This window comes from Allomuricauda ruestringensis DSM 13258, assembly GCF_000224085.1.
Taxonomy (GTDB): Bacteria; Bacteroidota; Bacteroidia; order Flavobacteriales; family Flavobacteriaceae; genus Flagellimonas; species Flagellimonas ruestringensis.
Map to the genome: position 1 here is coordinate 634,387 of NC_015945.1, position 57,671 is coordinate 692,057.

The window sequence follows — 57,671 nt, forward strand, 5'->3', positions numbered from 1 at the left end:
AGATTTTTCGGCAGAATGGTGTGGCCCCTGTAAAATGTTGGCCCCAATTTTAAAACAGGTAAAAGATGAAATGGGCGATGATTTAAAAATTGTGAAAATAGACGTCGATAAAAACCAAAGCCTTGCCAATACCTACCAAGTTAGGGGTGTTCCTACAATGATTTTCTTTAAAAATGGCGAACAACTCTGGAGAAAATCTGGAGTACTCCAAAAGGCAGAAATTGTACAATTGGCAAAATCGTTCTTGTAATTTTTTACCGGATCATTCAAATAAGTGAATGACCAAAAACGGTACCTTGGAGTTAAAGCTCACTTTTTTAATGACAGGTTCCCGTGTTAACCTTTCAAAGAAAGTATGGTTTTGATTGATCATTACAACCATATCAATGCTTTTGTCTTTTTCAACCAATTGCTGAATGGTATTGTTAACAGAAGTATCCTTTTCCACTTCAATAAATTCGTAGTCGATGGATTTAAGACGGTTTTTCAATCCTTTTTTTGAAGCTTTTTGTTCAGGAGCCAGTGCATCCAAACTACCTACATGGGCTATCCATAATTTAGCTTTGAAATGTTCGACGAAATTCAAAAGTGGTTTCAGTTCATAATTTTCAAAAAGATGTTCATAACCCGTTGCCAATAGTATGGCGTCTATTTCTTTGTCTATTTGATAATCATCGGGCACGGCAATAACAGGGCAAAAATCGACTTCCTTGATAACTTTATAGGTATTGCTTCCTATAAAGACTTCTTTTAATCCTGAGGCCCCTTTGGTTCCCATAACAACATAATCAATCTCCTCGCGGTACACTGTCTTGCCAATGGCATTGACAAGGTTATCTGGAACGGAACGGGCAATAAATGTATGTTCAGGGTTTTTGTCAAAGCTTTTTATTTTTTCCAATTCCCTTTTGAGGTCACGTTCGGATTGTTCCTTGATTAAATTGTACAAACGGGTGTCGTTGGCTCCCGCCATTTTGGTTGATAAGCCAGAGGCACCCACCTGATAAGAATTCAGGATAAAAAAATCACAGGGAACATCTTTAAAGATCGTCAAAGCATAAGCAATGGCGTTCCAAGCATTATTGGAAAAGTCTGTGGGCAATATGATCCTTTTTTTCTTCACAATTTTATCTCTTAATGTTCTGCATTACCATAAATGGTATTTTAATCTTCAACCCCAGTAAATCTACTGTTGACCTATAGAGCATATCCTCAAAAAAGGAGTGTCTCGAGTTCAACATAACAAGCATCCCCGCGTCTTTTTGCTCAATCTGCTCCAGAATAACCTCTGCTTTGTTTTTAACGGGCGTTGTCTCAAAATGGAGGTAAGAATTGGCCAAGGTCTCTTCCAAAAATAACTTATTGTCTTCTTGTCTGGGACTAAGTTCATCAAAATCTGTAATGTACAAACAATATACCTTGGACTTAAATTTACCGGCCAGGTCACCTAAAAGTTTTAACTCCCTCCGCTTATAAGGAAGCAAGTAATCTGTTGGAAAAAGAATGGCCTTGGGTTGTCTGTATTCAAAATCTTCCGGTATGGCCAGCACCGGACACTTTACATATTTAAAAATTTCTATGGTGAAACTCCCAAATGTGGTTTTGTGGTTGCTGGTCTCTCCTTTGGTCCCCATGATTACCACATCAATGTTCATTTCATCCACAAAATCATTTATACTATCTACTAGATTGTCAAAACGCGCTACGGTCTCAAAATTGTGCAGCGGGTTTGGTGGCTCTCCAATTACGGAGTTGACCAATTTATCCAATTTCTTTACCGTTTGTTCCCTTTTGTCTTCTTTCAGTTTCTCAACATCCTCTAACATTGCTGTTTTGTACTTACCGTACACCTCCTCGCCATAGGCGTGCAGTACAAAAAAACAAGCACGCTCACATTTAAAAAGCTCTTGTGCATATTGCAGGGCATGCAAAGCATTTTTGGAGAAATCGGTAGGAATCAATACGGTTTTCATGGGTATCTCGCTTTTATCAAAGATAAATCGATGAAAACGTATAAAAAATGACGTAGGTCACGATGTTGGTAGAAAATATCTTAACATCCTTTATTTTGAGGGACTTCCGTAAAACAATAGTGGCTGTCTAAAAAGTATTGAAATACGTCATTCTGAACCTGCCTACCGGACAGGCAGGTTCATTTCAGAATCTCATCATACTGATAAACCAATTGTTATGAGAACCTGAAACAAGTTCAAGTTGACGGAAACCTACCTTTTAGACAGCCTCTATTTATAACTATATATTCAAATAGTTATTATTTACCATTAAACCATATCATCACATAGGCAACGATAGCTATAATAATGACAGAAATGGCAATATCCTTCCAATTGTAACTGCTTTTGTTCTTCTTTCTTTCTTCATCAGAAATAGTGGCATAGGTAAGGTTCTTTAGTTTTTCATCTGATGGTGCCGGAGTAGCATAACTCACGACCACAATCAATATGATACAGAAAAGGAAGAACCATGATGCAAAGGACAAAAAGTTCATATTTCCTAAAAGGAACCAAAAACTTCCGGGATCCAATGAATCCTTGACCAATTCAAGAACAATCCTTAAAGCTCCAACAATAAATCCAACCACCATGGTTACAAAGGCACCTTGTGAGTTGATTCGTTTATGGAAAATACCCAGTAAGAACACCGCTGTAATCGGAGGCGCAATATAAGATTGAACGCTTTGCAGATATTCGTAAAGCACTCCTGAGATATTGGCCATAATCGGAATCCAAATAATACCAATGATTACCACTATCACGGTAGCAATCTGTCCTGTTCTTACCAATTTTTTCTCTGGCGCATTGGGTCTTAATTTTTTATAGATGTCCACCGTAAACAAAGTAGAACACGAATTAAATACTGAGGCCAAGGAGCTCATTAAAGCAGCCAATAACCCTGCTGCTACCAACCCTCGCAGTCCGGACGGCAATAAATTGCTCATCAAAACCGGGAATGCTTCGTCTGGACTGTCCCAATGCAATTCTCCTCTCATTTTTAAGGTAAGGGCAATCACACCTGGAATCAAAAACAAGAATACAGGGAAGAGCTTTAACAAAGCACCAAAAATAGTTCCTCGTCTACCTTCTTTGATATTCTTTGCGGTTAAGGCACGCTGCACAATATATTGATCCGTACACCAATACCAAATACCGGTAATGGTACTGGCAATTAAAAGTGATGGCCAAGGAAAATCAGGGTCTGAGGCCGACCTCCACATGTTTAAGTATTCAGGAGTAACGGTTTCTTTCATGCTTTCCCACCCGCCTACGTGGTCCAAACCAATAAATGTTAAGGCTGCAGCACCTATTACCAAGATAATGGCCTGCAAGGTTTCTGTATATACCACGGCACGCATGCCTCCAAGAACGGTGTAAATCCCTGTAAGCACAACGGTTGCTATGGCTCCTGTCCAAAAATCGATACCAAGGAGTGCGGAAACCACAACCCCTCCGGCATAAATGGTCACGGAAATTTTGGTGAGCACATAGGCCACAATAGAGAATACGGAGAGAATCCATCTAGCTCGGGCATCAAATCGTTTTTCCAAAAACTCGGGCATGGTAAACACTCCCGCTCTTGCGTAGAAGGGCAAGAATACCCAACCCAAAATCAGTACAATCCAAGCCTGTATTTCGTAAATAAGCATGGGCAATCTGTCCCCTGCACCAGCTCCTGCCAATCCCACAACATGCTCCGAACCAATATTCGATGCAAAAATGGAGGCACCGACCACAAACCATCCCACATTTCTACCTGCTAAGAAATAATCTTCGGTATTGTTTTCTTTTTTTCGAATTACCCATAGGGCGATTCCCAGAAGGACCAGGAAATATATGGATATAGCAATCCAATCAAAAGTATCCAGCGTCTGCATAATAGTTTATTATTTGGTTGATAGTTTGAACATGGTCCTAGTAGAATACGTTTCCCCGGGATTTAACCTAGCGGAAGGAAAATTAACTTGGTTAGGACTATCTGGATAGTGTTGTGTTTCCAAACAGAACCCAGAGCGCTTCCCGTAGGCACCTCCATCTTTTGCAGGTAACGTACCATCCAAAAAGTTTCCGCTGTAAAATTGTATGCCAGGCTCATTGGTATACACCTCTAACAATCGGCCCGTGTTGGGGTGGTACGCTGATGCTGCCAAACCAAAGCCTTCTTTCCCTTGGTTGAGCACCCAACAATGGTCATATCCTCCCCCAAGACCCAACTGTTCATTGTCGGCCTCTATCTCTTTACCAATTGATTTAGGAGCCGTAAAATCGAAGGGAGTTCCAGCCACAGCCCTTAACTCCCCTGTTGGAATCAGGCCTCCATCAACAGGAAGATATGTATCGGCATCCAAATAAATTTCGTGGTCCAAAATAGGTTCGGAAAGCTTCCCAGATAGGTTAAAATAACTGTGCTGGGTCAAATTCACAACGGTAGGTTTATCCGTTACAGCTTCATATTGAACATCCAATTCGTTATTATCAGTAAGTGTATAGGTTACCTTCACATCCAATTTTCCGGGGTATCCTTCTTCCCCATCTTCACTGATGTAGGTAAGCTCTAAAACCGCCCCAGCATCTGTATTTTTTGGTGTAGCGTTCCAAAGTACTTTATCGAACCCTTTTTCTCCTCCGTGAAGGTGATTGTCGCCATCGTTTGTGGCCAGCGTATAGGTCTCTCCATCCAAAGAAAACTTCCCGTTGGCTATACGGTTTCCATATCGGCCAATAAGTGCTCCAAAGTATGGACTACCATCAAGATATTGTTCCAAACTATCAAAACCTAGGACTATATCCTCATAGCTTCCTTGTTTATCGGGGGCCGTCCAACGGGTAATGATACCACCATAGGTGATGACATCCACTTCCATTCCGGCTTCGTTTTTCAAAGTGAATTTCTTCACTTTTGTGCCATCGGGCATTTCCCCAAATATGGTTTCTTCAATGGGGTTTTGTTCACTTTCAGTTTTTGCGGTTTCCATTTTTGACTGGCTTTCTTTTTTGTTTTGCTTACAGCCTATAGTTGTAAAGACCAAAAGTAAAACACAGTAAAATATAGAAGGTTTGGCTATCCTCATCATTTATAGTTTTATGTTAGTTTGATTACATTCCATGCTGAAACAAATGATAGTATGCTTCGTTGGCGTGGAGTTGATCTTTAAATGCTCTAAGTTTCGTGTCCGAATCTATAACTAAAAGTTCTATTCCGAAAATATCGGCGAAGTCTTCCATGTATTCGGTAGTCAATGCTTGTGTATACACGGTATGGTGTGCTCCACCTGCATGAATCCATGCGGTAGCGGCAACATCCAGATTCGGTTTTGCGTCCCAAAGCACACGTGCCACAGGTAATTTTGGCAAATCGGCCATGGGTTCTACGGCTTCTACTTCGTTTACGATCAAACGGAACCTGTTTCCCATATCAATCAATGATGCGTTCAGCGCTTCTCCCGCTGGTGAATCAAAAACCAATCGTACAGGGTCTTCTTTGCCTCCAATACCCAAAGGATGCACTTCGCAAGATGGCTTAGCACTTGCAATGGACGGACAAATCTCTAACATGTGTGAACCTAGCACATAATCTTTTTCAGGGGTGAAGTGGTAGGTATAGTCCTCCATAAACGAAGTTCCACCGTCCAATCCTTTGGCCATTACCTTCATGGTTCTTGTAAGGGCGGCAGTTTTCCAGTCACCTTCGCCACCAAAACCGTATCCATCGGCCATTAAACGTTGTACTGCAAGACCTGGCAATTGTTTTAGGGCACCAAGATTCTCAAAAGTATCGGTAAAGGCTTTGAATCCGCCATCATCCAAAAAAGTTCTAAGTCCCAATTCTATTTTAGCTGAATCTACTAAAGATTGACGCTGTGTTCCATTTTTTTGAAGTGATTCTGACAAGTTGTAACTCGCTTCGTACTCCTCAATCAATTGATCAACAACTTTTTGATCCAAACCATCAATAATATTGGTAATATCTGAAGAATCGTAACCGTTTACTGCCACACCAAAACGCATTTGAGCAGCAACCTTATCACCTTCTGTAACAGCAACTTCACGCATGTTGTCCCCAATTCTGGCAACCTTCATGTGTTGCAATTCGTCTGCCCCTAAGGCAACTCTCGCCCAAACAGCTAGTTTTTGTTGCACGCGCTCATCTTTCCAATGACCGACCACTACTTTACGGTTTTTGCGCATTCTGGACATCATAAATCCAAACTCACGGTCACCATGTGCGGATTGGTTCAGGTTCATAAAATCCATATCAATATTGTCCCACGGGATTTCCGCATTAAATTGTGTGTGTAAATGGCACAGCGGCTTGCTCAATATTTTAAGTCCCGCAATCCACATTTTTGCTGGTGAAAAGGTGTGCATCCAAGTCACTACCCCAATACAGGATGGGGAGTTACTTGCTTCACGACAAAGAGCGGTTATTTCTTGAGGTGTGGTAACAATAGGTTTAAAAACCAAGGAGACAGGCAATTTCTCAGCTGCATTCAAACCATCAACAATATCTTTTGAATTGCTGGCTACTTGTTTTAAAGTCTCTGGTCCGTACAAATGTTGGCTTCCTGTTACAAACCAGATTTCTTTTTTAGATATTTTCATTTACTGTAATTTATTTATTGACCGTAGTAAGCATTTTTTCCATGCTTACGTTCGTAGTGTTTTTTTATTAATGAATCTTTTAATCTAGGCGCTTGAGGGTTAATCTGTAAGGTTAAGTAGGCCATTTGGGCCACCGTTTCCAGTACTTTGGTATTGTAAACTGCCTTGGCCGCGTTTTTGCCCCAAGCAAATGGGCCATGGTTTCCAATGAGTATCATTTCAACCTCGTTGTAATTCAAATTTCTTTCCTTAAAACAATCCAAGATTTGAATTCCCGTATTGTGCTCGTAATTTCCTTCAATCAGCTCATCTGCCATCGGTGGGGCACAAGGAATATCTTGGGTAAGGTGATCGGCATGTGTAGTTCCAAAAATTGGTATATCCTTTTGGGCCTGTGCCCAAGAAACGGAATATATGGCATGCGTATGGGCCACTCCCCCAATATTTTCCCAGTTTTTATAGAGATGGCTATGCGTTTTGGTGTCGGATGATGGCCTAAGACTTCCTTCAACCACATTATTATCGTAATCCATAATTACGATATCCGCTGGTTTTAGGGTTTCGTATGGTACACCACTGGGTTTTATGGCGAAAACAGCATTGTCCCTGTCCACGGCACTTACATTTCCAAAGGTGTATATTACAAGTCCAAGGGCATTGAGTTCCATGTTCGCCTCGTAGCATTCTTCCTTAAGCGATTTGTATTTTGAGCTCATTGCTTATTTATTTTTTGTTCGTTTGTTCTTCCACAAAGCTTCCAAGTTGTTTGTATTCTTCCAATAATTTGGCGTACACTTCCACTTGGGAGGATTGGGGGAAATATTCTGCTTCAAAGTCACTTCCCATTACTTTGCTTGCCTCGATTACATTTTCATAGATTCCTGATGCCACGGCAGCATAAATTGCCGCACCCAAAGCAGGGGCTTGATCGGATTCTGCAACTTTAATGGGCATATTCAGCACATTGGCTAAGGTCTGCATAATAAAAGGGGACTTTCTTGCCACTCCACCAATTCCGATTACGGTTTCTATTTTTACGCCTTCATCTTCAAAACGGTCCACGATCATTTTGGAGCCAAAACAAATGGCATTGACCAACGCCTTAAAAATATGGGGCGCCTTGGTTCCCAAGGAAATTCCAGATATGGCACTCTTCAATTCTTGATTGGCATCTGGTGTTCTTCTACCATTTACCCAATCCAAAGCAACGGGTACAGCTTCAGCTAGTGGAATATTTTCCGCCTGTTCTGCCAAAGAGCGAATAAACTTTGCTTCCACCTCAGTCTTAAGTTCTGCTTTTTGTTCTTCTGAAAGGATTTCGGAGTTCAAAACAAGATTATCAATGGGCCATTGCAATACACTCTTGAACCATGCGAGTACATCTCCAAAAGCAGATTGTCCTGCTTCTAGACCGACCATACCGGGTATCACAGAACCATCCACCTGGCCGCAGATTCCCTTAACGGTTTTGTCACCAACAGCTTCGTTGGAAGACACCATAATATCACAAGTGGATGTTCCCATCACCCGAACCAGCGCATGATGGTCCACTTTGGCACCTACGGCACCTGCGTGGGCATCAAAAGTACCTACGGCAATTACCGTATCAGTGGTTAGGCCCAATTTACCGGCCCATTCTTCGTTTAGTTTTCCGGCTATTTCGTTGGATGTGAATGTTTCTTCATACAAATCATCACGAAGTAATGCTAGATACGGGTCTAATTTAGACAAGAATTCCTTATCAGGTAGTCCACCCCAGCTTTCGTGCCACATAGCTTTGTGCCCTGCTGCACATCTGCTTCGCTTGAATTTTTTCAAATCCTTTTCATCGGCCAAGAGATAGGTAATGAAATCGCAATGTTCCATCCAAGTGTGTGCGGCATCGATTACGCTTTTGTCCTCTCTGGCCACGTGAAGTATTTTGGCCCAAAACCATTCGGAAGAATAAATTCCTCCTTCGTACTTGGTGTAATCCTCTCCGCCCCAGCTTCTGGCAAGTTTGTTGATTTCGTTGGCTTCCTTTACCGCAGTGTGGTCTTTCCAAAGTACCATCATGGCATTTGGGTTTTCCTGAAAGCCCTCCACACAGGCCAATGCAGTACCATCTTCGGTCACTGGCATTGGTGAGGAGCCCGTGGTATCTATACAAATACCCTTCACGGTTTCTGGTGAGACTCCACTTTGTTCCATTACGGAGCTAATTGTATGTTCCAGTCCTTCAATATGATCCAAAGGATGTTGCCTAAACTGGTTGATTGCCGGTCTACAATATTTTTGTGCTTTCCATCTGGGATACCAGAACACTTCCGAGGCCAGTTCCGCCCCATTTTGCGCATCGATCATCACAGCCCGTACCGAGTCGGAGCCGTAGTCTAGTCCTATTACGTATGCTTTCATTGTGTTGATCAGTCTTCATAGGGCATTTTTCAATGCCGAGTGTTGTATTTATGTGAAATATGCGTTTTTTAATATATCAACATGAATAACTTTTAAGGCCAAAACCTATTTTCGATACAATTCTTCAAAAACGCTGTTTTGAAAAATCAATCAAATTGACGGTTTTGAACATAAAAACATGTCAGTTCGAGTATTCTTTGGTCTATTTTTGAAAAGAATGCCATAAAAATGTATCGAGAACAAGTAATTTTTTATCCATTATTCAAATACTGTCAATCCGTATTGCCTTCTGCCTTTTTTGCGGGCAACCATACCTTCATTTTCCCGATTCCCCTATTGGACCACGTATAATAGGGTATAGCGGTCAAATCTTCATTGGAAATGGTGTTTACCCCGCCCAATAGATCAGGCTGCATATTGATTTGAAATTCATCATCAGTGGACAGGGCTATTTTTTCAAAGTTGTCCTTGTTGTCAATCTCTTCCACAGCATAAACCATTGGGCCATATTCCAAGGACATTTTATCCTTGTTTTCCTCCACCAGTTGATTGGCTTCCACTTTTCTTACTTCCATTGGGAATTCCAGTTCGACCACATCTCCTTTCTCCCACTCCTTCGCAATGGTAAAATAACCATCCCCAGCTTGAAGATCGAGTTCCTCTCCGTTCAGACTTATCTTATTTTTTTTATTGATGACTGTGGCATATTGGTAAAGATTACCGGGCAACACCTTGTTTCTAGCCCATCCAGGAACCCTGAACTTTATGGTAAACTTGCCTTTTTCGGTAGGATCTACCATCAGTTTTACTTTACCATCCCAAGGATATTTGGTTTCCTGCGATAGTTTTACGGCACGATCTTTAAGATTGACCGTGGCACCGTTCGCTGCGTATAGGTTTACATAAATGGTATCATCCGTTTTGGAATAAATCAAACCGGGCATAGCAGGAAGAAATCGTATGACGTTGGTGGGGCAACAGGAACAATCGAACCAGTCCTTTCTTGTACAGGCCCCTTGATTGAATTTATACACCCCATCGGATTCCAGGGCATTGGGGTAAAAGAATTTTTGTCCATCCAGAGAAAGCCCAGAAATCAACCCGTTGTACAAGGTCCTCTCAATCACGTCAAAATACTTTACATCACCTGTCAGGTTGTGCAATCTGTGGTTCCAATACACATCGCCAATGGCCGCACAAGTTTCGTTATAGGCGGTAAGGTTGGGCAATTCGTAATTCTCGCCAAAAGCCTCTCCTTCGTGCTTCGCCCCGATTCCGCCTGTGATATACATTTTCTTGTTCACCATATTGTCCCAAAGGGCATTTACCGCTTTCAAATATGCCGTGTCTTTTTCAATGGCGGCTATGTCCGTCATCCCAGCATACATGTACACTGCCCTCACGGCATGCCCCACAACCTCGTCTTGTTCGGTCACGGGCACATGGTCCTGGGAATAATCACCAAAAAGTTGGTGGTGTTCCGACTTTCCCCTATGGTCCAAAAAGTATTTGGCCAAGTCGAAATATTCTTTCTTGCCCGTGGTTTGATAGAGTTTTATCAAGCCTGTTTCAATAATCTGGTGTCCCGGCACAGCGGCAATTTTACCTTCCCCCTCACCGAAGGTCTGAACCATAAGGTCCGCATTTTTTATAGCGATGTCCAAAAAATTCCGCTTCCCAGTAGCCTTGTAATGCACTACGGCAGCTTCGAACAAATGTCCCGCATTATAGAGTTCATGGCTCATATCCAAAGATTCCCAACGCTCGCCCTTGTCTACCTCTACCCAACTTGCCGGGGGGGTTGCAGGGTCTATGGTCCGCCAGGTAGTAAGGTAACCATCGTTTTCCTGTCCCACTTTTATGATGGCCACCAAGGAATCCAGCAATTTTTCCAATTTGGGGTTTGGTGCGCTGATCAGTGAATTGGAAGCTCCCTCTATAACCTTATACACATCCGTATCATCAAAGGGCATGGCTCCTTTAACCGAGCCTTCCATCTGGCCCCCAGCAATCAAAAAGTTATCGAACCTACCCTCTTCCCTGCATTTTTCTATGGCATATTCAATGGTTTTTTCCTGTACCCTTTCAATGATGGGCAGCCAAAAATCATCGTGTACCTTTACATTTTTTATGTTTATGGGCTCAATGGGATACCCGGATGCCGCATGGGCCATGTCTTCGCTATCTTGTTGTTTTTCCGGTTGCTCTTTACATGATGTTGTCAACACCAGCAGACTGGTCATTGCCAATAATGTTTTTTTCATTTGTTGCTATTTTCCTTGTAAAACAATAAGCGAGTGTGCGGGAACGGTAAGCGATATTTTTCCTTTTTTCAATTTGGCTCCCTTGAATTCCTTTGGCGTCACTTTTTCGGGGTCATCAAAGGAATTATAGTCCTGTAACTTATCCGATGTCAAAACCTGCCCATTGATGCTTTTGATTTCCAGACCGGAAATATCCAGTTCTACGGGCATTTCGTTTTCAGGATCTATGTTCACCAAGGAGATATGAACCTTTCCCGTTTCGTCCTTTGATGCGGATACGGATAGGGCCGGAAGTCCCCTGAATGTTATGTTTTTATCAATTTTGGATGGCAACAGCCGTGCATCTTGGTGCACTTTGTACATGTGCATGACATGATAGGTAGGGGTTTTGATCATTTTTTCCTCATCGGTGAGAATCACGGCCTGCAACACATTGACCATTTGGGCCAGATTGGCCATTTTCACCCTTCGGGCGTGGTTGTTGAACGTATTGAGCACTGTTCCTGCGATCATCACATCGCGGATGGTGTTCTGTTGGTACAGCACCCCGTTTTTTACCTCGGGTTCGGCATCGTACCAGCCTCCCCACTCGTCCACAAAAAGGTCCACTTTCCCTTCGGGATCGTACTTGTCCATAATCTCGATGTGTTTGGTGACGTACTCTTCCATTTTCAACGCCTGCTCCATCGATTTGAAGTAGACCTCATCATCAAAATTAACGGATGGCCCCTTGTTGGACCAATCAATGACTGCATAATCATGAAGGGCCACGGCTTCCATCAAATGGTGCGGCACATTTTTCATCAGGGTTTCCGTCCAGTGATAATCATCTTCCGATGCACCGGATGCAATTCTGTAAACTTCTGTATCTCCGGACCAACCTGGCATAAAGGTGGCATATTGTCGATAGATATCGGCATAATATTCAGCTGTCATGTTCCCGCCACAGCCCCAGGTTTCGTTGCCCACGCCCCAATATTTTACCTTCCATGGTTTTTCACGACCATTTTCACGGCGCCAGTCGGCCATGGGACTGATTCCATCATGGTTGGTGTACTGCACCCAGTCTATCAACTCCTGCACAGTGCCACTGCCCACATTTGCAGAGAGGTAGGGTTCCGCTCCCAATTCTTCACAAAGGTTCAAAAAGTTATGGGTCCCAAAGCTGTTGTCCTCTGTGGTTCCGCCCCACCATCGGTTCACAATGGTAGGTCTATCTTCTTTGGGCCCTACCCCATCTTTCCAGTGGTAGGTATCGGCAAAACAACCTCCAGGCCACCTTAAATTAGGGATATTGAGTTCCTTGAGCGCCTCGATAATATCGTTTCGGACTCCATCGGTATTGGGAATGATTTTGTTTTCCTCCCCAACATAAAGCCCTTCATAAATGCAACGTCCCAGATGTTCGGCAAAATGGCCATAAATCTGTTTGCTGATTTGTGGCGAATTGGAATCTTCTGTAATTTGAACCACAACCGATTGTTGTGCGAACAATTGCATTGAGAAAATCAAGCAAAAAAGTAAGGCAAAATATTTCATAAAAAACTGAATTACGGTTTTACAAAAAATCAAAAAAAGACCATAAACCAACCATGGCCTTAACTATAAATTACTAAACTTAAACCAACCCAAACAAGTCGACTCAATCAACTATTGAAGGTCACTTTTTTTTAAGTGTTGTTTTTACATTTATAAATATAACAAAAGTTTTTGCGTTAAAAAAAATTAAATTACAATTTTTATGTGTTTAATTTACACAATTAAAATTTAAAAGACAATCAACTGATTTTATGTATTTTAAATATCCCTAAGTGTTGAGCAATTATTTTTTATTGTGAATTTTGAATGGTCCAAAAGAGATTTTGGAGCCATTTGCGTACTGGATATTTGTCAAAAAAAATTAGTTTTAGGAATTTAGAACCTATGGAAATACCCAAAGAAGCGAAATTGACCAAAGACATCAACACACAACTCAATTTCTATCAAAAAGAAGACCAAGTCCTTTTGGCTGTGGACTGCATTATTTTTGGTTTCGACAAAACCAACCTGAAAATTTTGCTGATCAAACGGAATTTTGAACCTGAAAAGGGAAAATGGTCCCTGATCGGTGGGTTTTTGAAAAAAAATGAAAATCTTGACCAAGCTGCGATACGGGTGCTTAACACCCTCACCGGATTGAGCGATATTTACATGGAACAGCTCTACACCTACAGTAAAGTGGACCGAGACCCTGGGCAACGCACCATTTCGGTGGCATATTTTGCCCTGATCGATGTGGATTCCCATCAGTTCGACGGGATTCAAATCGATTCTGCCCGTTGGTTCGACCTTGATGAAGCTCCTGAGCTGATTTTTGACCATAATGAAATGATCCGGAAGGCCATTTCAAGATTACAGCGTAGGGCCATGACCATGCCCATAGGTTTTGAACTGCTCCCCGAAAAGTTCACCATGCGACAGCTTCAAAATCTATATGAGTCCATTTTGGACAAAAAACTGGACAAACGCAACTTCATCAACAAGATCAATTCTTTGGACGTACTGGTGAAATTGGACGAAAAGGACATGACCGTCTCGCGCAAGGGTGCCTATCTGTATGTTTTTGACAAGGAGAAATACGAAAAGAAAGTCGAGGAAGACGGATTCAGTTTCAAACTGTAATCATCGTCAAAAGCAGTTCTGCTACTTTTTACCATCTGATGGCATTGTTGCTTGCATCAGCTTTTTGATTTCACTTTCGGTCAGCGCATAATCATACATCTGCATGGATGCCATATAGCCGGAATAGTTCTCGCCCACATCCGAGGCGCCTATCCTGATTTTGGCATCATCAATCTGTGAGGCCAAGGTCATGTTTTGGGAATTGTCCAACTCCCCATCCACATATACTTTTTCCACTACCCCATCAAATGTCAGCACAATATGGTGCCATTCATTTGCTGGTGGAAGATTGTTGTATTTCATATCAAAATGGCCATCCAAATGTGCTGCAGCTCCATAGTTGCCACTGTTAAAATGCAAAGCATTGTAGGAATTGGCCAGATTATATTTAAAGCGGTCGCACCAAGAAACCAAACACTCATCCTCTTTGGCTATTTGCGGATTTTTGACCCAAGTGGCCATAGTAAAAGCCCCGTTCCATTCCAAGCTTTTGGGAACAGGCCTGTCCAGAACAAGAGCGCCTTTGGTGAAATTAAATGCTTTTACTCCTTCCTTATCTTCGTTTACGCTCACTTCGCCATCCTTTTCAAAGTTTCCACCAATGTCTCCTTTATTGGGCAAATCAATAAAGTCTCCATTTTGTGGAACATCCATGGCGTCAATAGCTACCAATTCCCTATTTAAACTTTTTGCTCCAGAGCCTTCTTTTGATGGTTTGCTTTGCAATGACAAAGGAATTTCAAACAAAGAACCAAAAACCTTGATGTTCCATACGGCTGCATATTGACCTGTTTTTTCCGTATCCAAGACGGTAAGTTTCAAATAGCGGGCCTTGACATCATTATCATCGATCATGGGGCTTCCTGGTATCTTGTTATCGGAGCGGTCAGCAAAATGTTTCCAGTTCTTCCCGTCCGTGGAATGTTCCAGTTTGTATTGGTAGTAGTACCCGGCAAACTCAAATTGGGTCATCACTCTTTTGATTTGGGTCTCTTTTCCTAAATCCAAGGTCAAATGCTGCGGAAAAGAGTTGTCTCCGGCTTTCCACATCGTAGCGTTGTGATTATCCGTAGCAAAAGAGGGTTTATACTCATAATCGTATTGAAGAGACTGCAAATGATAAAAAGAAGAGGTTGTTGTCTTAGTTCCCAATGCCAAATTTTTTTGAGCGTCGGATTTCACCAACTTTTGGAGGCTCTTGCTTCCCTGAAGCACTTTTTTTAGGGTGGAGTCATTTTCAAAAACCATTTCGTCCACACAAACTTGGCGCGACAGACCTCCCCTTGTCATGGGGTAATCATGTTTGTGATAGACTATGTAGTAACGCCCGTTTTCTTCCAAAACTGAATGATGTCCGGGACCATGTACGGTTCCATCTTTATTGGTGCTTAGTATAGGATTATTTTGCCCCGGAATGAAAGGACCGTAAGGACTATCAGAATAAGAATATCTCACATTGTAGGTTTCATCGTGACAGGAACCTCCGGAATACATAAAAATATATTTGTCCCCTTTTTTTATCATGTAGGCGGCTTCAAAGGGCTGTGGGGTCTCTTCCAAAGGAATGTTCTTCGGTTTTTTGATTGTTGCCATACCGCCTGAATCCAACTCACCCACGGCATATCCGCCATTGTAGTGCACCCATGTGCCCCAATAGGCATAGATCCTACCATCATCATCCTTAAAAAATTGTGCATCAAGGGACGGGAATCCCTTTCTTGGATAGTTATGGGCAATCACCGGGGTATCATCTTCGTTTAATTTTTCCCAAGGACCTACGGGAGTATCGGACACATATCCATATATATTGCACCCTGCCTGACAATTACCAAAATAGAGATAATATTTGCCATCATTACCTTCAATGATATCCGGTGCCCAAAAATTCCTAAGATTCACGGACTCCAAGGAGGGAACCTCCATGGTATAATTGTACCAATGCTTGAAATCCTTGCTATACCAAACCGTAGGAACCCCAGAGGCCAACATTTCATTATCGGTGGTGGCGTAGATGTAATACGTATCACCAAACTTTTTGATGGTCGGGTCGGCAAAATATCCGGGAAGAATCGGGTTCACATTTTCAATGGACAGCTGTCCCATACGTTCTTGGCCAAAAACACTTCCAAAAACCAGCAACAGTAAAAATATGTTCCACAACCTTTGCCTCATGTCACACCTTGTATCGCAACTTTGTTATTGTAGCTTAATCTCCGTTTCGTTCTTACCCAACTCAATTTGGTATGCTCCCCTCACCTTTTTGAAAGGAAGTTCAGCATCGCTTCCATCCACACGCAAATAGGCATAAGGGGTATGTGCTGTTTTGCTACCCAAAGTAAGATTCAGTTCGCCCGTTTTATCATTATAAGCCACTTTTTTAAACGAACCTGCATCCAAGGTCAACCATAACTTTTTAGGTGCTATGAAAACTTTTGATTTTGCGGCCGTGGTAAGTTCCACTTCCACCACATCCCCTTTTTGGGACAAGTTGCCCCCGAAGGCCAACCACCCCATATCCTCATCCTTGACAAGGTAGGAAGACGTGTTCACAGCATATCCGTAGAACCCAGAACCATAATCCCCTGAAATCCCGTCAATTTTGAGCGCGGAAGGGTACGAATGGAACGCTGCCGGGCCAAATCCATCTTGGGTAATGTTGGAAATTCCTCCCAAAAGCCCCCCATAACCTACTTTCAATAGATAGAGATTATCAGGTTTCTTTCTGAAGTGGCTCAGCACGGGAATGGCATTCAAAGATGATCCATAATGATGGATTTGACGTTCGACCCGTGAGGTCTCTCCCGCTTTTCCACCATACAAAAAGTCCCAATACCTTCTGGCATTGCCATTATAGCCCCAGTGTGGCATAGTGGGCATATAGGCCAAAATAGCTCTAAGGGTAACCATTGCTTTTCGGTCATATCCGAAGTAATCGGACCACACGTACACTTCTTCCTGTCCTGTGGAATCCCAGGGCATTTCACTGCCAAAAGGATAATCCAATGCTCGCCAATGATCTGCTCTTTGCTTCATTCGTTCTTCCAGATCGGTGGCCATTTCTGTAAGCCCTTCATTTTTCAAATCTTCCAAAACAAAGAGGAACACGGAACCTTCCATCTGCCCAAATTGAGCATAATAGGGTGCTTGTTCCACCATGGCAACACTGGTATGGTAGGCATTTTCCAAATACCAATCCCAAGGATGGTTGTCCACCAATCCCTGATGATAACGGGACAAACGGTACATGACCCAATAGGCCGCTGCCACGTGGGGATAATTGTACGATCTTCCAGGGTCGTTGGCATGTTTGTGGTCCCATGCGGCCCAAGTATTGTAATTAATCTTGTCACTGTACGTTCCCTTGGGCAGGGAATCGGGCTCGTAGTAAAATATGCTCTTTTTTACCCCATATTTTTGAGGTCCTTCGTTATACTGGATGCCTCCCCAAAGGGTTTCATCGACAAACGCTTGCAGTTTTTTGATTTCTTCTTTGTCAGGTTGCACCAACTGCTTCACAACGGCGGCCAACCAACTTCCGGCCCCGCCCTCATCACTCAATCCACTGATCCAAACCCTTCCATCTTGCACCACCTGTTCTTTTTTCTCATAATCATAACTGATGGCCGATGGATTACGTCCAAAAGGGTCGTTAGGGCCATCGAACCACTGTTCCGTAGTCAAAAAATGTCCAAAATCCTTGATGACCTCTGTTTCCGGCTTAATGATTTTATAGTTGATGGTTTGCTCCACGCCATCCTCATAAGTGACCGTGAGCCTTGCCCTGCCCCATTTTTTTCCTTGGACACTATATTTTTTCTTTCCTGATGGCGTAGTGTCTTCTTCTTTAACATCCAGGGCGCCTTTTGGCTCTACTTCCAAAGCAGCAATATCACTTTTGTAATGGATGAACAATTGGGCGTTGACATCTTGGGGCAACACATAACCGGGAACCCCAACCGCCACCGGATGTTCTTCCTTCACCAAGGTTTCTTGAATATTTTTAATGCCTTCGGAAAGGACGAATTTCAAAGAAAAGCTTTTTGTTTCCTTGGGTTCAAGGGTAAGCGATGTGGGCTTGTTCCACTGTTCCACTCCTTTCCATTCTTTTTCTGCGTAGGCCTTGCTATGGGCCATCCACTCGTGAAATCCTTCAAAAACGATACTCTTCGGTGTCGGGTCATCCAACAAAGGTCTGTACGCCTCAAAAGCCATGTTCTCCTTGGGCAATACCAATAGTGCTGGACCTCCTCCGCTCAATCTTTTCACCTCCAGATAGCCGGCATCTTTTCCAATATAGGGATCAAAGAACACGTTTTGGGCATGGGTCTCTACCAAAGATTTACCTTCCAGAATGTTGTTGAATACCATGGGAAGGCCCAATGCTCCAATTTCTACGGAAGTATTTTGTTTGTTGGTGATTTCAAAACGCATCACCAATTGATCGTTGTCCAGCTCGTAATACCGTTTTACTGAAACCGGAATGTCATTGGGCAAGGTATTGGCCAAATTGGCGGCTGCAAGGATATTTCCACTGACCTCCAAAGGCTTTACAGCTGCACGGCTGGTAGCGGTGGAATAATTTTTCCATATACCATTGGGATCCTTTATCCTAAGATTGATATCGCCCAAATGGTAGAGACTGTCCTTGTCCCTGATTTCTAGCCGTTCCCCGGGCGTAAAATCAAAATAAGGCTCACTATTTGGGTGAAGGGCTGCAATTGTTTGGGATGCCTTGACCAATTTCAATTGAAAGTCGGGGGTGTTGAATTTTTGATAGACATCGGCAATACCCAAGGTAGATTCCCTTTTCTCGACCTTGCTCCAATACGTTTGCTGTGCTTCCACTGTTGATAGGGCCACAAAACAAAATGTCGATACCATCCAATACTTTATATGCTTCATTTTCGTGCTAGTTTGGTTTTTGAGGGAAATGTACATTGACACCTCCCTTATCTCTAAAATAATCTGTATGTTCCTATTGGAACGCTGTGGAGAACTTCCACTTGGTTTTATAGTTTTTGTTGAGCGGCAGGTCTTGCAAAAGACTGCGAAGGAGCTCCACGGGCATTCTTCCTTCTTGCATCACCCGATCGTGAAATTGTTTCTCTGTCCAGCCCTTTTCCAACATTTCGTTCCGGAGCGCATAAAATTGCAGTCCGCCCATCATGTAGGCCAGTTGGTACAATGGTGGGTAATTGGTTGTAAAGGAGCGTCTCACCTCTGCTTCGGCATTGGCATACTCGTGACCCACTTCATCCACCAACAGATCGATACATTCCTGTGGGGTCATCTCACCTAAATGAAACTTAAGCGAGAAAATAATCCGTGCACATCTGTGGATCCTCCAAAACAGCATACCGAGTTTTTGCTCTGGTGTTTGGGGAAAATCCTTGTTCCACAGGTTAATTTCCCAATAGAGGGCCCATCCTTCTGTCCAAAAAGGGGTGGAAAAAGGTCTACGGTAACTTTTATGACGACTGGTCATGAAATATTGTAGGTTGTGGCCCGGCAACAATTCGTGCTGTACCGTGGGAAATGAGAAATTCGGATTGTTGCCCCGCATGCTCATCAACTTGTCGTTATGGTCCATTTCCATGGTGGGGTAGGAAATGATGATGTCCCTTCCTCCCAAAAAGAACGGATTGACCTTTTGTCTTTCTGGGCTCATCATTTTCATGCCCCAGGTTTCCTTGGCCAAATCCGGCAAGGTAATCAAATCTCTTTCTTCAATAAACTCCACAGAATGTGAATAAAGGTCCATGATGGCCTGTGGTTGTTCGCCAGCGGGAACGTAGGTGTTTTTTACATGTTCCAAGGCCTTTTTCCAGTCATCGCCATACCCCAATTCGCGAGATGCCTTTATCATCTCGTTTTTGCACCATTCAAATTGTTCTTCGGCAGTTTTTATGAGCTCGGCCGGAGTGTAGGGAATGAATGCCATGGATAGGCTTTCATTCAACGCGTCCTCACCGATCGGTTTACCTACAATACCGCTGCCATCATCCTTGACACTGTTCTGTGAATAGTTGTTTTTTAAGAATTCGGCATAAGCGGTCAACTTTTCGTTGAGTTTTTCATAAGGTTTTTCCACCCACCACGTAAAATCCGGGTCGTAACCATAGTAAAAATTGTATGCCTCTTCCAAGCCTTTTTGCAGCGAAAGCACCACACTGGAAGCTTTGTCTGCCGTTTGCCAATCTTTAAAGGGCTTGGTTTTCCATGATTCTATTTCCGAATCAATGGTTTTGGTGGCATTTTGAAATAGCTGTGCCAATTTTTTGGCATCTGGCTTTTTGCCCCTACGTCGCTCTTGCATAAACGGAAAAATATCCTTGGCAAAATGGCTTACTTCATCAACTTCCTTGAAAGCATTGTAATCTTGGTTTAAAAAATACTCGCCCTTGGTCATCAAATTTTTCAAAAGAACGTAGTCCACTTTCCCTTGCTGCGATAAGGAACCAAAGTCAATCCCTGCCATTTTCTTCTTCCAGTCGGAATAAAATGTAGAGAAACGCTGGTAATATTCTTCGGATTCATCAACTATGTATGTTCGGTTCAACGCCCAGTTATCTGCTTCAAACTCGGTAACGAGGTCGGCCAATTTGCTGGTCTGCGCCGTTGCGAAGGAGCCCACCATGGCCACGATTATGATTCCTGTTTTTTTTAAACCCATATTGCTTATGTTTAGTTTTTATCCTTTACTACCTAAAGGTAGTGATTGGTTTTTTGAATGCCAGGCACCATTTTTCTGTACTTGGCTGTCATTTTGAACGAGACCAAGAAGAGTGAAGAACCTTTTGCCATCGAAGAGATTCCTGCCCTTGATCGGAATGATAGTTTAGGGGCATTCAATGTTTTGATTATAAAAATTATTTCAATGTAACATCCAAATAAACCGAATGGCGACCGTAGGTTTCGTAGAACGGTTTAAAAACCGTTCCGTCAATGGTAAATTCCAATGTTTTGGAGTCTCCTTGAATGGTTTTCCCAATATCCTCAGCATCTAAGGTTATCTTGCGCCATTCATTTCGTGGTTCGGGTTCCTGCGCCACCAACAATACAGGGCCGTAAAAAAGGCTTGCGATGTTCTGTTGGTCCATCACTGGATCCAAATGAAATTGGAACGGCATTTTCAAATCAATAACATCACCATCTTTCCATTTGCGACTTAGGGTAAGATACGTACCTGGCTTGGCCTCTACTTTTTCCTCCTTGCCGTTTATCTTCACAAAGAACCCTTTGGTCGCCCATTGTGGTACCCGTATGTTGAGATCGAATTTTCCCTTGCCCTTTATGGTCAATTGCGTGTTGTCCTCCTTCGGAAAAGCGGTTTTTTGCTCAACAGTGATATCTTTTTCTGCCCATTTCAATGTGGAAGGAACGAAGAGGTTTACGTAAAGTGTACTGTTATCCTGACTTTTGAAGTAAATGGAATTCTGGAGTTTAGTACTGCTCTCCAAAGCGGTACCGTTGCAACAGGTAAACCCGGTCATATCAGAATTTCCGAATCTTTTCACAGAACCTGGTCTCAATGGCACATGATAGGTATTGGCCGGACTGTCCTCTGCCACAGAAGCAAGGATATGATTGTACAACCCTCGTTCATAGTAGTCCATCAATTCGGTACGTTGATCAAAAAGGAATAGATTTTTGGTCAATTTTAGCATGTTGTATGTGGCACAGGTTTCATTTTGTCCTCCTGATGAAAACCCATTTTCGTACAATGTAGCTGGTTGGGCGATAAAGCATTCCGCGTTCGTGGGATTCCTTGCTCCGGCAACCCCGCCTATGCTATACATGTAATCATTTTTGGCTTTGTACCAGAAATTGTCGGCCACTTGGTAATATTCAGGGGATTCCGAATCGCGATATATTTCCAACGCTCCCACAATTTGGGGAATGTGCTGATTGGCGTGCAATCCACGGAAGGAGTCCACATTTCTGGCCAATCCATGCGAATGTTCTGCATCACCAAAAAACATTTTGATATTATCGAACAATTGGGCCACTTTGAGGTAACGGGGTTCATCGGTGATTCTATCCAAACGGGCCATGGCCTCGTTCATACCCCCAAACTCACCTGCAATATAAGTGTTCCACATGCTAATTAGGGTATCGGTAGGTAGTTGGCTCAATCGGGCATATACCCAATCGCCCATTCCTTTGGCAATCTCAAGTGCTTTCTCATTTCCACTGACCTCATAAATATCCATTAACCCGGCCAAAATTTTGTGCAAGGTGTAATAAGGCGCCCAAACCTGTGTGGGTTGTGTGCCATACGTGGCCCCATTTTCCAACATAATGAACTGGTCTGGTGGGTAAGCACTGATAAACCCTTCTCCCCAGTTCCAGTAATCGGTACGGATACCATTTTCGCTTAAATCGGAATCATAGGTTGACTTACCAGGGCCGGGTGGTACGGCCGTCGGGTCGGCGACATGCTCTCCTCCAGCTTTGGCAGACTGCCCTGACATCTGGGAGAGTTGGTATAGTACATCCACCATGTAATTCATTTTGTCCGCAAAGTTGGCCTGCAATGCCTTGTCATAGCCTGTACTGGCATAAGCCTGTGCAATGGCCGTTAGATAGTGTCCCGTGGCGTGTCCCCGTAATTTGGTTTCTTGGCTGTCCCAAACTCCCAATGGTTTTGCTCCTTCGGGCTGTTCTTGACCAAAGGCATTGCGGAACATATAGAGAAAGGAATCCGGATTGGTCTGCACCAAGGTATTTATGAATTTGTCACGATTTTCAATAAATTTTGTTTGCTGGCCGTGAGCATCGGCATTGAGTGACACTTGGTCCAACCCGAAAACATCCAATTTGAGGCTTGGTGTACCCGATTCCTTGCTTGCTTTTACTGTAACTCTGGCCTTTGGTTGAAAATCCGTACCGGAAACCTGACCTGTGACTACATAATTTCCAGGTTTTGAAACTTCAGAATTGTCCGTTGGGGATGGCCAAAGCACCCTTACTTTTGGACCTTCAATCCCATTGCGGTACGTACCTTGGACATAGCGGGGCAATCTTGGTAAAAAGCCCATTTCGGTTTCGACCTCTATATCGGATACTCCTGTTAGATATTCATTATACAATTGAGGGGTATTTGGAGGGAACTTTGGTAGATCGTTCTCTGGTTTTTCCCTTTGTGCCATGCTATCTCCCCCACGAAGGGCAATATAGTGGATCCGGGCAATCTGTTTTTCGCTCAAAGGAGTCCGGTACAATCTAAAATCATGGACCTTGGCTTTGAGGTAGGTATCACCGGATGCTATCGACTTTCCAATGTAAAGTTGATTTTCATGGGTGAACAATTGTCCCAGTTCCATTTCCATATTCTCCGCTTTTCCTACTTGCTCCCCGTTGATGTAGGTCATCATGGATTTTGAGGGAATATCCAAAACCACGGCAACATGTACCCATTGGCCAGTCTCCATTTTTGCTTCAGGTGAATTTGCCTCGTATGCTTTCTCGCCATCTTTGATAATGACGGCCTGAAAACCTTCTTTTTCATCAATGCCCGATGGTGCTATAAAAAGATGCGTTCTGTCGTCCTTGCCAAAATCAAACAACCGCTGGCCCAATGCTGTAGATTGAAGATTCATCCAAGCAATAATGCTCAGGGATTCTTCTCCTTCCAGAGATTCACCGGGAATTGAAACATAAGACTCGCCATCCCCTGGCAAAACAAGTACCTTCCCAAACTTCTCATCCTCGGTAAACCTGACATTGGGGCCGTGAATTCTCCCATGCAAGTTGTTCCGTGACCAATCCTTGGCATCGCCATCAAAAATGTACCGGGCAATCATTGCGGTCTCACCGATTCCATCCAAAATCTGATTGCCACTCTGTGCTTGGACAAAACTTGTACACCAAGCAGTAAAAAACAAAATCGTACCAACGAACAACTTACTTAACTTCATAATAAATCTTTTCTCCAATATTTATACTAACCTTTGGTTCTATGTGTATTTAAATTATCTATTCGTAGATTTCTTGCCATGAGGGCGGGTCAACACCCATCAAGTGTTTTACAAAAAAGTCCTTGCGCTTCCGTTCACCGAATTCCCCTCCTGAAGAATGACCCATACCGGGTATGGTGACCAGTTCAAAATCCTTGTTGGCCTTGATCAGGGCATTGGCAAACTGCATGGTGCTTGCGGGATCGACATTGTCGTCCACTTCTCCCAAGATGAGCATCAAATTGCCGCTCATTTGGCCCGCATTTTCCACATTGGAACTGGCCGCATAATGTGGCCCAATGGGATAGCCCATGAACTGTTCGTTCCACCAGATCTTGTCCATCCTATTGTCGTGGCACCCACATGAGGAGACCGCCACATCATAAAAATCCGAATTGAAGACCAAGGCGGCCGCTGCGTTCTGCCCTCCAGCCGAAGTTCCGAAAATCCCCACTTTGTCGGCATCTATGTAGGGGTATTTTTTTGCCGCTTCCTTGATCCATATCTTCCGGTCTGGAAAACCACCATCTTTTAAATTCTGCCAACATACATCATGAAAAGCCTTTGAACGGTTTGAAGTACCCATCCCATCTATCTGAACCACAATAAAACCCAATTCGGCCAAGGAGGACATGGACCAATTGTAGGCCCTGAAATCCTTGGGAACAAAGGAACTGTGGGGTCCAGCATAAATATATTCAATGACCGGGTATGTCTTGTTGGGGTCGAAAGAGGTTGGTCTGATGATGATGCCCCAGATATCGGTAACGCCATCCCTGCCCTTTGCAGTAAACACTTCGGGTGCAATCCATCCTTCCTTCAATAAAGCAGAATGGTCTGCCTTTTGCAACTGCATGATGGTCTTGCCATTTTTCGACGACTTCAAAAGTGTGACTGGCGGTGCATCGACCCGAGAAAATTGATCTATATAATATGAATAATCCTCGGAAAATGTGACCTCGTGGTTACCATTTTCCTTGGTGAAACGGGTAAGGTTATTTCCATCAAAACCAACTTTGAAGTAGTGCAAAAAGTATGGATCCTGATTCTTGTCAAGCCCACTCGCGGTGAAATACACTTCCCTGTTTTCCTCATCCACATGAATGACCTTGCGCACGACCCACTCACCTTTGGTGAGTTGTTTTTTCACCTGTCCTGTTTCCCCGTCATAAAGGTATATGTGGTTCCAGCCGTCCCGCTCGGAAGTCCATATAATTTCCTTACCGTCGGCCACATCGTATCGATATTTTTTACTACTGTAGTCGATGAAGGTCTTGCTTGTCTCATTCACCAACACTTTTACATTTCCAGTAGTGGCATCCACCTCGATCACCTTGTATGCTTGGTGTCCCCGTTGATTATATTCGAAGCTAAATGCGCGGCTGTCATCCCTCCAATCTATATTGTTCAGCCCAAATTGGTGGCTGAATTCGTCCGTGGAGATTTGGATGTGTTTTTTGGCATCCACCAAAAACAACTGTGGGCTTTTGAAGGGAAGTTCATCCCCGGGCTTCAAATAATCCCTGGATTTTAACTTGGGCTGGAATTGATCTTCTGGGCTGGATTCCACAAAGTAAATTTTACGGTCGTCTCCCGGACGCACCTTGTACGCCATAATCTTTTTGCCATCGGGAGACCATTTGATGTAGGTGGAATAAAAAAACCCGGGAGCGCCGTCATAGCTCAACTGGGTTTCCTCCTCGGTCTTGTTGTCCTTAATGTATAAGTTGTTGTTTTTGATGAATGCTGTCATAGTGGAATCCGGAGAAACCACGGGCGGATTGCCCTTCTCATCAAATCTGCTGCCCCAATAACCTCGGTTTCTATCTCTATCCTCTATATTTTCCTCAATTACCGTCAATTTGTTGTCATTGGGACGATAGGAAACCTTTGCCTTGTCAAAAATGAATTTCAACTCGGACAAATCTGCATCAAACTCCAATGCACTAATTTCCATGTTCTTCGAATCGACATCCTTATCAAATTCTTCAGAAAGTAATTTGGCCAAGGCCGTATGATCGAAACATTTTGCTTGCGTTTTCTTGATGGGATCAACCCGAAGATACTCTTTTCCCTCAGCAGTATTGTTGACATACCACAGCAGATTGTTTTCAAGCCAATGAAAAGTTGAGGGTGAGTTTGTGACCTTGTCCCGAAACAGGGAATCCAAGGCTATCGCCTTTTTATATTCCGCTAAAGTTCCTTGGGCAAATGATGTGCTTACCGAAACAAGTATAAAAAATACACTTATTTTTTTGACAAAAGATTCCATAGTTTAAATAAGTCTAAAACTAGAGATAATCTCCCGTTGTTCATCAATCCAAATTATCACATACTTATACTATATTATCCTTAACATCACTTTAAGCACAAAAAGATGCAAGTTTATAGTAATGTCGTATTGATATTGTGGATTTGGTTATTTGAACCTGTCCGGTGAAAAGAGTTCGAGGTTTACCATGGTTTTCTCCTTGGCTATTTCCTGCGCTACTAACTTTCCGGTCACAGGTCCCAAGCTCCAACCCATCATGGCATGACCTGCGGCAATGGTCAAATTTTGGTATTTAGAGGTTTTGCCAATATAAGGCAAGCCATCAGGGGACACAGGCCTGAGCCCCGATGTGGCCTTGTTTAACTCGTCAGCCTGTATTTCTATATCCCGATAGTGGGCCTTAACGGCCTTCGCCAAGGCTTCAACCCTTTCTTTTTTGATAGTATTGTTGTTACCAGAAAACTCCATGGTTCCCGCAAAACGGGTAAAACCATCCATAGGGGTTATAGCCATTCTGGCATCTACCAAAATAGTGGGTAACGTAATGCCCGTAGGCCTGTTCACATCCATGCTGTACCCTTTTCCACCTTGAATAGGGATCTTCAATCCTAATGAAGAAGCCAGTTTTGAGGTCCAGCTACCACTGGCCAAAACAAATTCATCGGCCTCAAAAATGGAGTCCTGAGTTTTTAAGGATACTATTTTTTCCTCCTTTACGGTAAAACCCTCAACCTTTTCACCCAACTTAAATTGCACTCCATGTGCTTGCAGCCATTCCTTTAGTTGCTGCATAAAGTGGTTCGGGGTCATGTGGGCATCACATTGGTAATGTACCGCTCCTTTTACCTCATCTGAAAGTACCGGTTGGATTTCTTGCAGCTTTTCCTTGGAAAGTATGGAAACCTCAAGTCCTTCCCTTATGGCCTGTTCGGCGACTTCCCGCTCTTCATGTTCTGCTTTATCGGTACAATAAGCCATCAGCACCCCTTTTCTTTTGTAATGAAAATCAAAATCGTGGGAAGCCAACAGCTCTTCGTACAAACTTCTGCTCTTCAGGTTGAGTTCCTTGAGTACCGGAAGTGCTTTTTTGACCTTGGATGCTGTTGCAGATTTTTTAAAAAGCAGGGCCCATTTGAAAAACTCCATGTCCCATCTGGGTTTTATATAGAAAGGACTGGAACTGTTGAGCATCCATTTAAGCCCTTGGGTAATGATTCCCGGTGCGGCCAATGGAATAAAATGGCTCGGAGTGATATATCCTGCATTAATAAAGGAGGCTCCACTGGTCATATCGGTTTGGTCCAATATTGTAACATCATACCCTTCCTTTACCAAATAGTAAGCACTACAAAGGCCGGAGATTCCTCCCCCTACAACAATCACTTTCTTCATTTTGGAAAAATCTATTTACAATACTTGGAACCCATGGGCATAAGGGTCGTCATCATCTATGATGATGTTATTGTACCCGGTAACTTGGGCCCATCCTTGGATGCTGGGCACAATAGCTTTTTTGTCCCCCAATGTTGTTTCTTTCTCAATCCTTCCAACAAACTTGCTTCCAATAAAGCTTTCATGAATAAAAGGTTCACTTGATTTCAATTTTCCTTTGGCGTACAATTGGGCCATGCGAGCAGAGGTTCCCGTACCACATGGGGAACGGTCTATGGCCTTGTCCCCATAAAAAACGGCATTTCTTCCTGAAGATGTTGGGTCGATTGGGTCTCCTGTCCAGAGCATGTGGCTTACATCCCTAATGGTGCTATCCTCTGGATGCACAAACATGTCAGGGTATTTTTCATTGATTCGTTTTCGTACTACTTGGGAGTAATGTATAATCTGGCCTGCCGTAAAATTATGCACGCCCTTAAAGTTTTCCTGAGGGTCCACAATGGCATAATAATTTCCCCCGTAGGCGACATCAAAAGTAATCTCACCCAGTTCCGGGCATTCCACCGTCAAATTTTCGGCGGCCAGATAGGATTTTACATTGACCAATCGGACCCAATCCACCTTCTTTCCAGTTTGCTGGTATTCAATTTCCACTAATCCCGCAGGAGCTTCCATTCTGATTTTTCCGGGTGTTTTGGGAACAATTAAGCCCTCTTCAATGGCCACGGTAATGGTTCCGATGGTCCCGTGTCCGCACATGGGCAAACAACCAGAAGTCTCGATGAAGAGAATGGCAAAATCATTTTCGGGTTCATGAGGTGGGAGCAAAATGCTCCCACTCATCATATCATGTCCCCGGGGCTCAAACATTAACCCTTTTCTAATCCAGTCAAATTCCTTTAGGAAATGCTGTCTTTTTTCACTCATGTTGGCCCCCACTAAATTGGGGCCGCCCCCTGCCACAACCCTTACCGGATTCCCACAGGTATGGGCATCAACACAAAAAAAAGTTTTTCTTGCCACTCGTTGTCTTTAAAACTGACACATTTTTTTTATAAATCACTGCCTGTATACCTTACCCCTTTAGGTGGTCGGGCAACAGATTTTTGGGGAAAGACTGATAGCTTACAGGCCTTACCCATCTTTTAATGGCGTGTGTACCCACGGCAGTAAAACGGGAATCCGTAGATGCAGGATATGGCCCACCATGTTGCATGGACGGACAAACTTCCACTCCTGTGGGAACACCATTGTAAATAATTCTACCTACTCGGTTTTGAAGGGCGTCCACCATTTCCATCAAGTCAAGGGAATCACTTTCTTCCGCAATAAGGGTTCCAGTCAGCTGTCCTTCCAGTCCTTCTATGATTTGCAAAAGCTCTGCTTCATCCTTGCATTGGACCACCATGGAAAAAGGTCCGAAAACCTCTTGGTGCAGTTTGGGATTGGCCAAAAATTCGGTGCCCGATACTGTTGCAACCACTGAAGCTGCATAATTGGGCTCCAATTCCCCTTCTACCTTACCAACAACTTCTACTCCCGATTGTGAAGTTACATCGGCACCTTTTTTCTCATATCCGCTTTTAATGTTGGGGTGCAACATGCACTGAGGGTCCAAAGCAATGGTCTCTTTTGCCAATTCTTTGACAAAATCTTGGGTGTTTTCGCTTTTTACGGTCAACAACAAACCTGGATTGGTACAGAATTGACCTGTTCCCAAGGTAATGGATCCTGCATAGGTCTTGGCAATTTCATTCCCCCTTTTGGAAAGGGCACTGGGAGTGATGATAACCGGGTTGACACTTCCCATTTCCGCAAATACGGGAATAGGCTCTTCTCTTTTTGCAGCAATATCAAACAGCGCTCTTCCTCCTGTGATGCTTCCTGTAAAACCAACCGCTTTTATCTTGGGATGATTTACTAGGTCTACTCCTGCCTGAATACCTCCATTGATACTGGAGAACACTCCTTTTGGCATTCCGGTTTTCTCTGCAGCCTTTACAATGGCAGAGGCCACCAATTCCGAAGTTCCGGCATGCATGGGGTGCGATTTAACAATTACGGGGCAACCTGCCGCTAAAGCACTAGCTGTATCGCCTCCTGCAGTGGAATAGGCCAATGGAAAATTACTGGCTCCGAATACGGCCACTGGCCCCAAGGGAATCATCGTTTTTCTCAAATCATCTTTTGGCAATGGTTTCCTATCCGGTTGGGCTGCATCAAAGGTGTTTTCCCTCCAATCGTCATTGGCAACTAGTTCAGCAAAGGACCTTAACTGGTTCATTGTACGTCCTCTTTCTCCCTTTGCCCTTCCTTCGGGAAGCCCGGACTCTGTAACGTACATATCTACCAACTCTTGGTCCAGCGCCAAAATTTCATCGGCAATGGCATTCAAGAAAGCTGCTCTTTGCTTGCCTGATACTTTTCGATAAACTTTAAAGGCATTCCATGCCGAGATAGCAGCCTCTTCAATTTCTTCTTTTGTGGCCTCCACAAAAGTTGTTGGGTTTTCAATGTTCAGTTTGGGATCCATTGTTTTGAATTCAACGTTTCCCTTAGCGCTAAAATCTCCTGCTATACAGTTTTTTCCTGTAATCATACTTCACTTTTTAGGTTTTTATATTCCGGGAGTACTGGTCTGTTTTTCATGGCATCGTCGATAACCTTGATCACTCTTTCCCTTTCTTTTCCTTGCAAGGGCAATCTTGGTGCCCTGACATGTTCGGTCCCTATTCCGGTAGCCACTTCGGCCAATTTGATGTTCTGCACCAATTGCGGGCTTATGTCCAACTCCAACAAAGGCATGAACCATCGGTATATTTCCAGGGCTTTGTTGATTTTGCCAGCTTTTACCAATTCGTAGATGGCAACGGTCTCTGCCGGATATGCACAGACCAGCCCGGCCACCCATCCGTCCGCTCCTATCACCAAACTTTCCAAGCCCAGTGTATCCACTCCCGTAAAGACCTTTAAGCGGTCACCGAAGCGGTTCTTCAATCGAATCACATTTGTGATGTCCCTTGTGGATTCCTTGATGGCCTGAACATTCCCACATTCCAATAACTCCTCCATCATGTCCAAAGTTACCTCAATTTTATAATCCACCGGGTTATTATAGATCATTATGGGAAGCGATGTGCTGTTTGCTATGGCCTTGAAATACACTACTGTTTCATGATCGGTTGCCTTATAACGCATGGGAGGCAACACCATAAGTCCTTTAGCGCCCAATTTTTCTGCATTTTGTGCCACGGCTATGGCTTCTTTGGTACTCTGCTCTGCAATATTGATAATTACAGGAACCTTATGACCTACAATTTCCAAGGCGGTCTTGATCAAGGTTTCTTTTTCCTCTTTGGCCAAAGTGCTTGCTTCACCCAGAGTGCCACCCAAAATGATTCCGTGTACTCCAGCTTCAACTTGAGCCCTAATATTTTTTTCAAACATGGCAAGGTCCAATTCGTCCTCACTTGTAAATTTCGTTGTTACAGCAGGCATAACGCCTTCCCAATGTATCATAATGCTTAGTATTTTGATTACAAAAATAAAATACAACAAGCCAAGAATCGGTCTATTTATTAGCTCGTTGTGATACTATATTGACCCAAATTATTGACCAAGGACGATTTTTTAATGATATTTGTATAAAAAATGAAAGTTCTCCCATTCAAAATACCCAAACCCAAAGATGAAGCCTTGGTCTACCAAATAGACCGGGAACGGGTTTTTTATGACCAGCTTCATCAACATGCAGAAATTCAGATAAGTTATATTGCCAAAGGTTCCGGGTCTTTGATTGTGGGCGACTCTATTAGTGATTACAGGGAAGGGGATATCTTGGTTATTGGAGGGTATGTGCCCCATGCCTTTAAAAGTGATGTCTCCGCATCACCAAAATCGCTTATGTACACCTTGTTTTTTGACATTAATTCTTTTGGCAAGGAATTCTTTCGTATTACAGACCTTTCGTCAACTAAAGAGTTTTTTAAAAAATCGGAGCTTGGAATGCGAGTGATTTCCAATACAGAAATCATTATTGAAGAGTTCAACAAATTAAAGACGCAGAACAAAGTGGAGCAAATTGCCACGCTTTTGATCATAATCAGCCATATAATGCAATCAGAAACTGAACCCTTGTCTTCCTTTGTATATAGAAAGTCGTTCTCTGATGATGAAGGAAAACGGATGAACGATGTGTTCAAATATGCCATGGACAGGTTTCACGAGCCCATTAACCTTGATGAGGTGGCAGATGTAGCCAATATGAGCAAAAATGCTTTTTGTAGGTATTTTAAGAAGCGAACGAACAAGACTTTTTTCCAATTCTTGATCGAGATACGGATAGAAAATGCCTGCAAGCTTATTTTAAACAACCCAGAACTTGCCATTTCCATGATTTCCGATCAATGTGGTTTCAACAATATTGCGAATTTTAATAGAAAATTTAAAGAATTGAAGGGTTGTTCCCCCACACAATTTCGGTCCCAGTTTTAATTTGTCCCTTATCCCATAAGGAAAAAGAGCGTGGATTTCTTTCTTCATGAAATTTACACAACCCATTAAAATATAAAAGCGGATGGTGACCCATCCGCTTTTTCACTAAACTACAAACTCAAATAATCACTAAATAAGAATATGTTTGAATCGTATTTTTAATTTAATATCCAGGATTCTGGCTTAGATTGGTATTGGTATTCAATTCTTCCAAACCTATTGGAAACAATGTTGTATGTTCTCCTTGCGGTGTGTGGTTATACCAGTTTTTTGTCTGGTACACACCAAATCGGATCATATCGGATCTTCTTCTTGCCTCTGCGGCAAATTCCCAACCCAATTCATCCAAAAAACGACCGTAGGGCACCGCTGATTGATCTCCTGGATCATCAATGGTTCCATCTTCGGCCAAAGTACCGTACTCTACTGTGGTGTCACCTTCCAATTCAGCTCCGGTAACTGTTGCTTGGGCAGGGTCCTCAAAGGAACGCATACGTACTTCGGTCACAATGGCTGCTGCTTCATCGCTCTTATTGGTTCTAAGGAGAGCTTCGGCCTTCATCATGAGTACATCGGTATATCGTAAGAAAGGAAAATCTACACTGAGTCCTCCTGTTGCTCCTGATTCTATCTCATATTTTCCACATCGGAAACCATCGGTAAAATCACAATCATAAATACTTGGCATTTCTTTTCTCAAGGTCATTACCACACTACCATCCGACGCGTTCAATTGGTCCCCCATCAACCAAGTATCTTCCAAACGGTTGTCGTTTGGATTATAACTATCTATAAATTGTGGGTTACAGCTAGATCCTCCCCATGGTTGGGCCTGCATATCAAAAACCAGTCGGTGATCGGGCAAAAGCATTTTCATGTGTGCGTTCCATTGTCCTGCAAAAATTTGATCGTAGGGTATGGCAAACACCATTTCTGGATTAGTTTCATTTTCTGTTTTGAAAATGTCTGAATAACTAGGTGACAATTCAAATGCAGTGCTGTTGATGATTTCGTTACAAGCTTCTATAACCTTGCTCCATTGCGGGGTTCCGGTGTACACCTCAGCATTGAGATATACCCTTGCCAATACGTGATAAGCTGCCCACTTGGTCATACGACCATAGGTAGATTGATCAACGGTTTCTGTTAAACTGGGTATAACCTCGGTCAATTCAGATACTATAAAGTTATATACCTCGGCACGTTCGCTCTGTACCGGAAGTTCATCGCTATAGCTTGCAATAATTGGTACATTTCCGTGGGTGTCCACCAACATGGAATAGTATAGGGCCCTCAACGCCCTCATTTCGGCAACGATGGATGCTGCTTGCTCCTCACTAACGGGAAGTTCTCCCGATTCTATCTGAAGTATTACCCTATTGGCACTATTGATTCCATTAAAACAGGTAATCCATGTGTTTCTTGGCTGCCATTGGGTCTCTGTCCATTCATGGAAATGCATTCTTTTGTAGGTACCTCCATCATCCCATCCGTTGGGTCTTGTTGGGGTTACAAACATATCACCAGGCTCTTCCTGTAGATCAAAGTATCCCTGCCACCCCATTACAAAACGCATGGGTGTGTAGGCCGAGGCCATTACCGAAATTATATCCGACTCGGATGGCGTGAACGAAGACTCGGTTACTTCCGAGTACACTTCCTCTTCCAAATCGGTACATCCTATCGGCAGCAGTACTAGGCCGACAAGGAGTGTCAATAATTTTACTTTAAGTGAAATCACTTTGTTCGTTATATTTTTCATAATCTTATTTTTTTAGAATGTGAAGTTGATACCCAATGTAAATGTCCTTGTTGAAGGGTATTTATCCCTCTCGTCATTACCAGGGGACAATCCATTTCTGTTCACTTCAGGGTCTATCCCCTTATACCCTGTTATAGTAGCTAGGTTTAGACCTGATGCATAAATGCGGAAGCTCTGGGCAAACTTAATGGCATCTTTTGGCAAGGTGTAGCCCAAGGTAACGTTGTCTATCTTCAAGAAATCCCCATCTTCCACATAATAACTCACAAATCGCTGCACATCTTGCAATACGGCTTTGCCGTACACCATATCGTAAGCAGAATCCAAGGTATTGTAGCTTATTGTTGGGTTTTCATAGAACATCCGAGAGAAATTCAATATCTGATAGTCCAACGCGCCTCTTAAGTTGACCATCAAATCCCAGTTCTTGTACCTTACCGTATTGTTCCAACTGTAATATGCCTTTGGCAGTCCGTTACCCAATACTTGTCTGTCATCGTTTGTGGCTTCGGTGGCTGGAACCAAAGATCCATCCGGTCTTTCTATGACCCAAATACCGTCATCGGTAATGTCAACACTTTTTAGACCATAGAAATTACCAATTGGCTGTCCTTCTTGCACACGGTGCGTACTAATTTGAATAGGTTCACCGGTGTAGCCTTCATCAAAGAAATCATTGGTCAACTGGAATTCATCATTGGAAAGTGACATAATTTCGTTGGTGTTTGTAGAATATGTCAAGTTAGCGGTCCACTCAAAATTATCTGTTTGGAACGGAGTTACATTCAACAAAAATTCTACACCGGTATTCTTGATTTGTGCAACGTTGGCGGCAATGGTACCGAAAAAGTATGGAGGTGTTGGCACACTATAATTGAACAAAGCATCCTTTGTAGTTCTGTTATAATAATCAACAGATCCATTGATTCGTCCATCAAGAACACCAAAATCCAATCCCAGGTTAAACTCTTCCTTTTTCTCCCAACGTAAATTTGTATTGGCATTACGTGAAGGTATCAGTTGCCTTACCCATTGTCCGTTATTCAAGAAATAATCTCCGTAGGTAAGTCCGCTCAATGATTGATAATTGGAACCTGCATTGATTCCGGTAACCCCAAAACCAGTCCTTAACTTTAGGTTGGAAAGCCAATCCCAGTTTTCTGCAAAGGATTCTTGGTTTACACGCCATCCCACTGAAACACCTGGAAAATTACCCCATTTATAATCCTCACCAAATCGAGAGGAACCTTCACGGCGCAAACTTGCCATTAACAAATAGCGATCATCATAATTATAAGTGACCCTAGAGAAGAACGCAATCAATTTATCAGAATTCTTGTAGCTGCCCATTCCGGCCTCACCCAATTGAAGTCCTTGTCCGCTACCAAGGTTGTTATAAGTAAAGCCATCTGTTGGAAAACGGCGGTTTGTGGCCCAAAAGCCTTCGTTGGTATTATCTTCATAGTTGTAACCTACCAAACCTGTTACTTTGTGTTTTCCGAAACTATTGTCGTAATCCACGGTAAACTGGCCATAATTGCCTACATAATCATCCGTTCCCCTAGAAGCAAATCCCTCTTGTCCGTTTTTTGTGGTAGAAACATGATCCTTGGTTTGGTAAAACCCTCTAATATTTGAATTTCCTTTACGGGTATATAATCCCTTAACGGTAACATGATCTCCAAAATCATAACTCAAGGAAAAGTCGAATCTGGTGTTTCTATACCTGTTTTGGCCTATGGTTTCTTCAATATAGGCAACAGGGTTATCGTAGAAATATACATCCCTTTCGTACCAGCTTCCATCTTCATTGTATACTGGCTCAGTAGGATTCCTAATAATAGCCTGTCTGTATATGTATGGATTAAAGCTAACCCCATCACCCAAAGCATTATATGTTTGTTCGCTTAAAATCACCCCAACATTGGCCTTTAAACGATTATCGAACATCGCGTGGTTTACACTTACTCTGGCTGTGTGTTTTTTATTGTCCGATTTCTGAAAAATACCTTCTATATCTCGATAGTTCAATGAAGCTGTCATATTGGAAGTTGAGTTCCCTCCCCTGAAAATAAGGTTGTGTACTTGGCTAAAGGCATCTCTGGTAATTTGATCTACCCAATCTGTATTTGCGCCAAAATCCTGTAGGTTGGCCCCATTAAAGGTGTATCCCTCTTCAAATTTCTGTCTTAGTTCTCCTGCATCCAAAAAGTTCATTCGGTTGGCTATGGTAGAAAGTGAAGCATACCCATTGTATTCAATGGTTGATTTCATATCATTTGTTCCTTTCTTTGTTGTGATGATGATCACACCATTGGTGCCCCGGGTACCATATATTGCCGTAGCGGAACCGTCCTTAAGCACATCAATGGATTCGATATCCTCGGGTGCCACGGTATTTAAACTCCCAGGAACCCCATCGACCAAAACCAAGGGGTTGGTTCCACCCAAAATTGAAGATGTACCCCTTAAATTAATCTGTGTGCCTTCGGTCGGGTCGCCCGAGGGGGCCGATACCGACAGACCTGCAACTTTACCCTGAATAAGCTGTGCGGCATCCTTTACGTTACCCTGCACAAAATCCTCCGATTTTACCGTTGCCACCGAACTGGTTACATCGGCACGTTTTTGGGTACCGTAACCTATTACCACTACTTCGGAAAGCTGCTGGAGGTCTTCCTTCAGTACCACATTTATAGTAGATTTTCCTTGTACCGGTATTTCCTGGCTTAAAAAACCTAAATAGGAAAACACCAATACCGCATCGGATTGCGAGGTGGTAATTTCATAATTTCCATCAAAATCGCTGGCAGTACCATTGGTGGTATTCTTTTCCAATACCGATACACCTGCAATAGGTATCCCCTGCTCATCTGTGATGCTACCCGTAACCGTCTGTTGGGAAAACCCAGCTTGCGCCATGAAAACGCAGAGCAAGGACAAAACAATTTGTTTTTTTAAACGATTGGTTCCCAGACATTCTTTAAATAAAAAGCTAGCCAATTTCATAATACATTTTAATTTGTTTAGTTAATTCTCCAAGTAAAAAACCATTGCTCAACATCGTTAATGTTTTATTAAAGATTAATAAGCGTTAATTTCACACTTGTAAATGTAAACTTATGTATTAGAAGATTTCTGGAAATATTATCCGGTTTTGATATTATATTGACCAATCAAGGCTATTTTACTTGTCATAATCGACTTAATCCTATCAATACACCTATATTAAGTATAATTTACACACTTGTTTCTAAGGGATTGTTATTATTAAAAATTGGAAAGACACCCTTTTTACCTTCCATATAATCCTATCCTAAAAAAGAAACACATCATTCCCCCAACTCAAATTAAGTGCAGATAAAACCCTAACTTTAAAAGCCAATTTTTTAGACTTTGTACACCATAATTGACATAGAAACCACAGGTAACGGAATCAAGGGAAATAAGATTACCGAAATCTCTATTTTTAAATATGATGGTAACCAAGTCGTGGATGAATTCACTTCACTGGTAAACCCTCAATGTCCCATTCCCTATTTTATAACCGGACTTACAGGAATTGACGACCAAATGGTGCAAAATGCACCTACCTTCCCTGAAATTGCAGATACCGTACAATTCATTACGGAGGGTTGTATTTTTGTGGCCCACTCTGTTAATTTTGATTATGGTGTGATCAAAGAGGAGTTTCGACAAATTGGTGTTGATTTTACTCGTAAAAAGCTCTGTACGGTACGTTTATCCCGTAAGTTGATTCCCGGTCTACGTTCTTACAGTCTGGGAAAGCTGTGTTCTGCGGTTCAAATTCCCTTGGTGGATCGCCACCGTGCTCGGGGAGATGCGCATGCCACAGTGCTTTTGTTTGAAAAGCTTTTGAAAAAACCTGAATCGGAAGTGGTTTTTAAAAAGTTTTTGAATGCCCGAAGTCAAGAGGCCACCCTTCCGCCCCATCTGCCCAAATCTGTTTTTGAGAATATTCCCCAAAAACCCGGTATCTATTATTTTATGAACCAAAAAGGGGAAATTATATATGTGGGAAAGGCCATCAACTTAAAAAAAAGGGTGTTGGGCCATTTTTACGACAAGAGCCGCAAAGAAATCCAAATGTGCAGCGAAACGGCCAATATTGACTTTAAGTTGGCAGGCAGCGAATTAGTGGCCCTATTGATGGAATCCGCAGAAATAAAAAGATTGTTCCCACCATACAACCGTGCGCAAAAAAGAACTGGAAGGCAATACGCCATTTTCGCCTACGAAGACCGAAATGGAATTATGCACCTTGCCTACAATACCATTAAAGGGGTTCCCAACCCGTTAAAAGTGATTCATAACCCAACAGAGTGCCGAACATATTTGGAAGAAGTCTGCAAAAGCTTTTCGCTCTGCCCAAGATATTGCCATTTACAACAGACCAACGCGGCTTGTTCCCATCATGAGATAAATACCTGCGAAGGTATTTGTAGGGGCGATGAAAATCCTGAAGATTACAACCAAAAGGTTGAAGAAGCGATTGCGACCATGAAGCTATTGACTTCGGAGGTTCGAATCATCAAGGAAAAAGGCAGGGATGAAAACGAAAGTGCCGTGGTTTTGATTGCGGACGGTATCTACAAAGGTTTTGGCTTTATTGATACTGATATTCAAATTTCCAACCTAGAAGATGTAGAGGCCTTTATAACTCCACAAAAACATACCGTGGAAACCGAAAGTATTCTCACCCAATACTTTTTAAAACAGGACAAAAGCCAAGTATTGGCACCATAAATTAAGGGAAAGCTAAGCTTCTGGTTTCAGAGTAACTTTAAATTCGGCCGTCTCCTCCAACTTTTGAAATCCTTTATGCAATTGAGTTTGATTTACGGCATAGGGATAAAATGATATGGGTTCAATGCAGACCATATTCCGCACCTCTGTCCAGCACATAAAATTCCCAAAACCTTCGGTTTCAATAGTGATTTGTTTCTCATCCTTTAGTGTTATGGAAGTGCAATCTGCCACTTGAAGCGCCCGACTCCCAACTTCCAAAACCTCATCCAATGTAATCTCTTTGTCCTCGGCCACAATCATTGGCGATTTTGAATACAGTTTAAAAGCAGGATGATACCCTAACATAAAAGGCATCCCTTCTTCTCCTGAAACTTTAAAATGAACTTCCAGCCCATCATCGGTCAACAAAAAGGATTTCTCAAACCTAAAATCGTAAGGCCATGATAAAACCGCTTCGGTAGATTTTTCTGGAAATTTTGAATTGGAAACTTCAGTTCCCGAGCGGTATTGCTTTACAAAAACGGCAGAAGTATCGGTTTGGTGCTCCAACTCGTATTCCATTTGGCGCAAAAGTCCGTGTTGGTCTTGAATTGCTTCCCCTTTTGGTGTCTTTACACGAAAATCAGACTCGTTTACTGGGCCGATTATAGGGAACATTTCTGTATCGGCACTGTCCCACCCTGGGCTTCCTTTTTGGTGAATAAATTCGTGTCCGTTTACTTCATAACCCACAAGTTCCCCCGCATCAATCTTTACTACGGAAGTATTTGTTTTTAGTGTTACCATTATTTGGTGTTTATCAATCGGTAAATCAAAATGGCAGTACGTTTTGTCAAAGCTTCAATGGTATTCAAGTTAACGGTTTCCTGAGGGGTATGTGCCCCAGAGCCCATAGTACCCAATCCGTCCAAGCCATCCACATAATTGGCTACAAATGAAATATCGGCAGCCCCCCTTTTTCCTGGATCGTAAGCCAAGACTTCGCCTTGTTTTAAATCCAAACTTACTTCGTTTAGTGTACTCAACAATGCACGATTTCCTTCTGTAGGTCCCATGGCAGGGTAGCTATCCGTAAAACTAATACTTGCTGAAGTTTGCGGAAGATTATTGGCTATGATTTCCCTCATTTTGGCTCTAGCACGTTCTTTTTGCTCTTCGGATATAAATCGAAGTCCACCTTTAACCACAGCTTTTTGAGCAACCACATTGGTTTTTCCGAAGGCATCACCCTTGCTGGTCAGTTCATCATAATTCACAAAAGTTCCACCAAGCAGTACACCTGGATTAAAGGTTAGCAAATCCTCCCCTTTCGCATCAGTATAAAATTGATGGAGGATTCGGGACATTTCAAAAATGGCACCTGCCCCTGTATTTTCACTAAAAACACCAGAGGAATGTGCACGTTTGCCCTCAACTTCAACTGCCCATCCCGAGGACCCCCTTCTGGCAACAGTGGCATAGTTGAAGCCTGTGGAAGTTTCAAATCCCAAGGCAACATCGCTTCGCTTTGCAGCATCAATCAAATCTTTTCTACTGATGGACAAAGGTTTACCTGTACTCTCTTCATCCCCAGTAAAGGCTACAATAATCTGTGCATCATCCAATAGACCATTGTCCGACAATGCTTTTAAGGCATACAGCACAATTACATCGCCGCCTTTCATATCGTTGCCACCCGGAGCATGGGCGATACTGTCGTTAACCATTTCAAAAGTTTGAAACGGACTATCTTCTTCAAAAACGGTATCCAAATGACCAATAAGCAATAGTTTTTTTCCTTTTGAACCCGAGGTTTCCGCAAATAAGTGACCTGAGCGATTCATTTCGGCGGGCATTTCTATCCACTTGGTCTCAAATCCGATATTGTCAAAGGCATCTTTAAAAACCATGCCCACTTTTTTAACGCCTTCGGCATTAAGGGTACCGCTATTGATGTTCACTACCTTTTCCAGAAAATCAATCGCATCAGAATTGTTTTTTTCGATGGCGGAAACAATCTTTTTTTCGGTTCTGGAAAGTTTTTGTGCAGATATAGATGCAGTTAAAAGTAAAGCAAATAATGTGGAATAATATTTAAATGTCATGGTGGGTTATTTTGTTCCACAAGTTATCAATTTAGATTGAAAAGCCCACACGAGAAAATAGCCTCTATTCGAATTGAATGGCTTTTACCGGTGTTATTTTAGTGATGATGTACGATGGCACCAAAAGCATCAATAAACAAAGTAACATTACTCCTATATTCAAAAGTAAGATGGTTGCCACATCCATGTGCACGGGAATATATTCGATATAATATTCCTCGGGGTTCGGGAATTTGAACATACGGTACTTGTTCTGAAGAAATATGAGTCCCAGACCTATGAGGTTGCCCCAAAAAAGTCCAATGGCAATCAAATAGGCCGCGTTGTACAAAAAGACTTTTCGGATACTCCAATTGGCAGACCCCAGTGCTTTTAAAATTCCTATCATTTGGGTTCGCTCTAGAATCAAGACCAACAAAGCTGTGATCATGTTGATACCGCCAACAATGATCATAATGCCAATGATCAGGGCAATATTAAAATCAAAAAGGCCTATCCATTCAAAAATGCGGTAGTATTTGCTTTTGATGTTTTGGGTATCTAAAACGGATACCGTTTTACCGTAGATTTCGTTGCTTTTTTCTTCCAATTGGTCAAAATCATCAAGAAAAACCTCAAAATTGCCAATTTGGTTTTCTTCCCATTTGTTCATCCGTTGGATGTGGCGGATATCTACAAACACATAGGTTTCATCAAACTCCTCAAAACCGCTATCATAAATACCAACAATCTTAAACCTCCTATTGTTGGGCATTTTGGAAGCATCACCATCCCGAAGAAAAAAGGAGAAAAAGGTATCGTCAACTTTTAACCGTAATCTATTGGCCATTAAACTAGATATGAGCACCTCCTCGTTTAGTTTGCCGCCATAATCGGGCAATCTGCCCTCGACTAGATATTCTTTAAAGGTGTTCCAATCGTAATCGGTGCCCACGCCTTTGGCCAACATACCTTCAAAAGTATCGGCCGTTCGGATAATCCCACCTTTGGTGGCCACAGCCTGTACGTGACTCACCCCCTCCACATTTTTAAATTCTGGGTAAAAATCCTGATTAATGGAAATCGGTATTAAAGAAACCTCGGAATTATTATTATCGAAATTGGAAATCTGAATATGACCGTTGAATGCGGCAACTTTTTCCCGAATTTTATTTTTTAGGCCCACACCGGTGGCTATGGCAATTAGCATCATTACCACACCGATGGCAATCGCAGCGATTGCAATTTTTATTATCGGGGCGGAAATACTAATTTTATGTTCCTTCCCTGTAACCAGGCGTTTGGCAATAAATAACTCTAAATTCAACGAATGCCCATTTTATCTAAGATCAAAAGTACAGTTTTATTGTTGTTTTTGGTGTTTTCATCATGCAAGGGACAACAAAAAGAAGCTATTTCTGCTTCAGAACCCTCAACCGAAGCACCTGCTCCCATTAAAGCGGCAGCGAACCGAACTAAAATTTACCTACCTCTTTTAAAAGGAAAAAAAGTGGGCGTAGTAGCCAATCCCACTAGTGTTGTTTTCAACGAAAAAGGGCATACGCATTTGGTGGACTCCCTACTTTCCTCTAGTGTTGATGTAAAGCAAGTTTTTGCCCCCGAACACGGGTTTCGAGGTACAGCGGATGCGGGGGAACATGTTAAAGATGGCGTGGATACCCAAACCGGCCTACCCATTATTTCACTCTACGGCAAAAATCGTAAACCATCCAAAGAGCAGTTGAGCGAACTGGATGTTATTATTTTTGACATTCAGGATGTGGGGGTCCGATTCTATACATTTATTGCCTCGTTGCAACTGGTGATGGAAGCCTGTGCCGAAAATGACATGCCCATTATTGTTTTGGACAGACCCAATCCCAACGGACATTATGTAGATGGCCCTACCATGATGAAAGAACACACCAGTTACTTGGGGATGAACACGATTCCGTTGGTCTACGGGATGACCATGGGCGAATACGCAAAAATGCTCAACGGAGAAGGATGGTTGGAAAATGGCAACAAAGCTGATTTAACGGTTATTGAACTGGAAAACTACACCCATGATTCCGAATACCACTTACCCATCCGACCTTCCCCAAACCTCCCGAACGACGTTTCCGTAAACTTATACCCTAGTTTGGGACTGTTTGAAGGCACCAACGTGAACGCCGGGCGTGGTACCGAATTCCAGTTTCAACGTTATGGGGCATCGTTTATGGATAGCACGGTGTATGATTTCAGCTATGTTCCCGAACCCAACTTTGGTTCTAAGTATCCGAAAGAAGAGGACAAAACCTGTTTTGGTCGTGACCTCTCCAAAACCCCAAGAATGAACGAGGTGACCATGCAATGGGTGATTGATGCCTACAACAACACTTTGGATAAGTCCAAATTCTTTTTAACGGATGGTTTTACTAAACATGCGGGGACTCCCTTACTTCAACAACAAATTGAAGATGGAATGACGAACGAAGAAATCAAAGCCACTTGGCAAGATGATTTGGAAATCTTTAAAAAAATACGAGCGAAATACTTGATTTACGATTGATTTAAACGTTAACACGCCTGCCTGCCGCTAGGCAAGAATTACTCAAATTTTCTCGAATACTGCATTTGTCACATCGAGCGCAGTCGAGATGTCTTAAAAAGTAAAGTTTTCTCAATAGATGCAAAGCATCTTATTCTGAAATGACCTCTTGACCTTCTGTGGTCGGCCTCCGATATTTATGAAAAGGTTGTTTTAGCAAACCTTTGATACTGCTGTTTTCCTTTTCATCTGGAAAGGTATCCACTCCATACACAATATCTTTTAAGTCCATCGACATGTAAGTACCAAATAGTCTATCCCAAATGGAAAAAATGTTTCCGTAGTTGGAGTCGGTATAAGGTAACTGATAATGATGGTGCACTTTGTGCATATCGGGGCTTACAATAATCCAACTGATAACATTGTCCACTTTTTTGGGCAAGCGAATATTGGCATGGTTGAACTGTGAGAACACCACGGACAAGCTTTGATACAACATAATGATGCCAATGGGCGCCCCAATAAGTATAACACCTGCCAAAGTAAACGCATAGCGTATCAAACTTTCCAATGGATGATGCCTGTTGGCTGTTGTTGTATCCACATTATGATCGGAATGGTGCACCAAATGTACCATCCATAAAGGTTTTACTTTGTGTTCCACCCAATGGGCCGTGTATGCACCTATCAAATCCAAAAGCATCACCCCGAGTAAAACATAAAGCCACAAAGGCATTTCTGGCAACCAATTAATGATGCCAAATTGGTTTTCCACCGCCCAATCCGACGATTTTAACAATAAAAAAGCCAGCGGAAAATTGATTAGAATTGTAGTGAGCGTGAAGAAAAAATTAGGAACGGAATGTTTCCATTTTTTATAAGGAGCATTGAACAAGGGCAAAATACCTTCCAAAATCCAGAAAAAAGTAATACCGCCCACCAAAATCAGGCTACGGTGCCAAGAGGGAATGGTCTCGAAATAAGAAATCAGTTGCTCCATTCTTTCAAATATAGCAAATCATTAAAATTTTATGGATTTTTTCATCTCCTCCACAATATTATAAGCTGCGGGACAAATTGCTACATTTTTTAAGGTAAGGTTGGTTATCTGTTGGAACTTTTTCCTATCCGTATGCGGAAATTCGCGGCAGGCTTTGGGCCGAACATCGTAAATAGAACAGTAATTATCGGCCCCTAAAAAAGTACAAGGAACAGCTTGAAGCACATAGTCGTTTTCTTCATCAACCCTTAAATATTCATCTATAAACTGGGAGGGCTTCATCCTAAAATATTTAGAAATCCTGTTAATATCAGCATTGGTGAACAACGGACCCGTAGTTTTGCAACAATTGGCACAGGTGAGGCAATCCATGCGTTCAAATTCCGCTTCGTGCAGTTCCTGCATCGTATAATCCAGGTTTTTGGGAGGACGCTTTTTTAACTTGGCAAAAAACTTTTTGTTTTCAGAATGCTTCTCCTTGGCCCTTTGGGGCAATTCTTCCAAAATTTCATCCATAACAAAACAAATATTTCTTATCTATAATGCACCAAAGCTCTTTTAAAACGTCATACTGAACTTGTTTCAGCATCCCATAACCAATAGCACTCAATGCTTTATGATGAGACCCTGAGATGAGCTCAGGGTGACGTATTTATGTGCAGACAAACATTCAAGAACAAACTTATCCATTTTAAAGCTTTCTCTGCAATTAAAGTCACACCTTTGCAAAATAAATGCGAAACATGGCAGACGTTTTTGGAATGGCACTGAGAGATTATCAAAATGGCCATTACACGGAAGACATAAAAACATATTCCTCTTTGGATGAAACCGATGTAATTCCTGTTCCCTATTTGTTCCGAGAGTTTGATGAAATGCCTAAAATTGAGCAAAAGGCGCTTCAATTAGCTCGTGGAAAAATATTGGATATTGGTGCTGGAGCAGGAAATCATGCCCTTTATCTACAAAAAAAAGGATTTGATGTCACCGCCTTGGACAATTCCGAAGGATGCATTGCTGTTTGTAAAGAAAGAGGCATCCATTCGACAGTCGTAAGTGATGTATTGGATTATGCCGATGAACGTTACGATACCTTACTCCTACTTATGAACGGCATTGGATTGGCAGGCAAACTGAACAATTTAAGCCGTTTTCTACAGTATTTGGCCTCATTATTGCTACCTAATGGACAGATTTTATTGGATTCCAGCGATATTATTTACATGTTTGAACAGGATGAAGATGGCGGATACTGGATTCCCAATGATGGAACCTATTATGGCGAAGTAGTTTTTGAAATGGAATACAAAGGCCAAAAAGGCAAACCGTTTGATTGGGTTTATGTAGATTTCGATACCTTGCAAAACGCTTGTGAATCCAATGGCCTCAGTTGCGAACTTGTAATTTCTGGTGAGCATTATGACTATTTGGCCAAGCTTACGTTAAAAGAATAATAGATTCCGATGTGGAACGTTTTAGTACATATTAACTTGTTATGAAAAAAATTGCGCTTTACGCTTTATGTAGTTTTGGATTACTGATAAGCTGTTCCAAAGATGCGGATATCTCGTCATCGGATTCCACTATTAACATTGACAAATCTGGAAATCGCCTATCTACAGGGGCTTCTGCTAGAAACTTGTTGTCCAATGATACTTTTGACAAACTTTTGATTGAAATTGATTATGTCACCGGTTTTGCACCCACCGCTGGGGCAATCGCCAATTTTGAAGAGTTTTTAAGAGCGCGCACCTACAAAGAAAGTATTGAGCTTAAATATACTGCACTATCCTCTCCGAATGAAGAAACATTGACTCTTGAAGAAGTAGTTGACTTGGAAAAAGAGAACAGAAACGAATACAACAATGGTTCCACATTGGCCATTCATATTTACTTTGCCGATGCCCCTGCCGACAGTGACGATGAAAGTGAGGGCCTTGTAACCTTAGGAGCTGTGTATCGCAATACTTCCATGGTTATTTACGAATCCACCGTAAAAAAAATTGCCAACAGCAGCACATCCGTGAGCACCGAAGAGGTTGAGACTGCCACGCTCTTGCATGAGTTCGGCCATTTATTCGGTCTGGTCAATTTGTCAACTCAATCCGTTAACGAGCACGAAGACACCGAATCCGACAACCATTGCAATGTGGATGGCTGTTTAATGCGTTCGGAACTGGAATTTGGGTCTTCCTTACTTAAACAAATGGAAAAAAATGCTTCCAAAGGCTTGGCTTCCATTCCAGATTTGGGTCCCGAATGTATTTTGGACCTTCAGAAATATGGGGGCCGTTAATCTTTTGGCTCAAGGAATATTCAAATACTTATGGGTCTGTAAAGAAACCTTCCATTTCGGATGTTTCATCACATAATCCACAATTTGCGGCACCATTTTGTCGCGAACGCTCCATTCAGGCTGTAAATATAGAATACAATCATCATTGACTTTGGCCGCTTGTTCCTCGGCGAAAATAAAATCGTGCTTGTTGTAAACAATTACCTTAAGCTCGTGGGCTTTTCTATAAATATCGTCCACAGGAAGTTTGTTTTTTTTGGGCGATAGACAAATCCAATCCCAAACACCCGTCAATGGGTAAGCTCCAGAGGTTTCGATATGAATCTTCATGTTTTTGGCCTTAAGTCCTTGGGTCAATGGTCCCATGTCCCAAGTAAGCGGTTCACCTCCAGTAATTACTATGGTATCCGAATATTTTTCAGCATTGGCTATAATACTATCAATAGGTGTTGGGGGATGTGTTTCGGCATTCCAACTTTCCTTAACATCGCACCAATGGCAACCCACATCGCAGCCGCCAATCCTTATAAAATAAGCAGCTGTTCCTTTGTGGTACCCCTCCCCTTGAATCGTATAAAATTCTTCCATCAAAGGGAGCGTTAAGCCCTTTTCCACCAAATCCATCACGTTTTCTTCTACCATGGTGCAAAGATAATTCACTTCTATGGTTTGGCCTTATTTTACGGCAATAACATCAATTTCTATGTTACCCTTGGCTGCAATACCCTTGGCTGCAAAGGTGGTTCTTGCCGGTTTTTTGGTGAAATATTGGGTGTAAACTTCATTAAAGGCCGCAAAATCGTCAATATTGGCTAAAATCACGGTGCATTTTACCACATGGTCCAAGGTCATATCATGCTGAGCCAAAACGGCCTCAATATTTTTAATGGCCTGTTCAGTTTCAGTTTTAACTCCGCCTTTAACGAGTGTGCGAGTCGTGTGGTCCATCCCTATCTGACCAGCCAAAAAGTACATATTGCCAGCCTGTACCACATCACTAAAAGGGGCGTTTTGTTTTTTGGGCTCATGCGACTTATGGAAAATAATCTCGGTAGTTTCTTGTGCATAGGAAGTAGCCATTGCCCCGCTCATCAAAATAAACAACAATGCATAGTGGAAAGGTTTCATAATCTCATTTTTAGTTTTGCTTAAAATTACCCTATTTTTATCGGAAATTGAACAGGATGGGCAGCAAAGAAGAATTCTTTGAACACATTGAACATGGGTACACCATGAAGGGCGATTACATAACCTTGGGTGCCGGAATGTTGGATGGCGAAACCATGACCAACGCTTACATAAAGGTTCCCCTAAAAATGATGAATCGTCATGGCCTAATTGCAGGGGCAACGGGAACGGGAAAGACAAAATCGCTACAAGTATTGGCCGAAAACCTATCCGATAAAGGGATCCCCGTGTTGCTCATGGACCTTAAAGGTGATCTTAGTGGCATTGCCCAACCCAGCCCTGGACATCCAAAAATTGATGAACGTCAAGAAAAAATAGGCCTTCCTTTTGAAGCCAAGGGGTTTCCCGTAGAAATTATGTCACTTTCAGAACAGAACGGTGTTCGCTTACGGGCCACGGTATCGGAGTTTGGTCCCGTGTTGCTTTCCAGAATCTTGGACCTGAGCGTTACCCAAGAAGGTATTGTTGCCGTAGTATTCAAATATTGTGATGACAACAAGCTGCCACTCCTTGACCTCAAGGATTTTAAAAAAGTACTGCAATATGCCACTGGCGAAGGGAAAGAGGAGTTCCGAAAAGAGTACGGTCGTATTTCAACCAGTTCCACAGGAACCATTTTGAGGAAAATTATTGAACTAGAGCAGCAGGGTGCCGACCTCTTTTTTGGGGAAAAGTCGTTTGATGTGGAAGATTTGGTCCGAATCGATGAAAATGGACGCGGCTATGTGAATATTATCCGATTGACCGATATCCAAGATCGTCCAAAACTCTTCTCAACTTTTATGTTGAGTCTTTTGGCAGAAATCTACTCCACTTTTCCCGAACAAGGGGACAGCGACAGACCTGAGCTGGTACTGTTTATAGATGAGGCCCACCTGATTTTTGACAATGCAAGCAAAGCACTTTTGGACCAGATTGAAAGTATTGTGAAGCTCATACGTTCCAAGGGAATCGGACTTTATTTTGTGACGCAAAACCCAACCGATGTACCAGACGATGTCCTAGCGCAGTTGGGCTTGAAAGTTCAGCATGCGCTCCGTGCTTTTACCGCCAAAGACCGCAAAGCCATAAAACTAACAGCACAAAACTATCCCATTTCCGATTATTACGATACGGCAGAGGTATTGACTTCGTTGGGAACGGGAGAAGCATTGGTATCCGCATTGGACGAAAAAGGACGCCCAATGCCATTGGCAGCTACAATGATGCGTGCGCCGATGAGCCGCATGGATATTTTGAACGATGACGAGTTAAAAGATGTACTGGGCCAGTCCAAATTAATTAAAAAATACAATGAGGAGATAGACCGTGAAAGCGCCTACGAAATCCTCTCCGAAAAGATTGAAAGAGCCGAAAAAGAAGCCGAAAAGGAAGAAAAATCAACATCCCAAAGGTCCTCCAGCAGAAGAAGCACCCGAATGAATCCTGTGGTTAAAGTTTTAACCAGTGCTACATTTATAAGGGGTGTTTTAGGAGTATTAAAAAAAGTGATTCGATAATATATATATGAAAAAGACAAGCCGAGTAATTGCCCTATTTTTTGGGATTACATTAATCCATTCCTGCCAAAAGGATACCACATTCTTGATTACAGAAACCAGTGTTGGACCATTGACCCAGACCACCAAGGTCAATGAATTGGAAAGCACCTTTGTGAAAGATTCCGTTGTTGGAGACACAGCCCGAATCAATTTAGGCACATCCACCAAAAAAATCGAGGTATTTGAAAAGGGAGGCAAACACCTCTTGACCCTAACCCCCAATTCTGATAGCATCCCTACTATTCAAAATGTTAGAATCATGGATTCCAGATATGTATCAGAAAAAGGAATTGGGCTTCAAAGTACTTTTAAGGATATCCAGAACAAATACAGTATCAAAAAAATTGTGACGACCTTAAACAGTATTGTGGTCTTCCCAAAGGGCAGCAATCTTTATTTTACCATTGACAAGGAAGAGCTACCAGAAAGTCTACGCTTTTCAACTTCGGATATTGAAGCGGTACAAATACCGGACAATGCCAAAATTAAATATTTGATGTTGGGTTGGGAATAGTTTAACTGGGTTAGAGCAACCCGAATTTTTCGCGATTGGCCAAAACCTTTGGGCTGTTATCGTGCATCCATTCGGCCAATTCCAGAAGTTTTTCCACATAAGATTGTCCAAAATCCGTGAGACTATACTCTACACGAATAGGTACTTCAGGATACGCTTTACGAGCAATGTAACCGTCCGCCTCAAGAACTTTTAAACGCTGGCTTAATACCTTATTGGATATTCCGTAAACGTATTTCTTGAGTTTGTTGAACCGGAGCAAAGGAAAATATCCCAACCAAAGAAGAATCAATATACTCCATTGGTCAGAAGCTACAGACATTACGTCGCGAACCGGGCATAATTCGGGCGGGTTCTTGTAATCAATATGCCCAAACATTTTTTCCAATTTTTTTACCGTCCTAACTTTCTGATTATCAGTAATAGTTTCCATTTACACACTTAGTTTTCAATCTGTCACTTCTTTTGTTTTCTAAAATGAATATGTACTTTTAGTATCAAATTAAGAGTAAGTTACAAAAAGTAACCTTATGAAAAGACTGCTCAATAAAATAATTCCATTGGCTTACGGGCAATATTATAATGCTTATACACTGGTTGCACCAAAAAAGGCAGCCGATAGTGCTTTTCATTTGTTCTGCACAGTCAGAAAAGGGAGGGTTAGACCGGAACAAGCAGCATATTTGGACGGAGCCAAACTAGCTATTGAAGAGGTTGCCGGACATAAGATACAATCATATCATTGGCCAGGGGACAAAGAAACCGTTTTGTTGGTCCATGGTTGGGAGAGCAACACCTTTAGATGGCGCAACCTTATCAAAAAACTTAAGGAGGCCGATTTCAACATTATTGCTTTTGATGCGCCTTCACATGGCTATTCTTCTGGAAAACACTTATATGTGCCTTTGTATGAGGAAGCCGTAAACTATATGGTGACAAAGTACAATCCAAAACATCTGATTGGGCATTCGGTAGGGGGAATGACCATTATTTACAACCAATATAAAAATCCAAATACCCATGTTAAAAAAATGGTCACTATTGGTTCTCCATCGGAATTCCATGAGATTATGGAGCATTTTCAAGATTTGTTAAAGTTTAATAACAGGGTGATGAAACATTTGGATAAGTACGTGTACAGCCGTTTTGGATTCCGTATTGATGAGTTTTCTACTTCCAAATTTGCACAATCCATCAGCAAAAAAGGGTTGTTGTTTCATGATAAGCACGACAACATTACTCCTTACCATGCATCGGTTGCTGTAAATAAAAATTGGAAAGACAGTACGTTGGTAAGTACTGAGGGATTGGGACATTCTATGCACCAAGACGATGTGAACGACCAAATCATATCTTTTTTGGAAGCTTGATAAAGTTGTCCTAATTTTCAGAAAAAATAGACCATGCAAAAAATAACCCCTTTTCATGTTGCCGTTCCAGTACACAATTTGGATGAATGTAGAATTTTTTACCGCGATGTACTTGGGTGTGAAGAAGGTAGAAGTGCCGAACAATGGGTAGATTTTAACTTTTTCGGACATCAGTTCGTGATCCATTATAAACCAAAGTCCGAAGAAGAGACACACACCAACCCCGTTGATGGTAAAAATGTACCTGTGCCCCATTATGGTGTGGTTTTGCCATGGGATACCTTTCAAACATTTTCCAAAACGTTAATAGAAAAAGGTGTCAATTTTGTAATTGAACCTTACATTCGGTTTAAAGGGGAGCCCGGGGAACAGGCGACCATGTTCTTTTTAGACCCTGCCGGCAATGCTTTGGAATTCAAAGCTTTTAAGGATATAGGGCAATTGTTTGCCAAATAGTTTAAACTAGGTTCAGACCTTTTTTGCGTACCCAAAGCTGGGCAAAAATCATATTGGGCACCCAACAAAGCCAAGCAACTATTTTATAGGCCAGTAAAAACTCTCCAAATATGATGGTAAGGAACGGTAGCCAAATACGCAAGGTGACCGCTGCAAAACAAGCTGCGTAGCTGTAGATCATTAAACCTTGATGCAAGGAAAGGTCTTTGTTTTTTACCGCAATATAGGCTCGTAAGGTAGTAAAGAGCCAAATCACGCCAAGACTTATAAACCCCAAGGAAGAAATAATACCTCCAGTGGCAAAAAAACCAAGGTAAACACCGCACAGCCCACTGACCAAGGCAGAAAAAACATAAACTCTACCCAAATTCCTATGCAGATTTAAATGCTTGGCCCGGAGTTTTTTTATAAACTGGGACCATCCCGATAAAAGAGCAATACCCCCAAAACTAATATGCCCGTAAAAAGCAATTCTCCAGACTTCGTTGGACAAGACTTCATTGGATTTACTCAACAACAGGCCAAATTCTTCGGTAGCAAATAGGTAGATTAAAGGGTAAAAACCAATTCCTATGGCCAAAAACACAAAAACCACCCAAGCTACTTTGTTCCGAACTGTTTGAGCCATATCGCTTTATTTACCAAGAAGTAAGTTATCGATATTTTGGAAATAAAAACAAGAATATTGATGGTAATTCGTTATAAATGTATTGATTAGGCTCTTAAGCCAAACCCAAATCGTACTATTATGAAGACAATTTTACTCCTGATTACCCTTATTTTTTCAGCTATGGCGGTATCCAGTTGCACCAACGACGAAGGTGAGACCGAGTTTGAATTTTTGACCCCCGAAGAAGAGCAAAAAGCAGAGCAAGAAAACGCAAACTAGGTTTTTTACGCGTTGTGGCGCTCTCGGGCCAACAAGGTGTTCTTAAGCAACATAGCAATGGTCATAGGCCCTACCCCTCCCGGAACCGGTGTAATGTACGATGCTTTTTTACTTACATTTTCAAAATCTACATCGCCAGTAATATAATACCCTTTTTCACGTGATTCATCTGGAACACGGGTAATACCTACATCTATTATGGTAACACCATCTTTTACCATATCGGCCTTCAAAAATTTTGGTACTCCCAAAGCAGATATCACAATATCCGCCTGAAGTGTCAACTCCTTTAGATTTTTGGTTCTACTATGTGCAAGGGTCACCGTAGAATTTCCGGGATTCCCCTTTTGGCTCATTAAAATACTTATGGGTCTCCCCACAATATGGCTCCTACCTATTACCACGGTATGTTTACCTTCGGTTTCCACGTTATAACGCTTCAACAGTTCCATAATCCCAAATGGGGTGGCAGAGATAAAAGTCTCCATATCCAAGGCCATTTTACCAAAATTGGTGGGGTGGAATCCGTCCACATCCTTATCGGGGTCAACGGCCATGAGCACCTTTTCCTCATCAATATGTTTTGGTAAGGGTAGTTGAACAATATAGCCGTCGATATCGGGATCATTGTTCAATTGGTATACTTGCTTTAACAAATCTTCCTCGGTGGTTTCTTCTGGAAGATGGATAAGCGTGGACTCGAAGCCTATTTTTTTACAGGAACGCACTTTACTACCCACATAGGTTAGACTGGCCCCATCGTTACCAACCAAAACGGCTGCCAAATGAGGGACTTTTTCACCCCGCTCTTTCATTTGGGCCACCTCAACGGTGATTTCTTCTTTAATCTGGTTCGATACTTTTTTTCCGTCAAGGATTTCCATAGTGATTCTTAAGGTTTTGGCAATTATTCAAGGGGTTTCCGACTTCTGACTTCTGACTTCTGACTTCTGACTTCTGACTTCTGACTTCTGACTTCCTAATAAAATTATTTCATGTTCTGCATCATCTGCATCATCTTTTTGCCTCCACCGCCTTGCATCATCTTCATCATCTTGCTCATTTGATTGAACTGCTTTAACAATTGGTTTACTTCTTGAATGGATGTTCCACTACCGGCAGCTATGCGTTTTTTTCGGCTTGCATTCAATTTGGCAGGTGTAGATCTTTCCTCGGGGGTCATGGAGTGGATAATGGCCTCAATGTGTTTAAAGGCATCATCATCTATATCCAATCCTTTCAATGCCTTTCCTGCACCAGGAATCATTCCCATGAGGTCCTTCATGTTCCCCATTTTCTTGATTTGCTGAATCTGGCTCAAGAAATCATCAAACCCAAACTTATTTTTGGCGATTTTCTTTTGAATCTTACGGGCCTGTTCTTCATCAAACTGCTCTTGGGCACGCTCCACCAAAGACACCACATCTCCCATACCAAGGATACGATCGGCCATTCGGGATGGGTGGAATACATCAATGGCCTCCATTTTTTCACCTGTACCAATAAACTTGATGGGTTTGTCCACCACAGATTTAATGGAAATGGCGGCACCACCTCGGGTATCCCCATCGAGTTTGGTTAGGATCACCCCGTCAAAGTTCAAGACATCGTTAAACGTTTTTGCTGTATTAACGGCATCCTGACCTGTCATGGAATCCACAACGAACAAAGTTTCTTGCGGCTTTATGGCCTTATGGATGTTGGAAATTTCCGTCATCATCTGCTCGTCCACGGCCAAACGACCTGCGGTATCAATGATCACCACGTTACATCCTTTGCTTTTTGCATGGGCAATACCTGCCTTGGCAATTGCAACGGGGTCGTTGTTCTCACGGTCGGAATATACTTCTACCCCTATTTGGTCACCTACTACGTGTAATTGGTCTATCGCTGCTGGACGGTACACATCACAGGCTACCAAAAGCGGTTTCTTTGTTTTTTTGTTTTTGAGATAATTGGCGAGTTTACCGGAAAAGGTGGTTTTACCAGAACCTTGCAAACCTGACATCAAGATTACCGAGGGGTCACCTGAGAGGTCTATCCCTTCTGCTTCGCCCCCCATAAGTTCGGTAAGCTCATCTTTAACCAGTTTTACCATGAGTTGACCTGGCTGAAGGCTGGTAAGTACGTTTTGGCCCATTGCTTTTTCCTTTACCGTATTGGTAAATTCCTTAGCAATCTTAAAGTTGACATCGGCATCCAACAAAGCCCTTCGAACCTCCTTAAGGGTTTCAGCTACATTGATTTCCGTAATCTGTCCATGCCCTTTGAGGACGTGAAGTGCCTTATCTAATTTTTCACTTAAATTATCGAACATGTGTTCTTTGTTTTAAAGGAGGGGACAAATTTAAGAATAATATAAAAGCCTGTTTGGGAATTTGTCAATTGTTTTCCCATGTCCCTTCCTGCCTGTCGGCTCTTAGGTTTGTATTGTTAAATCTAAGTATCTTAAAAAGGAAAAGGATGGGTGAACTTACCTGCCGGCTAGATTAACGATCCATTGCCTGTAATAGTCCCATCCTTAATTTTTTGACTGCCCGGAACCAATTAGAATTTTAGACTTGAAGGTCTATTAAGAGTCTTAGTCCAAAGGCAATCATTAACCTAATCCAAATGTACTATGAAAAAAGAATTTATTGGGATTGATGTATCAAAAAACACATTAGATGTTTCACTGCACTTTTCAAAAGCCCACAAGGTCTTCAGTAACACAGCTGAAGGAATCAACAAATTGTTGGCATGGGCAGATGAACAAGTAAAAGGATTTGAGCGCGCATTTTGCTTTGAACATACGGGTATCTATAGTTTGCTGCTCTGTGAATTTATGGAGCAACGACAGCTTATCTATTATGTGATACCTGGTTTGGAGCTGAAGCGTTCCCTGGGGATCCAACGCGGGAAGAATGACAAAGTGGATGCCCAGGCCATTGCACGGTATGCTTGCTTGTTTGAACAGGAGCTTACCCGCCATGAACTTCCGTCCGCTACCTTGTTAAAATTGAAAAACCTTCTTTCTTACAGGTCAAAACTTATAAGACAACGAACAGCACACCTTAATCATATCACAGAACTTAAAAAAGTATTGCTACAAACACAAGACAACCCGATTGTAGCTTCTTCTCAAAAGATCGTAGAGATGCTGACCCAAGAAATCCGTCAGATAGAAAAACTCATGGGGGTTCAGATTAAAAGAGATGAAAAAATTTCCCAGACCTTTAACAACATTACCTCTATCAAAGGTATCGGCTTAATCCTGGCAGCAACTCTGATTACCTCAACGGAAGACTTTAAAGCCTTTAGAACTTGGAGGCAGTTCGCCTGTTATGCCGGAATTGCTCCGTTCGAACATCGGTCAGGAACCAGTATCAAAGGTAAGACCAGGATAAGTCCCTTGGGCAACCGAACATTGAAAACTCTACTCTCACAAGCTGCTGCTACCGCTTTACAGCATGATCCTGAAATCAAATTGTACTACCATCGAAGATTGAAAGCCGGTAAATCCAAAATGTCGACCATTAATGTTATCAGAAACAAAATAGTGAGTAGAGCTTTTGCCGTGGCAAAACGAAATACACCATATGTTAATTTAGTAAAATATGCAGCGTAAAAATTTGCATAAACCTTAGAATACAGGCAGGTTTGCGCATTTTTTCGTTATAATTTTCAACCGTAAATACGGCTATGTTTAAAAATTACGCCTCAAACTGAATCAAAAATGGCCTATACCAATTTCAATCACAAATTTCCAAACAGGCTCTAAAAGAAAAAGGACGGCTCTGGGGCGATCCGTCCTTCTTTTGAAAAAAAAGATTGGGGAAAACTTTTATAGCTTCTCGAACACCAAGTTATCCAAAGAACCATCATCGCTTTCATCAGTAAGTTCGATTCGTGTGGAAGTAATGGAAACCACCTTCCAATCATTGGTCAACTCTACAAGATCGTTCGTGGTATCAAAGTTGATATAGAACTTCAAACCTTCTTCTGAGTCTCTTAGTACCCTCCAAAGACCATTGGCCATAGGGTCTGCATTAATCAATACTTCCACTTGGTGCATCGTAGAGAAGTTAAACTCCATTCCTGTGTAAGAAGTTGTTAGTTGTATTTCTCCCTCTTGATACAGGGCAACATTCCAAGATCCATCCATGATTATGCTTCTAATTTCGGTAACATCGCCATCATCCGTACTGTCATCACATACTTGCAGGAGTACCATTTCATTGTCTGAGTCATCAATATCAAACTTTAAACGGCTATCTGTAAGCTCACTGATGGGCCACTCATAACTTACCTCTGGCTCACCTTCCATAGTAATCATAAGGGATAATTTCAATTGACTGTTGAGTCCTATGTCCCAACTACCTTGTGAAACATTTATACCATTGCCAAGGGTAACCGTTCCTTCTGCCATAAACTGGAATTCATATCCAAGAAGTCTTTTGGTCTCATTCCCTTGGTTTATTATCTTTTTTACAATCCATTCACATTCTTGCAGCATTGTAATCAAGGTTTCCCTATCTACTTCGGATGGTTCTGCATCACAACGTTCCTTAAGTATTATTTTATTGTCGTTGTCTTTATAGAGTTTGATAAAATCATCATGCATTTTATATACATACCATTCCAAAGTAAAATCTGCTGCAGCTTGAAAATCAATACTCAACATCACACCATTGCCCGCCATGCTAGTAGTCCATGTTCCAGTTATACTGGTAGTTGCACTGGCGAGTACTACTGTTCCATCTTGGGAAAAGGTCATCAACTGTTCAAAATATTGCTCAGTATTATCGACCTCATCGCGGATTACTTGTCTAACTTCCAGAGGACAGGCCAGCAAAAGGTCATTAAGTTCCTCTAAAGTGAAATCATCATCGTTATAATCATTATCATCGTCCTCATCACATTCATTTTTGGATGTTTCCAAGGCTGCGGCAAGTTCCGCATTGCTCCCTACCGTAATTTGGGTGCCATCATGTTTTTTTAGAGTAATGGGGAATTGTATGCTAATCAGTTCATTGTCGCCAAGTTCATCAAAAAACCTCCTCATACCTAGGTCGTTCTTTATCTCTACCTGATCGGATTGTTGGTTATCCACACCAAAAGTGAACAAGGTAATTGGGTAAACAAAGTCGATACACTCTATATCGTCATCGTCGCCCCCTTCAATACACTCACGGGCCATTTTTTCAAGCTCACCATAGTTTTTAATGCTTATCTCTGTAAAATCGGAAAGGGT

At 42.2% G+C, this 57,671-nt stretch carries 45 protein-coding genes (2 of these 45 only partly in view); 13 read left to right on the top strand and 32 right to left on the bottom strand.

From position 1 onward, the window contains the following. On the top strand, positions 1–250 hold the 3' portion of the coding sequence (gene trxA, locus MURRU_RS02920) for a thioredoxin (protein ID WP_014031925.1). Its footprint begins 50 nt before the window's first position; only the last 250 of its 300 coding nucleotides appear in the window; the start codon falls outside the window, past its left edge; the stop codon is at positions 248–250. Positions 251–262: 12 nt separating this feature from the next. On the opposite strand, the gene MURRU_RS02925 is transcribed toward trxA, so the two are convergent. The 9 genes from MURRU_RS02925 to MURRU_RS02965 form a co-directional block, all read right to left on the bottom strand. After that, on the bottom strand, positions 263–1,123 hold the full coding sequence (locus tag MURRU_RS02925; RefSeq protein WP_041801262.1) for a universal stress protein: 861 nt from the start codon (positions 1,121–1,123) through the stop codon (positions 263–265). 4 nt (positions 1,124–1,127) lie between these two features. Continuing rightward, a complete protein-coding gene (locus MURRU_RS02930; RefSeq protein ID WP_014031927.1) occupies positions 1,128–1,973 on the bottom strand; it encodes a universal stress protein in 846 nt (281 codons plus the stop codon). Between the two features lie 299 nt (positions 1,974–2,272). Beyond that, the gene (locus MURRU_RS02935; protein ID WP_014031928.1) at positions 2,273–3,892 is read right to left on the bottom strand and encodes a sodium:solute symporter; all 1,620 of its coding nucleotides are present in this window, start codon (positions 3,890–3,892) and stop codon (positions 2,273–2,275) included. 9 nt (positions 3,893–3,901) lie between these two features. Next, the gene (locus MURRU_RS02940) at positions 3,902–5,089 is read right to left on the bottom strand and encodes an aldose epimerase family protein (protein ID WP_014031929.1); all 1,188 of its coding nucleotides are present in this window, start codon (positions 5,087–5,089) and stop codon (positions 3,902–3,904) included. Positions 5,090–5,111: 22 nt separating this feature from the next. Next, a complete protein-coding gene (gene araA, locus MURRU_RS02945) occupies positions 5,112–6,617 on the bottom strand; it encodes an L-arabinose isomerase (RefSeq protein WP_014031930.1) in 1,506 nt (501 codons plus the stop codon). 14 nt (positions 6,618–6,631) lie between these two features. Next, positions 6,632–7,333, bottom strand: coding sequence for an L-ribulose-5-phosphate 4-epimerase (locus tag MURRU_RS02950; protein WP_014031931.1), 702 nt, complete (start codon positions 7,331–7,333; stop codon positions 6,632–6,634). Positions 7,334–7,340: 7 nt separating this feature from the next. Further along, positions 7,341–9,014, bottom strand: a complete 1,674-nt coding sequence (locus MURRU_RS02955) for a ribulokinase (RefSeq protein WP_014031932.1) — start codon at positions 9,012–9,014, stop codon at positions 7,341–7,343. Positions 9,015–9,286: 272 nt separating this feature from the next. Continuing rightward, the gene (locus tag MURRU_RS02960; RefSeq protein WP_041801264.1) at positions 9,287–11,278 is read right to left on the bottom strand and encodes a glycoside hydrolase family 127 protein; all 1,992 of its coding nucleotides are present in this window, start codon (positions 11,276–11,278) and stop codon (positions 9,287–9,289) included. Positions 11,279–11,284: 6 nt separating this feature from the next. Next, positions 11,285–12,817: an alpha-N-arabinofuranosidase gene (locus tag MURRU_RS02965; RefSeq protein ID WP_014031934.1), complete on the bottom strand. Its 1,533-nt coding sequence runs from the start codon at positions 12,815–12,817 to the stop codon at positions 11,285–11,287. 384 nt (positions 12,818–13,201) lie between these two features. On the opposite strand from MURRU_RS02965, the gene MURRU_RS02970 reads away from it, so the two are divergent. Next, positions 13,202–13,939, top strand: coding sequence for an NUDIX hydrolase (locus MURRU_RS02970; protein WP_014031935.1), 738 nt, complete (start codon positions 13,202–13,204; stop codon positions 13,937–13,939). 21 nt (positions 13,940–13,960) lie between these two features. On the opposite strand, the gene MURRU_RS02975 is transcribed toward MURRU_RS02970, so the two are convergent. From MURRU_RS02975 to MURRU_RS03015, 9 genes are all read right to left on the bottom strand, one after another. Beyond that, entirely contained in the window at positions 13,961–16,111 is a 2,151-nt protein-coding gene (locus MURRU_RS02975) for a family 43 glycosylhydrolase (RefSeq protein WP_014031936.1), read from the bottom strand. Positions 16,112–16,135: 24 nt separating this feature from the next. Then, complete coding sequence (locus MURRU_RS02980) at positions 16,136–18,841, bottom strand: DUF5695 domain-containing protein (RefSeq protein WP_041801757.1); 2,706 nt, start codon at positions 18,839–18,841, stop codon at positions 16,136–16,138. 73 nt (positions 18,842–18,914) lie between these two features. Further along, positions 18,915–20,612, bottom strand: coding sequence for a DUF885 family protein (locus MURRU_RS02985; RefSeq protein WP_014031938.1), 1,698 nt, complete (start codon positions 20,610–20,612; stop codon positions 18,915–18,917). A 196-nt stretch (positions 20,613–20,808) separates the two neighbouring features. Then, a complete protein-coding gene (locus tag MURRU_RS02990) occupies positions 20,809–23,859 on the bottom strand; it encodes a beta-L-arabinofuranosidase domain-containing protein (protein WP_041801266.1) in 3,051 nt (1,016 codons plus the stop codon). A 58-nt stretch (positions 23,860–23,917) separates the two neighbouring features. Then, a complete protein-coding gene (locus MURRU_RS02995) occupies positions 23,918–26,170 on the bottom strand; it encodes a S9 family peptidase (RefSeq protein WP_014031940.1) in 2,253 nt (750 codons plus the stop codon). A gap of 147 nt (positions 26,171–26,317) precedes the next feature. After that, positions 26,318–27,562: an NAD(P)/FAD-dependent oxidoreductase gene (locus MURRU_RS03000; RefSeq protein WP_014031941.1), complete on the bottom strand. Its 1,245-nt coding sequence runs from the start codon at positions 27,560–27,562 to the stop codon at positions 26,318–26,320. A 15-nt stretch (positions 27,563–27,577) separates the two neighbouring features. Beyond that, the gene (locus MURRU_RS03005; protein ID WP_014031942.1) at positions 27,578–28,585 is read right to left on the bottom strand and encodes a 4-hydroxyproline epimerase; all 1,008 of its coding nucleotides are present in this window, start codon (positions 28,583–28,585) and stop codon (positions 27,578–27,580) included. Between the two features lie 52 nt (positions 28,586–28,637). Continuing rightward, the gene (locus MURRU_RS03010) at positions 28,638–30,161 is read right to left on the bottom strand and encodes an aldehyde dehydrogenase (NADP(+)) (RefSeq protein ID WP_014031943.1); all 1,524 of its coding nucleotides are present in this window, start codon (positions 30,159–30,161) and stop codon (positions 28,638–28,640) included. Then, complete coding sequence (locus tag MURRU_RS03015) at positions 30,158–31,081, bottom strand: dihydrodipicolinate synthase family protein (protein ID WP_014031944.1); 924 nt, start codon at positions 31,079–31,081, stop codon at positions 30,158–30,160. The genes MURRU_RS03010 and MURRU_RS03015 overlap by 4 nt, the downstream gene beginning before the upstream one ends. Positions 31,082–31,213: 132 nt before the next feature. Between MURRU_RS03015 and MURRU_RS03020 the strand changes: the two genes are divergently transcribed. Beyond that, the gene (locus MURRU_RS03020) at positions 31,214–32,056 is read left to right on the top strand and encodes an AraC family transcriptional regulator (RefSeq protein ID WP_014031945.1); all 843 of its coding nucleotides are present in this window, start codon (positions 31,214–31,216) and stop codon (positions 32,054–32,056) included. A 163-nt stretch (positions 32,057–32,219) separates the two neighbouring features. Here MURRU_RS03020 and MURRU_RS03025 read toward each other — a convergent pair whose 3' ends face one another. Then, complete coding sequence (locus MURRU_RS03025; protein ID WP_014031946.1) at positions 32,220–33,818, bottom strand: RagB/SusD family nutrient uptake outer membrane protein; 1,599 nt, start codon at positions 33,816–33,818, stop codon at positions 32,220–32,222. A gap of 12 nt (positions 33,819–33,830) precedes the next feature. Further along, positions 33,831–36,827: a SusC/RagA family TonB-linked outer membrane protein gene (locus tag MURRU_RS03030; RefSeq protein WP_014031947.1), complete on the bottom strand. Its 2,997-nt coding sequence runs from the start codon at positions 36,825–36,827 to the stop codon at positions 33,831–33,833. A 387-nt stretch (positions 36,828–37,214) separates the two neighbouring features. On the opposite strand from MURRU_RS03030, the gene MURRU_RS03035 reads away from it, so the two are divergent. Beyond that, on the top strand, positions 37,215–38,585 hold the full coding sequence (locus tag MURRU_RS03035) for an exonuclease domain-containing protein (protein ID WP_014031948.1): 1,371 nt from the start codon (positions 37,215–37,217) through the stop codon (positions 38,583–38,585). 12 nt (positions 38,586–38,597) lie between these two features. Here MURRU_RS03035 and MURRU_RS03040 read toward each other — a convergent pair whose 3' ends face one another. The 3 genes from MURRU_RS03040 to MURRU_RS03050 all read right to left on the bottom strand — a co-directional run bounded on the left by MURRU_RS03040 (position 38,598) and on the right by MURRU_RS03050 (position 41,978). Further along, positions 38,598–39,374 (bottom strand): aldose epimerase family protein, encoded by a 777-nt coding sequence (locus tag MURRU_RS03040; RefSeq protein WP_014031949.1) that lies wholly within the window; start codon positions 39,372–39,374, stop codon positions 38,598–38,600. After that, positions 39,374–40,672 carry a M20/M25/M40 family metallo-hydrolase gene (locus MURRU_RS03045; RefSeq protein WP_014031950.1) on the bottom strand — a complete coding sequence of 433 codons (1,299 nt, stop codon included), beginning with the start codon at positions 40,670–40,672 and terminating at the stop codon, positions 39,374–39,376. The genes MURRU_RS03040 and MURRU_RS03045 overlap by 1 nt, the downstream gene beginning before the upstream one ends. Positions 40,673–40,736: 64 nt before the next feature. Continuing rightward, complete coding sequence (locus MURRU_RS03050) at positions 40,737–41,978, bottom strand: ABC transporter permease (RefSeq protein WP_014031951.1); 1,242 nt, start codon at positions 41,976–41,978, stop codon at positions 40,737–40,739. A 3-nt stretch (positions 41,979–41,981) separates the two neighbouring features. On the opposite strand from MURRU_RS03050, the gene MURRU_RS03055 reads away from it, so the two are divergent. Then, positions 41,982–43,205 carry an exo-beta-N-acetylmuramidase NamZ family protein gene (locus tag MURRU_RS03055; protein ID WP_014031952.1) on the top strand — a complete coding sequence of 408 codons (1,224 nt, stop codon included), beginning with the start codon at positions 41,982–41,984 and terminating at the stop codon, positions 43,203–43,205. A 130-nt stretch (positions 43,206–43,335) separates the two neighbouring features. On the opposite strand, the gene MURRU_RS03060 is transcribed toward MURRU_RS03055, so the two are convergent. Both MURRU_RS03060 and MURRU_RS03065 read right to left on the bottom strand, forming a co-directional pair. Then, on the bottom strand, positions 43,336–44,184 hold the full coding sequence (locus MURRU_RS03060; RefSeq protein ID WP_014031953.1) for a sterol desaturase family protein: 849 nt from the start codon (positions 44,182–44,184) through the stop codon (positions 43,336–43,338). 21 nt (positions 44,185–44,205) lie between these two features. Further along, positions 44,206–44,700 (bottom strand): YkgJ family cysteine cluster protein, encoded by a 495-nt coding sequence (locus tag MURRU_RS03065; protein ID WP_014031954.1) that lies wholly within the window; start codon positions 44,698–44,700, stop codon positions 44,206–44,208. A gap of 227 nt (positions 44,701–44,927) precedes the next feature. On the opposite strand from MURRU_RS03065, the gene MURRU_RS03070 reads away from it, so the two are divergent. Together MURRU_RS03070 and MURRU_RS03075 are read left to right on the top strand one after the other, a co-directional pair. Further along, entirely contained in the window at positions 44,928–45,638 is a 711-nt protein-coding gene (locus tag MURRU_RS03070; RefSeq protein ID WP_014031955.1) for a class I SAM-dependent methyltransferase, read from the top strand. Between the two features lie 41 nt (positions 45,639–45,679). Further along, a complete protein-coding gene (locus tag MURRU_RS03075; RefSeq protein ID WP_014031956.1) occupies positions 45,680–46,480 on the top strand; it encodes a hypothetical protein in 801 nt (266 codons plus the stop codon). Positions 46,481–46,489: 9 nt separating this feature from the next. On the opposite strand, the gene MURRU_RS03080 is transcribed toward MURRU_RS03075, so the two are convergent. Then, entirely contained in the window at positions 46,490–47,122 is a 633-nt protein-coding gene (locus MURRU_RS03080; RefSeq protein ID WP_041801267.1) for a 7-carboxy-7-deazaguanine synthase QueE, read from the bottom strand. Positions 47,123–47,155: 33 nt separating this feature from the next. Next, positions 47,156–47,608: a RidA family protein gene (locus tag MURRU_RS03085; RefSeq protein ID WP_014031958.1), complete on the bottom strand. Its 453-nt coding sequence runs from the start codon at positions 47,606–47,608 to the stop codon at positions 47,156–47,158. Positions 47,609–47,664: 56 nt separating this feature from the next. On the opposite strand from MURRU_RS03085, the gene MURRU_RS03090 reads away from it, so the two are divergent. After that, a complete protein-coding gene (locus MURRU_RS03090; RefSeq protein WP_014031959.1) occupies positions 47,665–49,167 on the top strand; it encodes a helicase HerA-like domain-containing protein in 1,503 nt (500 codons plus the stop codon). A gap of 7 nt (positions 49,168–49,174) precedes the next feature. Continuing rightward, complete coding sequence (locus tag MURRU_RS03095) at positions 49,175–49,723, top strand: hypothetical protein (RefSeq protein WP_014031960.1); 549 nt, start codon at positions 49,175–49,177, stop codon at positions 49,721–49,723. Positions 49,724–49,733: 10 nt separating this feature from the next. Here the strand turns inward: MURRU_RS03095 and MURRU_RS03100 are convergent, their stop codons facing one another. Next, positions 49,734–50,156: a winged helix-turn-helix transcriptional regulator gene (locus tag MURRU_RS03100; RefSeq protein ID WP_014031961.1), complete on the bottom strand. Its 423-nt coding sequence runs from the start codon at positions 50,154–50,156 to the stop codon at positions 49,734–49,736. Between the two features lie 97 nt (positions 50,157–50,253). Between MURRU_RS03100 and MURRU_RS03105 the strand changes: the two genes are divergently transcribed. Continuing rightward, positions 50,254–51,093 (top strand): alpha/beta fold hydrolase, encoded by an 840-nt coding sequence (locus MURRU_RS03105; protein ID WP_014031962.1) that lies wholly within the window; start codon positions 50,254–50,256, stop codon positions 51,091–51,093. Positions 51,094–51,126: 33 nt separating this feature from the next. Beyond that, positions 51,127–51,549 (top strand): VOC family protein, encoded by a 423-nt coding sequence (locus MURRU_RS17875; RefSeq protein WP_014031963.1) that lies wholly within the window; start codon positions 51,127–51,129, stop codon positions 51,547–51,549. A gap of 1 nt (position 51,550) precedes the next feature. Here the strand turns inward: MURRU_RS17875 and MURRU_RS03115 are convergent, their stop codons facing one another. Continuing rightward, on the bottom strand, positions 51,551–52,177 hold the full coding sequence (locus MURRU_RS03115; protein WP_014031964.1) for a DUF2306 domain-containing protein: 627 nt from the start codon (positions 52,175–52,177) through the stop codon (positions 51,551–51,553). 120 nt (positions 52,178–52,297) lie between these two features. Between MURRU_RS03115 and MURRU_RS17880 the strand changes: the two genes are divergently transcribed. Then, entirely contained in the window at positions 52,298–52,438 is a 141-nt protein-coding gene (locus MURRU_RS17880) for a hypothetical protein (protein ID WP_014031965.1), read from the top strand. Positions 52,439–52,443: 5 nt separating this feature from the next. Here MURRU_RS17880 and folD read toward each other — a convergent pair whose 3' ends face one another. Beyond that, positions 52,444–53,322: a bifunctional methylenetetrahydrofolate dehydrogenase/methenyltetrahydrofolate cyclohydrolase FolD gene (folD, locus tag MURRU_RS03120; protein ID WP_014031966.1), complete on the bottom strand. Its 879-nt coding sequence runs from the start codon at positions 53,320–53,322 to the stop codon at positions 52,444–52,446. A gap of 104 nt (positions 53,323–53,426) precedes the next feature. Next, positions 53,427–54,755 (bottom strand): signal recognition particle protein, encoded by a 1,329-nt coding sequence (gene ffh, locus MURRU_RS03125; RefSeq protein WP_014031967.1) that lies wholly within the window; start codon positions 54,753–54,755, stop codon positions 53,427–53,429. A gap of 303 nt (positions 54,756–55,058) precedes the next feature. Here ffh and MURRU_RS03130 point away from each other — a divergent pair, with 303 nt between their 5' ends. Continuing rightward, entirely contained in the window at positions 55,059–56,045 is a 987-nt protein-coding gene (locus tag MURRU_RS03130) for an IS110 family RNA-guided transposase (RefSeq protein ID WP_014031968.1), read from the top strand. Positions 56,046–56,261: 216 nt separating this feature from the next. Here MURRU_RS03130 and MURRU_RS03135 read toward each other — a convergent pair whose 3' ends face one another. Further along, positions 56,262–57,671, bottom strand: partial view of a hypothetical protein gene (locus MURRU_RS03135; protein ID WP_014031969.1) — the 3' portion only. The gene runs 351 nt beyond the window's last position; the window shows 1,410 of its 1,761 coding nt (coding positions 352–1,761); its start codon lies beyond the right edge, outside the window; it ends in the stop codon at positions 56,262–56,264.

Coding starts and splice junctions, on each gene's coding strand:
- MURRU_RS03030 (WP_014031947.1), bottom strand. CDS start 36,827: ATGAAATTGGCTAGCTTTTTATTTAAAGAATGTCTGGGAACCAATCGT.
- MURRU_RS03105 (WP_014031962.1), top strand. CDS start 50,254: ATGAAAAGACTGCTCAATAAAATAATTCCATTGGCTTACGGGCAATAT.
- MURRU_RS02930 (WP_014031927.1), bottom strand. CDS start 1,973: ATGAAAACCGTATTGATTCCTACCGATTTCTCCAAAAATGCTTTGCAT.
- ffh (WP_014031967.1), bottom strand. CDS start 54,755: ATGTTCGATAATTTAAGTGAAAAATTAGATAAGGCACTTCACGTCCTC.
- MURRU_RS03065 (WP_014031954.1), bottom strand. CDS start 44,700: ATGGATGAAATTTTGGAAGAATTGCCCCAAAGGGCCAAGGAGAAGCAT.
- MURRU_RS02995 (WP_014031940.1), bottom strand. CDS start 26,170: ATGGAATCTTTTGTCAAAAAAATAAGTGTATTTTTTATACTTGTTTCG.
- MURRU_RS03090 (WP_014031959.1), top strand. CDS start 47,665: ATGGGCAGCAAAGAAGAATTCTTTGAACACATTGAACATGGGTACACC.
- MURRU_RS03020 (WP_014031945.1), top strand. CDS start 31,214: ATGAAAGTTCTCCCATTCAAAATACCCAAACCCAAAGATGAAGCCTTG.
- MURRU_RS03080 (WP_041801267.1), bottom strand. CDS start 47,122: ATGGTAGAAGAAAACGTGATGGATTTGGTGGAAAAGGGCTTAACGCTC.
- MURRU_RS03060 (WP_014031953.1), bottom strand. CDS start 44,184: ATGGAGCAACTGATTTCTTATTTCGAGACCATTCCCTCTTGGCACCGT.
- MURRU_RS03015 (WP_014031944.1), bottom strand. CDS start 31,081: ATGATACATTGGGAAGGCGTTATGCCTGCTGTAACAACGAAATTTACA.
- MURRU_RS17880 (WP_014031965.1), top strand. CDS start 52,298: ATGAAGACAATTTTACTCCTGATTACCCTTATTTTTTCAGCTATGGCG.
- MURRU_RS02955 (WP_014031932.1), bottom strand. CDS start 9,014: ATGAAAGCATACGTAATAGGACTAGACTACGGCTCCGACTCGGTACGG.
- MURRU_RS17875 (WP_014031963.1), top strand. CDS start 51,127: ATGCAAAAAATAACCCCTTTTCATGTTGCCGTTCCAGTACACAATTTG.
- MURRU_RS03025 (WP_014031946.1), bottom strand. CDS start 33,818: ATGAAAAATATAACGAACAAAGTGATTTCACTTAAAGTAAAATTATTG.
- MURRU_RS02935 (WP_014031928.1), bottom strand. CDS start 3,892: ATGCAGACGCTGGATACTTTTGATTGGATTGCTATATCCATATATTTC.
- MURRU_RS03070 (WP_014031955.1), top strand. CDS start 44,928: ATGGCAGACGTTTTTGGAATGGCACTGAGAGATTATCAAAATGGCCAT.
- MURRU_RS03055 (WP_014031952.1), top strand. CDS start 41,982: ATGCCCATTTTATCTAAGATCAAAAGTACAGTTTTATTGTTGTTTTTG.
- MURRU_RS02975 (WP_014031936.1), bottom strand. CDS start 16,111: ATGAGGCAAAGGTTGTGGAACATATTTTTACTGTTGCTGGTTTTTGGA.
- MURRU_RS03095 (WP_014031960.1), top strand. CDS start 49,175: ATGAAAAAGACAAGCCGAGTAATTGCCCTATTTTTTGGGATTACATTA.
- MURRU_RS02970 (WP_014031935.1), top strand. CDS start 13,202: ATGGAAATACCCAAAGAAGCGAAATTGACCAAAGACATCAACACACAA.
- MURRU_RS03115 (WP_014031964.1), bottom strand. CDS start 52,177: ATGGCTCAAACAGTTCGGAACAAAGTAGCTTGGGTGGTTTTTGTGTTT.
- MURRU_RS02985 (WP_014031938.1), bottom strand. CDS start 20,612: ATGGGTTTAAAAAAAACAGGAATCATAATCGTGGCCATGGTGGGCTCC.
- folD (WP_014031966.1), bottom strand. CDS start 53,322: ATGGAAATCCTTGACGGAAAAAAAGTATCGAACCAGATTAAAGAAGAA.
- MURRU_RS02990 (WP_041801266.1), bottom strand. CDS start 23,859: ATGAAGTTAAGTAAGTTGTTCGTTGGTACGATTTTGTTTTTTACTGCT.
- MURRU_RS02965 (WP_014031934.1), bottom strand. CDS start 12,817: ATGAAATATTTTGCCTTACTTTTTTGCTTGATTTTCTCAATGCAATTG.
- MURRU_RS02960 (WP_041801264.1), bottom strand. CDS start 11,278: ATGAAAAAAACATTATTGGCAATGACCAGTCTGCTGGTGTTGACAACA.
- MURRU_RS03130 (WP_014031968.1), top strand. CDS start 55,059: ATGAAAAAAGAATTTATTGGGATTGATGTATCAAAAAACACATTAGAT.
- MURRU_RS03085 (WP_014031958.1), bottom strand. CDS start 47,608: ATGAAACCTTTCCACTATGCATTGTTGTTTATTTTGATGAGCGGGGCA.
- araA (WP_014031930.1), bottom strand. CDS start 6,617: ATGAAAATATCTAAAAAAGAAATCTGGTTTGTAACAGGAAGCCAACAT.
- MURRU_RS02940 (WP_014031929.1), bottom strand. CDS start 5,089: ATGATGAGGATAGCCAAACCTTCTATATTTTACTGTGTTTTACTTTTG.
- MURRU_RS02980 (WP_041801757.1), bottom strand. CDS start 18,841: ATGAAGCATATAAAGTATTGGATGGTATCGACATTTTGTTTTGTGGCC.
- MURRU_RS03010 (WP_014031943.1), bottom strand. CDS start 30,161: ATGATTACAGGAAAAAACTGTATAGCAGGAGATTTTAGCGCTAAGGGA.
- MURRU_RS03075 (WP_014031956.1), top strand. CDS start 45,680: ATGAAAAAAATTGCGCTTTACGCTTTATGTAGTTTTGGATTACTGATA.
- MURRU_RS02950 (WP_014031931.1), bottom strand. CDS start 7,333: ATGAGCTCAAAATACAAATCGCTTAAGGAAGAATGCTACGAGGCGAAC.
- MURRU_RS03040 (WP_014031949.1), bottom strand. CDS start 39,374: ATGGTAACACTAAAAACAAATACTTCCGTAGTAAAGATTGATGCGGGG.
- MURRU_RS03100 (WP_014031961.1), bottom strand. CDS start 50,156: ATGGAAACTATTACTGATAATCAGAAAGTTAGGACGGTAAAAAAATTG.
- MURRU_RS03000 (WP_014031941.1), bottom strand. CDS start 27,562: ATGAAGAAAGTGATTGTTGTAGGGGGAGGAATCTCCGGCCTTTGTAGT.
- MURRU_RS03045 (WP_014031950.1), bottom strand. CDS start 40,672: ATGACATTTAAATATTATTCCACATTATTTGCTTTACTTTTAACTGCA.